The sequence below is a fragment of the Enterobacter cloacae complex sp. SHL009 genome, from assembly GCF_049237205.1.
GTDB classification, from domain to species: Bacteria; Pseudomonadota; Gammaproteobacteria; order Enterobacterales; family Enterobacteriaceae; genus Enterobacter; species Enterobacter cloacae_M.
Map to the genome: position 1 here is coordinate 343752 of NZ_JBMKIW010000002.1, position 57671 is coordinate 401422.

Sequence of the window (57671 nt, forward strand, 5' to 3'; positions counted from 1 at the left end):
ACAGCAGCGGGGTTTCGTTTGGCGCCTCGTAAACAACGTGCGCATCAAACAACTTTTCATATAACGTCTTAGCCATGATTACACCCCTTCAGCGACATAGCGGGCAATGATGTCGCCCATTTCATCGGTACTGACTGCCGCCGTGCCGCGTGCTAAATCGCCGGTACGGACGCCCTCTTCTAACGCCCGGTTAATGGCGTTTTCAATTGCGGTTGCTGCGTCGCCTGCATCCAGGCTGTAGCGCAGCAGCAGGGCCAGGGAGAGGATCTGCGCAATAGGGTTGGCAATGTTTTTGCCTGCAATATCCGGCGCGGAGCCGCCCGCAGGCTCGTACAGGCCAAAGCCTTCTTCATTCAGGCTTGCGGAGGGCAGCATGCCCATCGAGCCGGTGATCATCGCGCACTCGTCAGAGAGAATATCGCCGAACAGGTTGGAGCACAGCAGCACGTCAAACTGGGACGGATCTTTAATCAGCTGCATGGTCGCATTGTCGATGTACATGTGCGACAGCGCGACGTCCGGGTACTGCTTAGCGACTTCACTGACGATCTCGCGCCACAAAATGGAGGACTGCAGCACGTTCGCTTTATCAATGGAGGTCACTTTATGGCGGCGTTTGCGCGCCGACTCGAACGCGATGTGGGCGATACGTTCGATTTCGAAACGGTGATACACCTCGGTGTCGAACGCTTTCTCGTGTTGTCCGCTGCCTTCGCGGCCTTTTGGCTGACCGAAGTAGATCCCGCCGGTCAGTTCACGCACGCACAGAATGTCGAAACCGTTGGCGGCGATATCCGCGCGCAGCGGGCAGAACTCTTCCAGACCCTGATACAGCTTCGCCGGACGCAGGTTGCTGAACAGCTTGAAATGTTTACGCAGCGGCAGCAGCGCGCCGCGCTCTGGCTGCTCTGCCGGCGGCAGGTGTTCCCATTTCGGGCCACCGACGGAACCAAACAGCACGGCATCGGCATTTTCGCAGCCTTCCACGGTCGCTTTTGGCAGCGGCGTGCCGTGGTTATCAATCGCAATACCGCCCACGTCATAGTGGCTGGTGGTGATTTTCATCGCAAAACGCGCGCGAACGGCTTCCAGTACTTTCAGCGCCTGTGCCATCACTTCCGGACCAATACCGTCGCCCGACAACACAGCAATATGGTAATTCTTCGACATTACACGGTTTCCTTGTTGTTCTCTTTATTCTGAGCTTTGCGTTGCAACTCTTTTTCGACTTCGGCGGCGCGCCAGATGTTGTTCAGAACATGCACCATCGCTTTCGCGGAGGATTCAACGATATCGGTCGCCAGGCCCACGCCATGGAAGCGGCGGCCATTGTGGGTAACAACAATGTCGACCTGACCCAGTGCATCTTTGCCGTGGCCCTTGGCCGTCAGGTCATATTTCACCAGCTCAACGTCATACTCGGTGACGCGATTAATCGCCTGGTAGATGGCATCGACAGGGCCGTTACCGTTAGCGGCCTCTGCTTTAATTTCATCCCCGCAGGCCAGTTTGACCGAGGCGGTGGCGATGTCGCTGGAGCCGGACTGCACGTTGAAGTAATCCAGACGGAAGTGCTCCGGCTCTTCCTGCTGCTTGTTAATAAAGGCCAGCGCTTCCAGGTCATAGTCGAACACCTGGCCTTTTTTGTCGGCCAGCTTCAGGAACGCGTCGTACAGCTGATCCATGTTGTAATCGCTGTCCTTATAACCCATCTCTTCCATACGGTGTTTAACCGCGGCGCGACCGGAACGGGAGGTCAGGTTCAGCTGTACCTGATTCAGGCCAATGGATTCCGGAGTCATGATTTCGTAGTTTTCACGGTTCTTCAGGACGCCATCCTGGTGAATACCGGAGGAGTGCGCGAAGGCGCCAGTACCGACAATCGCTTTGTTAGCCGGAATCGGCATGTTGCATATCTGGCTGACGGTCTGGCTGGTGCGCCAGATTTCGTTGTGATTGATGCGGGTGTGCACGTCCATAATGTCTTTGCGCACTTTGATCGCCATGATCACTTCTTCCAGCGAACAGTTGCCCGCGCGTTCGCCTATACCGTTCATCGCGCCTTCTACCTGACGCGCGCCAGCGTGGACGGCGGCGATAGCATTGCCTACGGCCAGACCCAAATCATCGTGGGTGTGGACGGAGATAATTGCTTTATCAATATTCGGCACGCGGTCATACAGGCCGGTGATGATGCTGGAGAACTCAAACGGCATGGTGTAGCCGACTGTGTCCGGGATGTTGATGGTTTTCGCGCCCGCGTTGATGGCGGCTTCCACAACGCGTGCCAGGTCTTCGATAGGCGTACGGCCCGCATCTTCACAGGAGAATTCAACGTCATCGGTATAGTTGCGTGCGCGCTTAACCATGTAAACCGCACGCTCAATCACCTCATCCAGCGTGCTGCGCAATTTGGTTGCGATGTGCATAGGCGAGGTAGCAATAAAGGTGTGGATACGGAACGCTTCGGCGACCTTCAGCGACTCGGCGGCGACGTCGATGTCTTTCTCTACGCAGCGCGCCAGGGCACAGACGCGGCTGTTTTTAATGGTGCGCGCGATGGTCTGTACGGATTCGAAATCACCCGGGGAAGAGACAGGGAAACCGACCTCCATCACGTCGACACCCATACGTTCGAGAGCCAGCGCGATCTGCAGTTTCTCTTTTACACTCAGGCTTGCCTGTAATGCCTGTTCACCGTCACGTAAAGTAGTATCGAAAATAATGACTTGCTGGCTCATGGGTTAGGTCCTTGTCAGTCTTAGGGCGCCTTGCTACGAGCATAAAAAAACCCGCGCAGTGGCGCGGGTTTTTAGTCTTACTGGTGACGATTCAACGCTGAATTTCGCCCGCCAGTCTACCGCGCACAGTGGATGCGTTTAGTAGTAGTAGACCGGTGAAACGAATGGTGCGTGTCATGAATCGTGCTCCGTTAAATTCAATATGCTTTTAGTGGTACTGGATACGGCTGTTCATGTCAACCCCTGAGGATGAAAACGGGCCCGACAGACGGAATCAACAGGATATTCACTTTAGCTAATTGTGCTGGTTTTAGCTTTCCCTGCCCGACTAATTGTCTAATTTTGGACTTAAAAAAAGAGTTGCAGAAACAAATGAATATAATTATTTAAAAATGAGTGAAATGTCTTGAAGGGGATGCTTTGTGCTTAAAGAGTTTGGATATCATTAAGTTATAAATGCAGTGAATCTATTTCGGAGTGCTAAAAAACGAACAGGGATAACAGGCTGTTAACTAATTGTAGGGAGATAGCAATAATAGTTTAATAATACTTAAGTCATCATTAACCTGATGGCAATTGTATATTTGTTTGGTTTGTGGTTTCATTCAGATCCTAAAGTCAAACATATCATTTTCGCTCATTAATTTTTGTTAATATAGAGTCTTTATATATTCCGAATTTTAAATAATTCTCTTTCGCTGATCGTATTTGCATGATAAATCATATTTTTCGAGATTATTGCAGTACGTTGGCAAAGGAGTGTAGCGTGACAGTGGAGTCAGAAGTGCCAGAAAACAATATTAAACAGTCTCAAGCTACTGATGGGATTAAACCGCAGTTACGCACGGTGGATCTGAATCTTCTGACGGTGTTTGATGCGGTCATGCAGGAACAGAATATCACCCGCGCGGCTCAAGCGTTGGGGATGTCACAACCTGCGGTGAGTAATGCCGTTGCCAGACTTAAGCTCATGTTTAACGACGAATTATTTGTTCGCTACGGGAGGGGGATCCAGCCTACGGCACGCGCATTCCAGCTGTTCGGCTCCATCCGCCAGGCGTTGCAACTGGTCCAAAATGAGCTGCCGGGATCGGGCTTTGAACCTTTAAGCAGCGAGCGCGTATTTCATCTTTGTGTCTGCAGCCCATTAGATAATTATTTAACGTCAATTATCTATAATAAAGTTGAAGAGATCGCACCAAATATCCATCTTGTTTTTAAATCATCTCTGAATCAAAACACGGAACATCAGTTACGCTATCAGGAGATCGAATTCGTTCTGGGATATGAAGAGTTCCGTCGTCCGGAATTTTCCTGCGTGCCGCTGTTTAAAGATGAAATGGTTCTGGTCGCCAGTAAAAAACACCCGCGCCTGAATTCTCCGCTGCGAGAAAACGATGTTTATAACGAGCAGCACGCCGTTGTTGCGCTCGACAGATATGCTTCCTTTAGCCTGCCGTGGTATGACACTGCGGATAAACAGGCGAGCGTGGCTTATCAGGGCATGGCCATGGTCAGCGTATTAAACGTGGTTTCCCAGACACAGCTGGTGGCAATTGCGCCGCGCTGGCTGGCAGAAGAGTTTTCTGACCCTTTAAATCTGCAAATTTTGCCTCTGCCGCTCAAGCTAAATAGCCGTACCTGTTATCTTTCCTGGCATGAAGCGGCGGGCCGGGATAAAGGACATCAGTGGATGGAAGAGTTGCTGGTTGGCATCTGCCGCCGGTAAATGCATCAGGATAAATCGCATTGGTTTATGTGATTTATCCTGAGTTTTTCTGGATACTTGATATTTTGTTCTGTGAATCTTTTTTTCTGACTGCTCTCCGGCGCGCAAAAATAGATGATTTCCTGCATTGTCGCGGTTTTCAGCGATGATTTATCACCCCATCCTCTATTCCCAGAGGAATTAACCATATCTTCTGATAACGGCTGCTTTTTCTGCTTTACACAGCGTTTATCTCACCGGGTTTGCTAATTGCCTGCCTCATAACGAGCGGTTAAGGTAAAGAACACTCTGCAAAATATAAGATTGGTTTATCCCAATCGTAAGACGGTGCGGAAATGAATTCGGCAGTCCGTCTATAACAAAATGCCTGGAGGCAAAGCATGGAGATGTTGTCTGGCGCGGAAATGGTCGTTCGGTCGCTGATCGATCAGGGCGTAAAGCAAGTGTTCGGCTACCCTGGCGGTGCGGTCCTCGATATTTATGATGCGCTGCATACGGTTGGGGGCATTGACCATGTTCTGGTACGTCACGAGCAGGCGGCGGTACACATGGCTGACGGCCTGGCACGTGCGACGGGTGAAGTGGGCGTGGTATTAGTCACGTCCGGCCCCGGCGCGACAAACGCCATTACCGGCATTGCGACGGCCTATATGGACTCCATTCCGCTGGTGATCCTCTCCGGGCAGGTGGCAACCTCACTGATTGGCTACGATGCGTTTCAGGAGTGCGACATGGTCGGGATTTCGCGTCCCGTTGTGAAGCACAGCTTTCTGGTCAAGCAAACAGAAGACATTCCCGGCATACTGAAAAAAGCCTTCTGGCTGGCGGCGAGCGGACGCCCGGGACCGGTGGTGGTCGATCTGCCTAAAGATATTCTCAACCCGGCAAACAAGCTGCCTTATGTCTGGCCGGAATCGGTCAGCATGCGCTCTTATAACCCCACAACGCAGGGGCATAAAGGTCAGATCAAGCGAGCGTTGCAAACGCTTCTGGCCGCCAAAAAACCGGTGGTCTATGTCGGTGGCGGGGCGATCAACTCTGCCTGTGAAGCCCAGCTTCGTGAACTGATTGAAAAGCTTAACCTTCCCGTTGCGTCGTCGCTGATGGGGCTGGGGGCGTTCCCTGCCACCCATCGTCAGGCGCTGGGGATGCTGGGTATGCACGGTACCTATGAAGCCAACATGACAATGCATCATTCCGATGTGATCTTTGCCGTCGGCGTGCGCTTTGACGATCGCACCACCAACAACCTGGCGAAGTATTGTCCGAACGCCACCGTGTTGCACATTGATATCGATCCAACGTCAATTTCAAAAACGGTGTCGGCTGATGTGCCGATCGTCGGCGATGCCCGTCAGGTTCTGGAGCAAATGCTGGACCTGCTGACCCAGGAGAGTGTAACCCAGCCGCTGGATGAGATCCGCGACTGGTGGCAGCAGATTGAACAGTGGCGCGCGCGTCAGTGCCTGAAATATGACACGCAAAGTGAAAACATTAAGCCGCAGGCGGTCATTGAAGCGGTGTGGCGACTGACGAAAGGTGAGGCGTACGTGACCTCAGACGTGGGGCAGCATCAGATGTTTGCCGCCCTGTATTACCCGTTTGATAAACCGCGACACTGGATCAACTCCGGTGGTTTAGGAACCATGGGCTTCGGTCTGCCTGCCGCGCTGGGCGTGAAGCTGGCGCTGCCGAATGAAACCGTCGTCTGCGTGACGGGGGACGGCAGTATTCAGATGAACATTCAGGAGCTGTCTACCGCGCTGCAGTATGAACTGCCGGTACTGGTGCTGAACCTGAATAACGGGTATCTCGGTATGGTCAAGCAGTGGCAGGATATGATCTACTCTGGCCGCCACTCCCAGTCCTACATGAAATCGCTGCCGGATTTTGTTCGTCTTGCTGAAGCTTATGGCCACGTAGGCATGCGGGTGACCGATCCGGCCGAGCTGGAAACGAAGCTCGCACAGGCGCTTGAGCACGTTAAAAACAACCGCCTCGTCTTTATGGATGTGATTGTTGATGGAACCGAGCACGTTTATCCGATGCATATTCGTGGTGGTGGTATGGATGAAATGTGGTTAAGCAAAACGGAGAGAACCTGATATGCGCCGGATATTATCTGTTTTACTGGAAAACGAGTCTGGCGCACTGTCGCGCGTCATTGGCCTTTTTGCGCAGCGCGGCTATAACATTGAAAGCCTGACCGTTGCCCCGACGGAAGATCCGACGCTGTCGCGCATGACGATCCAAACCGTCGGCGATGCCAAAGTACTTGAGCAAATTGAAAAACAGCTGCATAAGCTGGTCGACGTACTGCGCGTGAGCGAGTTGGGGCAGGGGGCCTACGTTGAACGTGAGGTCATGCTAGTGAAAATCCAGGCCAGCGGCTACGGGCGTGATGAAGTCAAACGCAATGCGGATATTTTCCGCGGACAGATTATCGACGTCACGCCTTCTCTTTATACCGTTCAGTTGGTCGGTACAAGCGACAAGCTGGATGCTTTCCTGGCGTCCGTGCGGGATGTCGCAAAAATTGTTGAGGTCGCAAGATCGGGTGTTGTGGGTCTGTCACGCGGCGAGAAAATCATGCGTTAGTTGTCAAAAAGGTTCGCCTCTTTCTGCCCGGTCACCAAAGCCGGGCTTTTTTTTGCGTAATCAGCCGACAACGCAGATAAAAGCGGTTGCCGCGAAGGCTTTTCTGCGTTTAGATGTTAAAAGATTTAACCATAACCTTGACAGGGCCATGGACTCTTTTCTTTTTTTAAGGGGCAATTGTGAAACTGGATGAAATCGCCCGGCTAGCCGGCGTGTCACGAACAACGGCCAGCTATGTGATTAACGGTAAAGCAAAGCAGTACCGTGTCAGCGACAAGACCGTTGAAAAAGTTATGGCGGTGGTTCGTGAGCATAACTACCATCCGAATGCTGTCGCAGCCGGTCTGCGTGCCGGGCGTACCCGCTCTATTGGTCTGGTGATCCCTGACCTGGAAAACACCAGCTATACCCGTATCGCCAACTATCTTGAACGTCAGGCGCGCCAGCGCGGCTATCAGTTGCTAATTGCCTGCTCGGAAGACCAGCCCGACAACGAGATGCGCTGCATTGAGCATCTCCTCCAGCGCCAGGTGGATGCAATCATCGTGTCGACCTCCTTGCCGCCAGAGCATCCGTTCTACCAGCGCTGGGCGAACGACCCGTTCCCAATCGTTGCGCTGGATCGCGCGCTCGATCGCGAGCATTTCACCAGCGTCGTGGGTGCGGATCAGGATGATGCAGAAATGCTGGCCGCAGAGCTGAGAACGTTCCCCGCAGAGACAGTGCTGTATCTTGGCGCGTTGCCCGAGCTTTCCGTGAGCTTCCTGCGCGAGCAGGGATTCAGAACCGCCTGGAAAGACGATCCGCGCGAGGTCCACTACCTCTATGCCAATAGCTACGAGCGTGAAGCCGCGGCGCAGCTGTTCGAAAAATGGCTGGAAACGCACCCAATGCCTCAGGCGCTGTTCACCACCTCGTTTGCGCTGTTGCAGGGCGTCATGGATGTGACCTTACGCCGTGAAGGTAAACTGCCCTCCGATCTGGCGATTGCCACGTTCGGGGATAACGAGCTGCTCGACTTCCTCCAGTGCCCGGTGCTGGCGGTAGCACAGCGTCACCGCGATGTGGCTGAACGCGTGCTGGAGATTGTGCTGGCAAGTCTGGATGAGCCGCGCAAACCGAAGCCGGGCCTGACGCGGATCAAACGTAATCTCTACCATCGCGGAATTTTAAGCCGCCAAAAATGAAATGACTGGGGCGGCGAAATCTGCCCCATTTTGTTGCGATAATTCGTGCGCATAATTCCCGGAGAGAAATTAGGATAATTCTTGAGAAATCCTAATCGCCTATTTTCTTAATTCATTCCTGCTTTTAAATTGGCCCTTTAAAGAACGTCCGGGCGATTTTAAACAGCCATCTTTGTATTAATTTGTTACAAACCCTCTTCGGCCGATGAATATTCAGACGTTTTTGCTCCTCCTTTGTCAGCTTACGTGGCAACCGCCGCGCTTACCGGGTGCCCGAGTGAATCTGGCGCTGTTATCCCCTGAGAATCTGTCATAAAATGCTGCCCGCGTCGCAAACTGACACTTTATATTTATCTGCGATGATATTGAGTGAGCTTTAACGCTAGTGTGCATATTCGGTTTTTTTCTTACAAATATTCATAACGTTAATTTTGCCTCGCCAGTTGTGCAGTTATTAACCAGGACTGTTTATCTCTGTAAATAGAGGGCTTTCGGGTCCTTATAGGGAGAGTCCTGGCTTGACAAGCTTTTCCCTCGCTCCGTAAACTCCTTTAGGTGGGAATTTGTGGGTTAAAGTGGTGAGGAGGGGTGAGACTGGCATGTTCCGTGGAGCTACGTTAGTCAATCTCGACAGCAAAGGGCGTTTATCGGTACCAACCCGATACCGCGACCAGCTGATTGAGAACGCTGCGGGTCAAATGGTTTGCACCATTGACATTAACTCCCCCTGCCTGCTGCTTTACCCCTTGCCTGAATGGGAAATTATTGAGCAAAAGCTGTCGCGACTGTCGAGCATGAACCCGCAGGAACGCCGCGTGCAGCGGCTTTTATTGGGACATGCCAGTGAATGTCAGATGGATAACGCAGGGCGATTACTGATTGCGCCTGTGTTGCGGCAACATGCCGGTCTGACCAAAGAAGTGATGCTGGTCGGGCAGTTCAACAAGTTTGAACTGTGGGATGAAACGACCTGGTATCAACAGGTCAAGGAAGATATCGACGCTGAGCAGTCTGATTCCGCGACATTATCGGAACGGCTGCAGGACTTGTCTCTATAAATATGATGGAAAATTATAAACATAAAACGGTGTTACTGGACGAGGCCGTTAACGGTCTGAATATTCGTCCGGATGGCATCTACATTGATGGCACGTTTGGTCGCGGTGGTCACTCGCGTTTGATTCTCTCCCAGCTTGGAGAGGAAGGACGTCTGCTGGCAATCGATCGCGATCCGCAGGCAATTGCCGTTGCACAGACCATCAATGATCCACGCTTTTCCATCGTGCATGGACCTTTCTCTGCGCTCGCGGATTATGTTGCCGAGCGCGGCCTGACGGGCAAGATCGACGGGATTCTTCTCGATCTTGGCGTCTCTTCACCCCAACTTGATGATGCCGAACGTGGTTTCTCCTTTATGCGTGATGGTCCGCTGGACATGCGGATGGACCCGACGCGCGGTCAGTCTGCCGCTGAGTGGTTACAGACCGCTGACGAAGCAGACATTGCATGGGTCATCAAAACGTTTGGCGAAGAGCGCTTTGGCAAACGTATTGCGCGCGCCATCGTTGAGCGCAATCGCACTGAGCCAATGACCCGCACCAAAGAGTTGGCTGAGGTGATCGCGGCGGCGACACCGGTGAAGGATAAGCACAAACATCCCGCGACCCGTACCTTCCAGGCGGTTCGCATCTGGGTAAACAGTGAACTGGAGGAAATAGAGCTGGCGCTAAAAAGCTCGCTCGACGTGCTGGCCCCGGGTGGGCGGTTATCCATCATCAGCTTCCATTCGCTGGAAGACCGTATTGTGAAACGCTTTATGCGTGAACAAAGCCGCGGTCCACAGGTGCCAGCGGGGCTGCCGATGACGGAAGAACAACTCAGGAAGCTGGGTGGCCGTCAGTTGCGAGCATTAGGCAAGTTGATGCCGGGCGAAGAAGAAGTGGCAGAGAATCCACGCGCCCGTAGTTCAGTGCTGCGTGTTGCAGAGAGGACGAACGCATGATCGGCAGAGTGACAGAGACCCTAAGCAAAGTTAAGGATTCGTTAGGAAGCAACGAGCGCCATGCCTTGCCTGGCGTGATCGGCGACGATCTTTTGCGGTTTGGGAAACTGCCACTCTGTCTGTTCATTTGCATCATTGTCACGGCAGTTACGGTGGTGACTACCGCCCACCATACACGTTTATTGACTGCGCAACGCGAGCAGATGGTACTGGAACGCGATGCGCTGGATATTGAATGGCGAAATCTGATCCTTGAAGAAAACGCGCTCGGCGATCACAGCCGGGTTGAACGGATCGCAACGGAAAAGCTGCAACTGCAGCATGTTGATCCTTCGCAGGAAAATATCGTAGTACAAAAATAAGGGAAAACGCGACGCATGAAAGCAGCGGCAAAAACGCTAAAACCAAAACGTCAGGAAGAACAGGCCAACTTTGTCAGTTGGCGTTTTGCGTTGCTTTGCGGCTGCATTTTACTCGCTCTGGGTTTTCTGCTGGGACGCGTGGCCTGGCTGCAAATCATCGCCCCTGACATGCTGGTGCGCCAGGGCGACATGCGCTCCCTGCGCGTCCAGGAAGTGTCGACATCCCGCGGGATGATCACCGACCGTTCGGGTCGTCCGCTGGCGGTGAGCGTGCCGGTGAAGGCGATCTGGGCCGATCCTAAAGAACTGCATGATGCTGGCGGGATCACGCTTGATAACCGCTGGAAGGCCCTTGCGGATGCGCTGAAGATGCCGCTGGACCAGTTAGCTTCACGCGTAAATACGAACCCGCGAGGGCGGTTTATCTATCTGGCACGTCAGGTGAACCCTGACATGGCAGACTACATCAAAAAATTGAAGCTGCCGGGGATCCATCTGCGTGAAGAATCTCGTCGTTACTATCCTTCCGGCGAAGTGACTGCTCACCTCATTGGCTTTACTAACGTAGATAGCCAGGGGATTGAAGGCGTCGAAAAAAGCTTTGATAAATGGCTAACCGGCCAGCCGGGCGAACGCATTGTGCGTAAAGACCGCTACGGTCGCGTGATCGAGGATATTTCCTCTACGGACAGCCAGGCGGCACACAACCTTGCGCTGAGTATCGATGAGCGCTTGCAGGCGCTGGTTTACCGCGAGCTGAACAACGCCGTGGCCTTCAACAAAGCGGAATCGGGCAGTGCCGTGTTAGTCGACGTCAACACGGGTGAAGTGCTGGCGATGGCCAATAGCCCTTCCTACAACCCTAACAATCTCACCGGTACGCAGAAGGATGTTATGCGTAACCGTACCATCACCGACGTATTCGAACCGGGTTCGACCGTTAAGCCGATGGTGGTCATGACTGCACTCCAGCGCGGTATCGTCAATGAAAACACCGTACTGAATACCATTCCATACCGAATTAACGGCCACGAAATCAAAGACGTGGCGCGCTACAGCGAATTGACCCTGACCGGGGTGTTACAGAAGTCGAGTAACGTCGGTGTTTCAAAGCTGGCGTTAGCGATGCCGTCCTCAGCGTTAGTAGAGACTTACTCACGTTTTGGGCTTGGAAAGGCGACCAATTTGGGGTTGGTCGGAGAACGCAGTGGCTTATATCCTCAAAAACAACGGTGGTCTGACATAGAGAGGGCCACCTTCTCTTTCGGCTACGGGCTAATGGTGACACCGTTACAGTTAGCGCGAGTCTACGCAACGATCGGCAGCTATGGCGTTTATCGTCCGCTGTCGATTACCAAAGTTGATCCACCGGTTCCCGGCGAGCGTATCTTTCCGGAATCAACCGTCCGTACTGTTGTTCATATGATGGAAAGCGTAGCGCTGCCCGGCGGGGGCGGCGTGAAGGCGGCAATCAAAGGTTATCGCATCGCCATCAAGACCGGTACGGCGAAAAAAGTAGGGCCGGACGGCCGCTATATCAATAAATACATTGCCTATACCGCAGGCGTTGCGCCTGCAAGCAATCCGCGTTTTGCGCTGGTGGTCGTGATAAACGATCCACAGGCGGGTAAATACTACGGCGGCGCCGTCTCCGCGCCTGTGTTCGGGGCTATCATGGGCGGCGTGTTACGCACCATGAACATCGAGCCGGATGCGCTGGCGACGGGCGAAAAAAGTGAATTTGTAATTAATCAAGGCGAGGGTACAGGTGGCAGATCGTAATTTGCGCGACCTTCTCGCTCCGTGGGTGCCAAATGCACCGGAGCGAGCACTGCGAGAGATGGTACTGGACAGCCGCGTGGCTGCTTCTGGCGATCTTTTTGTGGCGGTGGTCGGTCATCAGGCGGACGGGCGTCGTTATATCCCGCAGGCGATTGCGCAAGGTGTGGCTGCCATTATTGCTGAGGCCAAAGATGAGGCAACCGACGGTGAGATCCGTGAAATGCACGGGGTGCCGGTCATCTATCTCAGCCAGTTAAACGAGCGTCTTTCCGCGCTGGCGGGGCGTTTTTATCACGAACCTTCCGACCAGCTGCGCCTGGTTGGCGTGACGGGTACCAACGGTAAAACCACTACCACGCAGCTGATGGCGCAGTGGGCCCAGCTGCTGGGTGAAACCGGTGCCGTGATGGGTACCGTGGGTAACGGCCTGCTGGGCAAAGTGAGCCCGACGGAAAACACCACCGGCTCGGCGGTAGACGTACAGCATGTGCTTGCCGGTCTGGCAGGGCAGGGGGCAACCTTTGCTGCGATGGAAGTCTCTTCGCACGGTCTGGTTCAGCACCGCGTCGCGGCGCTGAAATTTGCTGCTTCCGTGTTTACCAACCTGAGCCGCGATCATCTTGATTATCACGGTGATATGGAGCATTACGAAGCCGCGAAATGGCTGCTGTTCTCTACTCACCATTACGGACAAGCCATCATCAACGCCGACGACGAAGTGGGCCGCCGCTGGCTGGCGAAGCTGCCGGATGCGGTTGCGGTGTCGATGGAAGACCATATCAATCCGAACTGCCACGGCCGCTGGCTGAAGGCGGTTGAGGTGAATTATCACGACAGCGGGGCGACAATCCGCTTTGCCTCTTCCTGGGGGGATGGTGAAATTGAAAGCCGCCTGATGGGGGCGTTTAACGTCAGTAACCTGCTGCTGGCGCTGGCAACGTTGCTGGCGCTGGGTTATCCGATGGCTGAACTGCTGAAAACCTCAGCGCGTCTGCAGCCTGTTTGCGGCCGTATGGAAGTGTTCAGCGCGCCGGGCAAACCGACCGTTGTGGTTGATTATGCCCACACGCCGGATGCGCTGGAAAAAGCGCTGGAGGCGGCGCGCCTGCACTGCACAGGGAAGCTCTGGTGCGTGTTTGGCTGCGGCGGCGATCGCGACAAAGGCAAACGCCCGCTGATGGGGGCTATTGCCGAGCAGTTTGCAGATATTCCGGTTGTGACCGATGACAACCCGCGTACCGAAGAGCCGCGCGCCATCATTAATGACATTCTGGCGGGCATGCTGGACGCGGGCCGCGCTCGCGTGGTGGAAGGGCGTGCGGAAGCCGTGACCAACACCATCATGCAGGCGCAGGAGAATGATGTTGTTCTGCTGGCGGGCAAAGGCCATGAAGATTATCAGATCGTTGGCAATCGCCGTCTGGACTACTCGGACCGCGTAACGGCAGCACGCCTGCTGGGAGTCGTGGCATGATTAGCATCACGTTAAGCCAGGCCGCTGCTATTCTGCAGGGCGACCTCTACGGGCAAGACCTGACCATTGATGCCGTAACGACGGACACCCGTAAAATCACCGCAGGCTGTCTGTTTGTGGCGCTGAAAGGCGAGCGTTTTGACGCACATGATTTTGCGGAACAGGCCAAAGAGAACGGCGCTGGTGCGCTGCTCGTCAGCCGCAGGCTCGATATCGATCTGCCACAAATTGTGGTGAAAGATACGCGTCTCGCGTTCGGTGAGCTGGCCGCCTGGGTTCGTCAGCAGGTCCCTACTCGCGTTGTCGCCTTGACCGGTTCATCAGGCAAGACGTCGGTGAAAGAGATGACGGCGGCGATCCTCAGCCAGTGCGGGAATACGCTTTATACCGCGGGCAACCTCAATAATGACATCGGCGTGCCGATGACATTACTCCGTCTGACTAAAGAACACGAATTTGCGGTGATCGAGTTAGGGGCGAACCACCAGGGCGAAATCGCCTGGACCGTGAGCCTGACTCGCCCGGAAGCCGCGCTGGTGAATAACCTCGCGGCGGCGCATCTGGAAGGTTTTGGCTCGCTGGAAGGCGTAGCGAAAGCCAAAGGTGAGATTTACACCGGCCTGCCGGATGACGGTATCGCCATCCTGAACGCCGACAACAACGACTGGCTGAACTGGCAAAGCATCATTGGTTCGCGTAAAACCTGGCGCTTCTCGCCGAATGCGGCCAACAGTGATTTTACCGCGACCAATATCCACGTGACGTCGCACGGTACGGAGTTCACCCTCACCACCCCAACGGGTGGCATTGATGTGCTGCTGCCGCTGCCGGGTCGCCATAACATCGCCAATGCGCTTGCGGCGGCGGCGTTGTCGACGGCGGTGGGCGCGTCGCATGAAGCGATTAAAACCGGGCTGGCGAACCTGAAAGCCGTGCCGGGGCGTCTGTTCCCGATTCAGCTTTCGGAAAACAAGCTGCTGCTGGATGACTCCTACAACGCGAACGTTGGCTCAATGACGGCGGCGGTGCAGGTGTTATCTGAAATGCCGGGCTATCGCATCATGGTGGTGGGCGATATGGCAGAGCTGGGCGACGAAAGCGAAGCCTGCCATACCCAGGTCGGTGAAGCGGCGAAAGCGGCGGGGCTGGACTGCGTGCTGAGCGCAGGAAAACTGAGCCAGTCGATTAGCCATGCCAGCGGCGTTGGCGAGCATTTTGCTGATAAAACCGCGTTAATAGCGCGCCTTAAGACGTTGATTACAGAAAAACAAATTGTGACTGTGTTAGTGAAAGGTTCACGTAGTGCCGCCATGGAAGAGGTTGTGCACGCATTACAGGAGAACGGGACATGTTAGTTTGGCTGGCCGAACATTTGGTCAAATATTATTCAGGCTTTAACGTCTTTTCGTATCTGACGTTTCGCGCCATCGTCAGCCTGCTGACTGCGCTGTTCATCTCGTTGTGGATGGGCCCGCGCATGATTGCCCGTCTGCAAAAACTCTCTTTCGGCCAGGTTGTGCGTAACGACGGTCCGGAATCGCACTTCAGCAAGCGCGGCACGCCGACGATGGGCGGGATCATGATCCTGACTGCCATCGTCGTTTCTGTGCTGCTGTGGGCGTATCCCTCCAACCCGTACGTCTGGTGCGTTCTGACGGTACTGGTGGGTTACGGGATCATCGGTTTTGTTGATGATTACCGCAAAGTCGTCCGCAAAGATACTAAGGGCCTGATCGCGCGCTGGAAGTATTTCTGGATGTCGGTGATCGCGCTGGGCGTTGCTTTCGCGCTGTATCTGGCAGGCAAAGACACGCCAGCCACCGAGCTGGTCGTGCCGTTCTTTAAGGACGTGATGCCGCAGCTGGGGCTGTTCTACATCCTGCTGGCCTACTTTGTGATTGTTGGTACCGGCAACGCCGTTAACCTGACCGACGGCCTGGATGGTCTGGCGATTATGCCAACCGTCTTTGTGGCCGCCGGTTTTGCGCTGGTGGCGTGGGCGACCGGTAACATGAACTTTGCAAATTATCTGCACATCCCTTATCTGCGCCACGCGGGTGAGCTGGTGATCGTCTGTACGGCGATTGTCGGCGCGGGGCTGGGCTTCCTGTGGTTCAACACCTATCCGGCGCAGGTCTTTATGGGGGACGTCGGTTCTCTGGCTTTGGGCGGTGCGCTCGGCATTATCGCCGTACTGCTGCGTCAGGAGTTCCTGCTGGTGATCATGGGCGGCGTGTTTGTGGTTGAAACCCTGTCGGTGATTTTGCAGGTCGGTTCCTTCAAGCTGCGCGGTCAGCGCATCTTCCGTATGGCGCCGATTCACCACCACTATGAACTGAAAGGCTGGCCGGAGCCGCGCGTGATTGTGCGCTTCTGGATTATTTCGCTGATGCTGGTGCTGATTGGCCTGGCAACGCTGAAGGTACGTTAATCATGGCAGATTACCAGGGCAAAAAAGTCGTTATCATCGGGTTGGGCCTCACGGGGCTCTCCTGCGTGGACTTTTTCCTCGCACGCGGCGTGACGCCGCGCGTGATGGATACGCGTGTCTCTCCGCCGGGTTTGGACAAACTGCCGGAACAGGTTGAACGCCACCTTGGTGGTCTGAATGATGACTGGCTGCTGGCAGCCGATCTGATTGTCGCAAGCCCTGGTATGGCGCTGGCGCATCCTTCGCTGAGCGCTGCCGCGGATGCGGGCGTTGAGATTGTCGGCGATATCGAACTCTTCTGCCGCGAAGCGCAGGCGCCCGTTATCGCCATTACCGGTTCTAACGGTAAAAGCACCGTCACCACCCTGGTGGGTGAAATGGCGAAAGCGGCGGGAATGAACGTCGGCGTTGGCGGTAACATTGGTTTACCCGCTCTGATGCTGCTGGACAAAGGCTGCGAGCTCTATGTTCTCGAGCTTTCCAGCTTCCAGCTGGAAACCACCTCCAGCCTGCACGCTGCGGCTGCGACGATCCTCAACGTGACTGAAGATCATATGGACAGGTATCCATTTGGTCTTCAGCAGTACCGTGCCGCCAAGCTCCGCGTTTATGAAAATGCCAAAGTCTGCGTTGTTAACGCCGATGACGCGCTAACCATGCCGGTGCGTGGCGCAGACGATCGCTGTATTAGCTTCGGTATCACGATGGGCGATTACCACCTGAACCGTCAGCTGGGCGAAACCTGGCTGCGCGTGAAGGGTGAGAAAGTGCTGAACGTGAAAGAGATGAAGCTCTCAGGTCAGCACAACTATACCAATGCCCTGGCGGCGCTGGCGCTGGCGGATGCAGTAGGACTTCCGCGCTCCTCCAGCCTGAAAGCGTTAACCACGTTTTCTGGTCTGGCGCACCGTTTCCAGCTGGCGCTGGAGCACAACGGCGTGCGCTGGATCAACGACTCCAAAGCCACCAACGTGGGCAGCACCGAGGCCGCGCTGAATGGCCTGCACGTTGACGGCACCCTGCATTTACTGCTGGGCGGCGACGGTAAATCAGCGGATTTCTCCTCCCTGAAGCCGTATCTCGCCGGAGATAACATCCGCCTGTACTGCTTCGGCCGTGACGGCAGCGAGCTGGCTGAACTGCGCCCTGAGGTTGCCGAGCAAACCGAAACCATGGAACAGGCGATGCGGCTGATTGCCCCTCGCGTGAAGCCAGGCGATATGGTGCTGCTCTCTCCGGCCTGCGCCAGTCTCGATCAATTCAAGAATTTCGAACAGCGTGGTGATGTCTTTACCCGCCTGGCGAAGGAGTTAGGCTAATGCGTTTATCTCTCCCTCGCCTGAAAATGCCGCGCCTGCCAGGATTTGGGATCCTGGCATGGGTGTTTGCGGCGCTCAAAGGCTGGGTGATGGGCTCTCGTCAAAAAGATAACGACAGCCTGGTCATGTACGATCGCACGCTGTTCTGGCTCACGATGGGGCTGGCGGCGGTCGGCTTCATTATGGTCACGTCAGCTTCAATGCCCGTCGGGCAGCGTCTGGCGAACGATCCTTTCCTGTTTGCCAAACGTGATGGTCTTTACATCATCCTGGCGTTCTGCCTGGCGCTGGTGACCTTGCGTCTGCCGATGGAGTTCTGGCAGCGGCACAGCACGGCGATGCTGATCGCCTCGATTATTATGCTGCTGATCGTACTGGTGGTGGGGAGCTCTGTTAACGGCGCATCACGCTGGATCGCCTTTGGCCCGCTGCGCATTCAGCCTGCGGAATTTACCAAGCTCTCCCTGTTCTGCTACCTCGCTAACTACCTGGTGCGTAAGGTAGATGAAGTGCGTAACAACCTGCGCGGCTTCTTAAAACCGATGGGCGTGATTCTGGTGCTGGCGGTATTACTGCTGGCGCAGCCTGACCTCGGTACCGTTGTCGTGCTGTTCGTTACCACCCTGGCGATGCTGTTCCTGGCGGGCGCGAAGCTGTGGCAGTTCATCGCTATCATCGGGATGGGGATTTCAGCGGTTGTGCTGCTGATCCTCGCCGAGCCTTACCGTATTCGCCGTGTAACCTCGTTCTGGAACCCGTGGGAAGATCCGTTCGGCAGCGGTTATCAGCTGACGCAGTCGCTGATGGCCTTTGGTCGCGGTGAAGTCTGGGGACAGGGGCTGGGTAACTCGGTACAGAAACTGGAGTATTTACCGGAAGCGCATACTGACTTCATCTTCTCCATTATTGCGGAAGAACTGGGTTATATCGGTGTGGTATTAGCGCTATTAATGGTATTCTTCGTCGCTTTCCGCGCCATGTCCATCGGGCGGAAAGCGCTGGAGATCGATCACCGCTTCTCAGGATTCTTAGCCTGCTCAATTGGTATCTGGTTTAGCTTCCAGGCATTGGTTAACGTCGGGGCCGCAGCGGGTATGCTGCCGACCAAAGGTCTGACGTTGCCGTTGATCAGTTATGGTGGTTCCAGTCTGTTGATTATGTCGACGGCCATCATGTTTTTGTTGCGCATAGATTATGAAACGCGTCTGGAAAAAGCCCAGGCGTTTACACGAGGTTCACGATGAATCAACCGAAGCGGTTAATGGTGATGGCAGGCGGTACCGGTGGACACGTGTTCCCGGGACTGGCGGTTGCGCACCATTTAATGGATCAGGGCTGGCAGGTACGCTGGCTGGGAACCGCAGACCGCATGGAAGCCGATCTGGTACCGAAGCACGGTATTGAGATCGACTTTATTCGTATTTCCGGCCTTCGGGGCAAGGGCCTCAAGGCAATACTGCTGGCACCGGTGCGTATTTTTAACGCCTGGCGTCAGGCGCGGACCATCATGAAGCGCTTTAAGCCAGATGTGGTGCTGGGCATGGGCGGTTATGTCTCGGGTCCTGGCGGGCTGGCGGCGTGGTCGTTAGGCATTCCCGTTGTGCTGCATGAACAGAACGGTATTGCCGGACTGACCAACAAGTGGCTGGCGAAAATCGCTACCAAAGTTATGCAGGCGTTTCCCGGCGCGTTCCCGAAAGCGGACGTGGTGGGTAACCCGGTGCGTGTCGACGTGCTGGCGCTGCCGCTGCCGGATGCTCGCCTGACGGGCCGTGAAGGGCCGGTTCGTGTACTGGTCGTCGGCGGCTCTCAGGGCGCACGCATTCTAAACCAGACGATGCCGCAGGTTGCCGCAAAGCTGGGGGATACCGTGACGATCTGGCACCAGAGCGGAAAAGGCGCTCAGCAGACCGTTGAGCAAGCATACGCAGACGAAGGCCAGCCGCAGCATAAAGTCACAGAGTTTATCGACGACATGGCGGCAGCGTATGCCTGGGCCGATGTCGTGGTCTGTCGTTCAGGCGCGCTGACGGTGAGCGAGATCGCCGCCGCGGGTCTGCCGGCCCTGTTTGTGCCGTTCCAGCACAAAGACAGACAGCAGTACTGGAATGCGCTGCCGCTTGAGAAAGCCGGTGCCGCGAAGATATTTGAGCAGCCACAATTTACCGCCGACGCGGTCGCCACCACCCTGGCGGGCTGGAACAGAGACACACTGCTGGAGATGGCGCAACGCGCGCGCGCGGCCGCTATCCCTGATGCGACGGAACGGGTGGCAAAAGAAGTGAGCCTGGCAGCCCAGGCTTAACCCTCGCAGCGCGTGTTGCGCTGCACGAATTTTAAGTAGTCGATGGCGTTTAGAGAATGAATACACAACAACTGGCAAAACTGCGTTCAATCGTGCCCGAGATGCGTCGCGTCCGGCACATTCACTTTGTTGGCATCGGTGGTGCTGGCATGGGCGGTATTGCCGAAGTGTTAGCTAACGAAGGCTATCAGATAAGCGGGTCTGACCTGGCGCCAAACCCTGTAACGCAGCAGCTGGCGTCGCTTGGGGCGACTATCTATTTCAACCATCGCCCGGAAAACGTGCGCGATGCGAGCGTGGTGGTGGTCTCAAGCGCTATCTCCTCTGACAACCCGGAAATCGTTGCCGCGCACGAAGCGCGCATTCCGGTGATCCGCCGTGCAGAAATGCTGGCGGAACTGATGCGTTTCCGTCACGGCATCGCCATTGCCGGGACCCACGGTAAAACCACGACCACGGCGATGGTCTCCAGTATTTATGCGGAAGCGGGTCTCGACCCGACGTTCGTCAACGGCGGTCTGGTCAAAGCAGCGGGCGTACATGCGCGTCTGGGCCACAGCCGTTACCTGATTGCTGAAGCGGATGAGAGCGACGCGTCGTTCCTGCACCTACAGCCGATGGTGGCGATTGTCACTAACATCGAAGCTGACCATATGGATACCTACCAGGGCGACTTCGAGAACTTAAAGCAGACCTTCATCAACTTCCTGCACAACCTGCCTTTCTACGGACGCGCGGTGATGTGCGTTGACGATCCGGTGATCCGCGAGCTGCTGCCGCGCGTGGGTCGTCAAATCACCACTTACGGCTTCAGCGAAGACGCTGACGTCCGCGTGGAAGAGTACAAACAGATTGGTGCGCAGGGGCATTTCACTCTGGCGCGTCAGGACAAAGAGCTGCTGCACGTCACGCTGAATGCTCCAGGGCGCCATAATGCCCTCAATGCCGCAGCGGCAGTGGCCGTCGCGACGGAAGAAGGCATTGATGATGATGCGATTCTGCGCGCGCTGGAAAGCTTCCAGGGCACCGGCCGTCGTTTCGACTTTCTCGGTGAATTCCCGCTGGACGCCGTTAACGGTAAAGCCGGTACAGCGATGCTGGTGGACGACTACGGCCACCATCCGACCGAAGTGGACGCCACCATTAAAGCCGCGCGTGCAGGCTGGCCTGACAAAAATCTGGTGATGATCTTCCAGCCGCACCGCTTCACGCGTACGCGCGATCTGTACGACGATTTCGCCAGCGTCCTGTCACAGGTAGACACCCTGTTAATGCTGGACGTGTACGCTGCAGGCGAGACACCGATTCCGGGTGCTGACAGCCGTTCCCTGTGTCGTACCATCCGTGGACGCGGTAAAGTTGACCCTATTCTGGTTTCTGACCCTGCACAGGTGGCGGAAATTCTGGCACCAGTCCTGACGGGTAACGATTTGATTCTGATTCAGGGTGCGGGAAATATCGGCAAAATCGCCCGTACCTTAGCTGAAATCAAACTGAAGCCGCAAACCCAGGAGGATGAGCATCATGGCTGATAAGATTGCTGTCCTGTCTGGCGGCATCTCCGCCGAGCGCGAGGTTTCCCTGAATTCCGGCGCGGCTGTGCTGGCGGGCCTGCGCGAAGGTGGCGTCAATGCGCACCTGGTTGACCCAAAAGAGGTCGACGTGACGCAATTAAAAGCCATGGGCTTCGATAAAGTCTTTATCGCTTTGCATGGTCGCGGCGGTGAAGACGGCACCCTGCAGGGACTTCTGGATCTGATCGGCCTGCCGTACACCGGCAGCGGCGTGATGGCTTCCGCTATCTCTATGGATAAACTGCGCAGCAAGCTGCTGTGGCAGGGCGCGGGGTTACCCGTTGCGCCATGGGTAGCACTGACGCGTCGCGAATTTGAATTGGGCCTGTCGGATAGCGTTAATGCACGCATTGCTGAGCTAGGCTTACCGGTTATTGTAAAGCCCAGCCGGGAAGGCTCCAGCGTGGGAATGTCCAAAGTCGACAAAGCTGAAGATCTTTCGTCCGCTTTAGCGCTGGCATTTCAACATGATGAAGAAGTTCTGATTGAAAAATGGCTCAGCGGGCCGGAATTTACCGTCGCGATGCTTGGCGAAGAAATTTTACCGTCAATCCGTATCCAACCGGCCGGAACCTTCTATGATTATGAGGCGAAGTATCTCTCTGATGAGACGCAATATTTCTGCCCTTGTGGTCTTGAAGCTGAGCGTGAAGCCGATTTACAGTCCCTGGTGCTTAAAGCCTGGCATGTTCTGGGTTGCCGTGGCTGGGGACGCATCGACGTGATGCAGGACAGCGATGGACAATTTTATCTGCTGGAAGCGAATACCTCTCCGGGAATGACCAGCCACAGCCTTGTGCCGATGGCCGCGCGTCAGGCGGGGATGAGCTTCTCGCAGTTAGTCGTACGCATTCTGGACCAGGCGGGCTGATATGTCTCAGGCTGCATTGAACACGCGCAACCGCGATGACGAGGACGAATACGCCTCTTCACGCCGCAGTAATGGAACGCGTCTTGCAGGCATCATTTTCCTGCTCGGGGTGCTGTGCACCGTGTTTATCAGCGGCTGGATGGTCCTGGGCTGGATGGAAGATGCACAGCGGTTGCCGCTTTCTAAGCTGGTGGTCACCGGTGAGCGTCACTACACGCGTAACGACGATATTCGCCAGTCAATACTGGCACTGGGCTCACCTGGCACCTTTATGACGCAGGACGTCAATATTATCCAGAGCCAGATAGAACGTCTGCCATGGATAAAACAGGCGAGCGTAAGAAAGCAATGGCCTGATGAATTGAAGATTCATCTGGTTGAATATGTGCCCATTGCGCGTTGGAATGATCAGCACATGGTTGACGCAGACGGAAATTCCTTCAGCGTCCCGGCCGATCGTGTCAACAAGCAAAATTTACCGATGTTGTATGGCCCGGAAGGTAGCGAAAACGAAGTATTACAGGGTTTTCGCGAAATGGGTCAGGTGCTGGCGAAGGACAGGTTTACGTTAAAAGATGCAGCCATGACGGCGCGCCGTTCCTGGCAGCTGACGTTAACAAACGGCATTAAGCTCAACCTGGGACGCGGCGACACAATGAAGCGTCTGGCGCGTTTTGTCGAACTTTACCCGGTTTTACAGCAGCAGGCACAGACTGACGGCAAACGGATAAGCTACGTTGATTTGCGCTATGACTCAGGCGCAGCAGTCGGTTGGGTACCGGCTCCGGTCGAGGAACCTAATCAGCAACAGAATCAGGCACAGGTACAGGCAGAACAACAATGATCAAGGCGACGGACAGAAAACTGGTAGTTGGACTGGAGATTGGCACCGCGAAGGTTGCCGCTTTAGTAGGGGAAGTTCTGCCCGACGGTATGGTCAATATCATTGGCGTAGGCAGTTGCCCGTCCCGTGGTATGGATAAAGGTGGGGTAAACGATCTTGAATCGGTGGTGAAATGCGTTCAGCGCGCCATCGATCAGGCTGAACTGATGGCAGATTGCCAGATTTCTTCTGTCTATCTGGCCCTTTCTGGCAAGCACATTAGCTGCCAGAACGAAATCGGTATGGTGCCGATTTCCGAAGAAGAAGTGACGCAGGAAGACGTTGAAAACGTTGTGCACACGGCGAAATCCGTGCGTGTCCGCGACGAACATCGCGTGCTGCATGTCATTCCGCAGGAATATGCGATTGACTACCAGGAAGGGATCAAGAACCCGGTCGGTCTTTCTGGCGTACGTATGCAGGCAAAAGTGCACCTGATCACATGTCACAACGATATGGCGAAGAACATTGTAAAAGCCGTTGAACGTTGTGGCCTGAAAGTTGACCAACTTATTTTCGCCGGTCTGGCGGCCAGTTATTCCGTGCTGACCGAAGATGAACGTGAACTGGGTGTCTGTGTGGTCGATATTGGTGGTGGTACAATGGATATCGCCGTGTATACCGGCGGTGCGTTGCGCCACACGAAAGTGATCCCTTATGCCGGGAACGTTGTAACCAGCGATATTGCTTACGCTTTTGGTACGCCGCCGAGCGATGCAGAAGCGATTAAAGTGCGCCACGGCTGTGCGCTGGGGTCTATCGTTGGCAAAGATGAGAGCGTTGAAGTGCCGAGCGTCGGTGGTCGTCCACCGCGTAGCCTGCAGCGCCAGACGTTGGCAGAGGTCATTGAGCCGCGCTATACCGAGCTGCTCAACCTGGTCAACGAAGAGATTTTACAGTTACAGGAACAGCTTCGTCAGCAGGGCGTTAAACATCATCTTGCGGCGGGGATTGTATTAACCGGCGGTGCAGCGCAAATTGAAGGTCTTGCGGCCTGTGCTCAGCGGGTGTTCCATACGCAGGTTCGTATTGGTGCGCCGCTGAATATCACTGGTTTAACGGATTATGCTCAGGAGCCGTATTATTCAACGGCTGTGGGCCTGCTCCACTACGGGAAGGAATCTCATCTCAGTGGTGAAGCAGAAGTGGAAAAACGCGTCTCAGTGGGGTCGTGGGTCAAACGACTGAACAACTGGTTGCGAAAAGAATTTTAATTTTTTTAAGAGACCGGAGAGAATTAGCGGTCTCGGGCGACAGGCACAACGGAGAGAGAAATTATGTTTGAACCTATGGAACTGACCAACGACGCGGTGATTAAAGTCATCGGCGTCGGTGGCGGCGGCGGTAACGCCGTAGAGCATATGGTGCGTGAACGCATTGAAGGTGTTGAATTCTTCGCAGTTAACACCGATGCGCAGGCACTGCGTAAGACGGCTGTAGGCCAGACTATCCAGATCGGCGGTGGTATCACCAAAGGGCTGGGAGCAGGGGCTAACCCGGAAGTCGGTCGCAATGCGGCTGAAGAAGATCGTGAAGCGCTGCGCGCTGCACTGGAAGGTGCGGACATGGTCTTCATCGCAGCAGGCATGGGTGGCGGTACCGGTACCGGCGCAGCACCTGTTGTGGCTGAAGTGGCAAAAGATTTAGGTATCCTGACCGTTGCTGTCGTGACCAAGCCTTTCAACTTTGAAGGCAAGAAGCGTATGGCCTTCGCGGAGCAGGGTATCACCGAGCTGTCCAAGCATGTGGACTCGCTGATCACCATCCCTAACGACAAACTGTTGAAAGTTCTGGGTCGCGGTATCTCCCTGCTGGACGCATTCGGTGCAGCAAACGACGTGCTGAAAGGCGCGGTTCAGGGTATCGCTGAACTGATTACCCGTCCTGGCCTGATGAACGTTGACTTTGCAGACGTTCGCACCGTGATGTCCGAAATGGGCTACGCGATGATGGGCTCTGGCGTGGCCAGCGGTGAAGACCGTGCAGAAGAAGCGGCTGAAATGGCTATCTCTTCTCCACTGCTGGAAGATATCGATCTGTCTGGTGCGCGCGGCGTGCTGGTCAACATTACCGCTGGCTTTGACCTGCGCCTGGATGAGTTCGAAACCGTGGGTAACACCATCCGTGCGTTCGCCTCTGACAACGCTACCGTGGTAATCGGTACTTCCCTTGACCCTGAAATGAACGACGAGCTGCGTGTTACCGTTGTTGCGACCGGTATCGGTATGGACAAACGTCCTGAGATCACCCTGGTGACCAACAAGCAGACTCAGCAACCGGTAATGGATCGTTACCAGCAGCACGGTATGTCTCCTCTGACTCAGGAGCAGAAACCTGCCGCAAAAGTGGTGAACGACCCAACGCCGCAAACGGCGAAAGAGCCAGATTATCTGGATATCCCGGCGTTCCTGCGTAAGCAAGCTGACTAAGAATTGGCTGGAATTAGGGGATTTGCGCTCTTTGTGCTAAACTGGCCCACCGTTAGTGATATACACTCTCGGTTGGATAGTTAATTTGGCGAGATTATACGATGATCAAACAAAGGACACTTAAACGTATCGTTCAGGCGACGGGTGTCGGTTTACATACCGGCAAGAAAGTCACGCTGACGTTACGCCCTGCGCCGGCCAATACCGGGGTCATCTATCGTCGCACCGACTTGAATCCACCGGTAGATTTTCCGGCCGATGCCAAATCTGTGCGTGATACTATGCTCTGTACTTGTCTGGTGAACGAGCATGACGTGCGGATTTCTACCGTAGAGCACCTGAACGCCGCCCTGGCGGGTCTGGGTATCGACAACATTATTGTTGAAGTCGATGCGCCAGAAATCCCGATTATGGATGGCAGTGCTGCACCGTTCGTCTATCTGTTGCTGGATGCCGGCATCGAAGAACTGAACTGCGCGAAGAAATTTGTACGCATCAAAGAGACCGTTCGCGTCGAAGATGGCGACAAGTGGGCTGAATTCAAACCGTACAATGGTTTCTCGTTGGACTTTACCATCGACTTTAACCATCCGGCGATTGATTCCAGCACTCAACGCTATGCGATGAACTTCTCTGCTGATGCGTTTATGCGCCAGATCAGCCGAGCCCGTACATTTGGCTTCATGCGTGATATCGAATATCTGCAGTCCCGCGGCCTGTGCCTGGGCGGCAGCTTCGATTGTGCCATCGTTGTTGACGATTATCGCGTACTGAACGAAGACGGCCTGCGTTTCGAAGATGAATTCGTTCGTCACAAAATGCTGGATGCTATCGGCGACCTGTTCATGTGTGGTCACAACATCATTGGTGCATTTACCGCGTTCAAATCCGGTCATGCGCTGAACAACAAACTGTTGCAGGCCGTCCTGGCAAAACAGGAAGCCTGGGAATATGTGACCTTCGAAGACGAAGCAGAACTGCCGCTGGCTTTCAAAGCGCCAAACATGGTTCTGGCGTAACGGTTCACGCCGTTTCGTAAAAAATCGACTGGTTAACCTGGTACTCTCTCCGACCAGGGAGACCAGTCGTTTTTATTTTTACCCTTCTTAGTTTGCCCCAGCGTTATCTCTCGTTTGTCTTACGCAGAAAATGTGTGCGTTAGCTGCATTCTTGACCGTTTTTCCCCGCGGCGGCACCTCATTCCTGCTGATGTATATTGGCTTTAGTGGTACTATCTGGGCGCTAAAAAGAATAACTGAACTCAGCCTCTGCAAGGCTGGCTTATTGGGTGGAGCAGGTGAGCGGAATACTGACGCGCTGGCGACAATTTGGCAGACGTTACTTCTGGCCGCATCTCTTATTAGGGATGGTCGCGGCGAGTTTCGGCTTGCCTGCGCTCAGCAACAGTGCTGAAGCGGCGACGCCCGCAAAAACCTCCACCACCAAACACGATCTCAACTCGCGGGTTAACTTCACTAACCTCGCGTGGCTTGAAGCCAACCGCCGCCCAAACTTCTCCGTCGATTACTGGCACCAGCACGCTATCCGCACGGTTATCCGCCATCTGTCCTTCGCGATGGCACCGCAGGCCATGCCTGTTGCGGAAGAGGCGCTGCCGGTGCAGGCTCAGCATCTTGCCCTGCTGGACACGCTCAACGCGCTGCTTACGCAGGACAGCCTGCCGCCGGTCATGGTTCGTCAGACAACGCAGCGTGCGTTTGTTTCACCTGTTTCATTCTCTGTTTCAACCTGGATTAGCCAGGTCCACGGCATTCGCGCCGGGCCGCAGCGCCTCAGCTAAATTAACTTTTTCAATACCTTAATTTATCTGCCCATACTGGGGCGTTTGAGAATTTATTATGCTAATCAAATTGTTAACTAAAGTTTTTGGTAGTCGTAACGATCGTACCCTGCGCCGTATGCGCAAAGCTGTTGCCGTCATCAACGGTATGGAACCGGCGATGGAGAAGCTCTCTGATGACGAGCTGAAAGCGAAAACGGCGGAATTCCGTGCGCGTCTGGAAAAAGGCGAAACCTTAGAAAGCCTGATCCCGGAAGCGTTTGCTGTCGTGCGCGAAGCGAGTAAGCGCGTATTCGGCATGCGTCACTTCGACGTTCAGCTGCTGGGTGGTATGGTGCTCAACGAGCGCTGCATCGCGGAAATGCGTACCGGTGAAGGTAAAACCCTGACCGCAACGCTGCCGGCTTACCTGAACGCGCTGACCGGTAAAGGCGTTCACGTCGTTACCGTCAACGACTATCTGGCGCAGCGTGACGCCGAAAACAACCGCCCACTGTTCGAATTCCTCGGTATGACCGTCGGTATCAACATGTCCGGCCTGCCTGCGCCAGCCAAGCGCGAAGCGTATAACGCGGACATCACTTACGGCACCAACAACGAATACGGCTTCGACTACCTGCGTGACAACATGGCGTTCAGCCCGGAAGAGCGCGTACAGCGTAAGCTGCACTATGCGCTGGTGGATGAGGTTGACTCCATCCTGATCGATGAAGCGCGTACTCCGCTGATCATCTCCGGCCCGGCTGAAGACAGCTCCGAGATGTACCGTAAAGTCGACAAAATCATTCCACACCTGCTGCGTCAGGAGAAAGAGGACTCGGATACCTTCCAGGGTGAAGGCCACTTCTCCGTAGATGAAAAAGCGCGCCAGGTGAACCTGACCGAGCGCGGTCTGGTGAAAATTGAAGAGCTGCTGGTGGCTGAAGGCATCATGGAAGAGGGCGAGTCCCTGTACTCCCCGAGCAATATCATGCTGATGCACCACGTGACCGCTGCACTGCGCGCCCACGCGCTGTTCACCCGCGACGTCGATTACATCGTTAAAGACGGCGAAGTGATCATCGTCGATGAACACACCGGCCGTACCATGCAGGGACGTCGCTGGTCTGACGGTCTGCACCAGGCTGTGGAAGCCAAAGAAGGTGTGGATATTCAGAATGAAAACCAGACGCTGGCATCTATCACCTTCCAGAACTACTTCCGTCTGTATGAGAAGCTGGCGGGGATGACCGGTACTGCTGATACCGAAGCGTTTGAATTCAGCTCCATTTACAAGCTGGATACCGTGGTCGTTCCAACCAACCGTCCAATGATCCGTAAGGATATGCCGGACCTGGTGTACATGACCGAAGCGGAAAAAATTCAGGCGATCATCGAAGATATTCGCGACCGTACTGCGAATGGTCAGCCGGTTCTGGTGGGGACCATCTCCATCGAGAAATCCGAAGTGGTTTCTCACGAGCTGACTAAAGCGGGTATCAAACACAACGTTCTGAACGCCAAATTCCACGCCAAAGAAGCGGACATTGTTGCGCAGGCGGGTTATCCGGCTGCCGTAACCATCGCCACCAACATGGCGGGTCGTGGTACCGATATTATGCTGGGTGGTAGCTGGCAGGCTGAAGTGGCGGAGCTGGAAAACCCAACGCCAGAACAGATTGCGCAGATCAAAGCCGACTGGCAGGTTCGTCATGATGCCGTTCTGGCGTCCGGCGGTCTGCACATCATCGGTACAGAGCGTCACGAGTCTCGTCGTATCGATAACCAGCTGCGTGGCCGTGCGGGTCGTCAGGGTGATGCCGGTTCATCCCGCTTCTACCTGTCTATGGAAGATGCGCTGATGCGTATTTTCGCCTCTGACCGCGTGTCCGGCATGATGCGTAAGCTGGGGATGAAACCAGGCGAAGCCATTGAGCACCCGTGGGTGACCAAAGCGATCGCTAACGCACAGCGTAAAGTGGAAAGCCGCAACTTTGATATTCGTAAGCAGCTGCTGGAATATGATGATGTGGCTAACGATCAGCGTCGTGCGATCTACACCCAGCGTAACGAACTGTTGGACGTGTCCGACGTGAGCGAAACCATCAACAGCATTCGTGAAGATGTGTTTAAAGCCACCATCGACGCGCATATTCCACCGCAGTCTCTGGAAGAGATGTGGGATATCGAAGGCCTGCAGGAACGTCTGAAAAATGACTTTGACCTCGATCTGCCAATCAAAGAGTGGCTGGATAAAGAGCCTGAGCTGCACGAAGAGACCCTTCGTGAACGTATCTTTGAAACCGCGCTGGACGTCTACAAGCGTAAGGAAGAGGTTGTTGGCGCTGAAATGATGCGTCACTTCGAAAAAGGCGTGATGCTGCAGACCCTGGACTCCCTGTGGAAAGAGCACCTGGCGGCGATGGACTATCTGCGTCAGGGTATTCACCTGCGTGGCTATGCGCAGAAAGATCCGAAGCAGGAATACAAGCGTGAATCCTTCTCCATGTTCGCGTCTATGCTGGAATCACTGAAGTACGAAGTGATCAGCACCCTGAGCAAGGTTCAGGTGCGCATGCCGGAAGAGGTGGAAGCGATGGAGCAGCAGCGTCGTGAAGAAGCCGAGCGTCTGGCACAAATGCAGCAGCTGAGTCATCAGACCGACGACAGCGAAGCCGCAGCGGCGATCGCCGCGCAGACCGGCGATCGTAAAGTGGGTCGTAACGATCCGTGCCCGTGTGGTTCCGGTAAAAAGTACAAGGCGTGCCACGGCCGTCTGAGCTAAATTCATAAAAAAAACAAAAAGGCGCAGATATCTGCGCCTTTTTTATGGAAGTGACAATATGAAAATACTGCAAATTGCCGTCGGGATTATTCGCAACCCGCAAAACCAAATCTTTATCACCCAGCGCGCTGCCGACGCCCATATGGCGAACAAGTGGGAGTTTCCGGGCGGTAAAATCGAGTCAGGTGAAACGCCGGAAGAGGCGCTGGTTCGGGAGCTTCAGGAAGAGGTGGGGATCACGCCGCTTGGCGCAACGCTGTTTGATAAGCTTGAGTACCAGTTTCCTGACAGGCACATCACGCTGTGGTTCTGGCTAGTGGAAAACTGGGAAGGTGAACCCTGGGGAAAAGAGGGACAGCCGGGTAACTGGGTGGAACTTCAGGCAAGTGATGCAGAAAAATTCCCGCCAGCTAATGAGCCCGTGATCCTGCGGTTAGTCGCACAACCGTAGGCCTGCCAGGCGAAGCGCCAGCAGGCTTTACAGATTACTGCTGGGTTTCGCTCCAGTCATCGCTGTCCGAGAGATCGCCTTTGCTTGGAATGCGTTTCTCTTCCGCCGCCCATTCGCCCAGATCAATGAGCTGGCAGCGCTTGCTGCAGAATGGGCGGAACGGACTCACTTCGCCCCATACAACGGTCTTGCCGCAGGTCGGGCAGCTTACGGTGGTGACATCAGACATTGGCACTCCTTAACAACAGGCCAGTTCAAAATCGAGACGTTCCGGCACGGTGCCATTTTCACTGTCCAGCGGCATAAAGCGAATCGCAAAACGGCTCTTATGCCCGGAAATCTGCGGGTAAAGCTGTTCGCCAAGCGATAAATTCAGGCGCAGAAGATCGGCATCATCACCGTTATCCTGGTAGAAACCATTCAGGCTGGTTTGCTTGCGGAACGGCGCAGAGTTACGTATCAGGTCGAGGATCAGCGACAGCGTCTGGTGCATAGGCTCCAGGCTTGCCAGCCAGCTGTTCACCTGCGCGTCACGCTGAGCCTGTGGCATATGTAGCCACATATGCAGCGTCGGCAGGTCGAAGCTACAGCAGCCGCCAGGGATGCTCAGGCGCTGGCGCACCAGACCAATCAGGCGGTCTTCGCGCAAAAACTGTCCGACGCGCGGCGCGGCCATCAGGATGGCGCTACTGCTTTTCAACTGCTGGCGGAGCGCGTCGATACGGCTCTTATCTACGCCGGGGACTTCTGTCCATGCCTGCAATTTACGCTGCTGGCGCTCCAGCTCTTTGAGTAATTCTGTGCGGACATCACCGCGTTCAATCACATCCAGCAGATCGCCTACGTTGCGGAAGAAGTGCAATGCGGTGGCATGATCGTTAACCGGCAGATGTTGTGAAAGTTGTTGAATAAGAAATTCAATACGCAGCCAGGTGCGCATTTTTTCGTTGAGCGGATGCTCAAAAAGAATGTGTGTCGACATTATGGTTTTTCCTGTGCAACGGCCTGCGCGGCGAACGTCAGATACTGCGCGTGCAGACGGGCAACATCCGATGCAATGGCATCTGGTGCGCCGTTATTATCAATAACATCATCCGCCACGGCAAGACGCTGAGCGCGCGTAGCCTGAGCGGCAAGAATTTGTTCAGCATGCTCCCGCGAGACGCGATCGCGCGCCATGGTTCTCTGGATTTGCGTTTCGGGTGCGACATCAATCACCAGCACACGATCGGCTTTCTTATGCAGCTGATTTTCAACCAGTAGCGGAACCACCCACAGGACATAGGGCGAGCGGGCTGCGGCTATCTGACGCTGAGTTTCCTGGTGGATGATGGGGTGGAGCAGGGCATTAAGCCAGGCTTTTTCCGCAGAATCAGAAAAAATGCATTCGCGAAGCTGACGGCGATTCAGTGTGCCATCGGCATTGATGACTGTCTGACCAAAATGTTCTGCGATGAACTTTAGCGCGGGTGTATTGGGCTCTACCACCTGGCGGGCAATGATATCGGCATCAATAATCGTGATACCCAAACGAGAGAACGCGTCCGCAACGGTACTTTTGCCACTACCGATGCCGCCGGTTAATGCGACGATATACCCCATTAATTCAAATCCTGGGAATTATTCATTATTAAAATCAGTTGATTAAAACTCTTAGGTGCGCCAGAAACTGTTTGGTCCTGTTTACCGGCTTTTTACCAGGTAAATTTATAGGATTGTAGCGTAAAAAAAGAGAATTTCGCAGTCTTGCGGAGCAGGTATTAGTGCGTATGATAACGTCACTGGAGTTGTGCTTTTAACATATTTGCCTCTAACCCCAGGAATCCGCACATGCGTATCGAAGAAGATCTGAAGTTAGGTTTCAAAGACGTTCTTATCCGCCCTAAACGCTCTACACTGAAAAGTCGCTCAGACGTTGAACTCGAACGTCAGTTCACCTTTAAGCATTCCGGTCAGACCTGGTCTGGCGTGCCGATCATCGCCGCCAACATGGATACTGTGGGAACCTTTGAGATGGCAACCGCCCTGGCACAGTTCGACATTCTTACCGCCGTGCACAAACATTACAGCCCTGAAGAGTGGAATGCGTTTGTTGCGTCCGCGTCTGCTGACGTGGTGAAGCATGTGATGGTTTCTACCGGCACTTCCGATGCCGATTTCGAGAAGACCAAACAGATCCTGAACGCTAACCCGGCGCTCAACTTCGTTTGTATTGACGTGGCGAACGGTTACTCCGAACACTTCGTGCAGTTCGTCAGCAAGGCGCGTGAAGCCTGGCCGACGAAAACCATCATCGCAGGCAACGTGGTGACCGGTGAAATGTGTGAAGAGCTGATCCTTTCCGGTGCAGATATCGTGAAAGTGGGTATTGGCCCGGGCTCCGTGTGCACGACCCGCGTCAAAACCGGCGTCGGTTATCCGCAGCTTTCCGCCGTCATTGAATGCGCCGATGCGGCGCACGGTCTGGGCGGTCAGATCATCAGCGATGGCGGCTGTACCATGCCGGGCGACGTTGCGAAAGCCTTCGGCGGCGGCGCCGACTTCGTGATGCTCGGCGGTATGCTGGCAGGCCACGAAGAGAGCGGTGGTACCGTTGTTGAAGAGAACGGCGAGAAATTTATGCTGTTCTACGGCATGAGCTCTGAATCCGCGATGACCCGTCACGTCGGTGGCGTGGCAAAATACCGTGCGGCGGAAGGTAAAACCGTGAAGCTGCCTCTGCGTGGCCCGGTTGAATACACCGCGCGCGATATCCTCGGCGGCCTGCGCTCGGCCTGCACCTACGTTGGGGCATCCCGCCTGAAAGAGCTGACTAAACGTACGACGTTTATTCGCGTTCAGGAACAGGAAAACCGCGTATTCAACAGCCTGTAATGGCTTCTGCTGGCGCATGCCCGTGCGCCAGCGCTGTTCAGCACTACCCCGCGCTCATCGCATCCCCCAGATGGAAAATCGGCAGATACATTGCCACTACCAGCGTGCCGATGATGACCCCTGTCACAATCAGAAGCACTGGCTCGAGAAGTGCCGCCAGATTATCTGCCCGTTGAAAGGTCTGTTCCGTGTGGTGCCGGGCGAGATTTGCCAGCATGATGTCCAGCGCACCTGACATTTCACCGGTTCGTAAAAGCTGAATACACAGCGGGGTAAAGATGGCCGCTTTCTGAAAGGATGACCAGACGGGGAGACCTTTTTCAATGTCCTCCCGAACGCTGTGGAGTATTCCCTGCCAGTAACAACTTTCAACGGTCTCCTCTGCGCTCTCCAGACCCTGTAAAAAGGGGATCCCTGCCTGCTGCGTGAGTGACAGCACGGTAAAGATGTGTCCCAGTTTTTGGCCTTTTGCCAGCGCGCCCATCACGGGTATGTGCATCAGCATGCGCTGCCAGCGAGGGTTGTGCCGCAGTGCCCAGGCGGCGGCTAAGGGCGTTAATAACGCGGCGAACAACGCGAGGGCATAGGACTGGATAAATGCGGCCATCCCCATGACCATTTGCGTCAGCATCGGGAGCGGCGTGTTAAACGTTTTGTAGATCGCGGCAAACTCGGGCAAGACCAGAATGACCATCGCCAGCACCACGAGTACGGCCAGCGTAAGGACGATCGCCGGGTAGCGTAGGGCCTTTTTCACCTTCTCTCTGAGCTGCTGCTGCGCTTTTTGCTGCTGCGCGAGCTGACGGCAGCACTCCTCCAGTTTTCCTGTGAGCTCACCGGTTTTCACCATAGAGACATGCAGTGGGCTAAACACCGCTGGCCACTTTTTTAGCGACTCAGAAAAGGGGGATCCCTCACTGAGCTCATCGGCAATGCTTTGCAGCAGCGCCTGCCACGGTTTTAACGGATGTTGCTCTACCAGCATCTGCAGGCTATGGGATAACGTCAGCCCCGCCTGCAGAAGCGTTGCGAGCTGGCGAAACATCTCGCAGCAGTGATGCTGCTGCCAGCGGTGTCGCTGAGCGCATCGGGTCAGCGCCAGAGGATGGAGATCGCTACGCATCAGCCTGGTGAAGGCGGCAGTGCGGTCTGTGGCCCAGAGTGTTCCGCTTCGGGGTTCTCCTTCTTTGGTGAGCGCTCGCCAGCGCCAGAGCTGATTAGCAGCCATCCGGCATTCCCAGCACGCGCACCAGCTCTTCGATCGTGGTCAGCCCTTGTTCTACGGCCATGCAGCCGTGCTCAAAAAGAGAAATCATTCCCGCCTGCCGGGCACTCGCCTCTATCACTTCGATTCCCGCCCCGCTGGCAATGGCCTGACGCAGGGCATTGTCGATCGCCAGCACTTCAAAAATGGCCACGCGGCCATAAAAACCGTGATAACAGCGATCGCAGCCTGTGGGCTGCCAGCGTGGAAGCGGTCTGGACCATACGGCGCGCGGTAATTCAGCATGCTCGCTGGCTTCCCGGCGACAGTGCGGACACAAACGCCGGACCAGTCTCTGGGCAATCACCATCGACAGCGCGGAAGATATCATCCAGCGCGCAACGCCCATCTGCTCCAGGCGAATCAGGGTTTCCGTCGTTGAGTTGGTGTGCAGCGTTGACAGCACCAGATGACCGGTCTGAGCGGCATTAATGGCAATTTCTGCCGTTTCGCCGTCACGGATTTCGCCGACCATAATGATGTCGGGATCCTGACGTAGCAGCGCCCTTAACACGCTCTGGAATGTTAAACCCGCCCGGGGATTAATCTGCGTCTGGTTTAATCCCGCAAGGGGGATCTCAATGGGATCCTCTACGCTACAGATGTTGACGTCGGGGGTGTTACGCGCCTGCAGCGCGCTGTACAGCGTCACGGTTTTGCCGCTGCCGGTAGGGCCGGTGACCAGAAACAGCCCCTGCGGCTGGTGGAGGACCTCATTAAAACAGGCCAGTTGTTCTGCGCTCATACCAAGCGCTTTCGGCTCAAGAGCCTGCTGAACCTGATGCAGCAGACGCAGCACAATTTTCTCACCACCGTTGCAGGGAAGCGTTGCGATCCGAAACGAGACCGGCGCGTTTGCCAGCTCAATCGTAAACTGACCGTCCTGAGGTAAACGACGTTCAGCAATATCCAGATTACCCAGCACCTTTAAACGAGCGCTGAACAGGCTTGCCTGCGAGGCGGAAAGCGGAGGCTGGGGACAAAGAACCCCGTCGATGCGTAAACGGATCTGGCATGCGTGCTCCATTGGTTCGATATGAATGTCGGAGGCGCGCTGGCTGATTGCCTGCTGCAGCGTGTGGTTGAGGATATCCACCGTCGAGTGTGTTTGCGAAACGACGGGCAGATGCGATTGTGACGTTAGCTGCCGGTGTTTTTCCATACGCTCAGCGCTCCAGCACTCAATATCAATCCGTTTCTGGGTCGCGAAGCGCAGCGCCTCCATGAGTTCAGCCGCGGGGCTGCCCACGACGGCGATGCTGACCATGTCACTGTCGCTGGTGAGCAGCAGAGCGTGATGGCGCTGACAAAGCGCCACGAGTTGATCGGTATTCATTATCCGCTCCTCAGTTATTGTCGAAGCGGAAAACGTCTTCGCAGGCCTGTTTCAGGGCGCTGTCAGCACTGATGTTGCAGTCGCGCGTCCAGCCCGTCATACCGTTACCGTCGTTCCACTGCGGCGTCATGACCACTTCCAGCCCGTTAAGACTCTCCTGTCCTGTTAAGGTCACGGTCCCTTTCGCCACGCTCATTCCTGAAACGTAGCGTGTCGTGGTGGGAGAGGGGATACCGTTACTGCCCGCATCGCAGCTCTCCACGCCACCGTGATCCAGCGCGCAAAGCTCAATGGCCGTGCGGTAAGGAACGAAGGTTTGCAGCATATCGGTCAGCGCCGCCTTGCGCAGGTAGTTCTGATAGGCGGGAACGCCGATGGCGCTCAGAATCGCAATGATGCCAATGACCACCATCAGCTCAATGAGTGTGAATCCTTGTTGTCTGTCCATATCTGCTCCTTATGCAAAGTGGCGCTACTTTGTCAGTGGGAAAGAGCAGAAACGAGAGGCAAAAAAGGGAACGGGAAGGAGGCTTCAGAGAATTTTTTCAGTGTTGCAGGGCAGAACAGTGGATCTGCGAGCGGGGCTGAAATTCCCCTCTCCGGGTGGAGAGGGGAGAATGCGTTATTTGAAGCGCATTGAGAGGTCGAGGGCGCGAACGTGTTTGGTCAGCGCGCCGACGGAAATGTAATCCACGCCGGTTTCGGCGAATTCACGGATCGTTTCGAAAGTGACGTTCCCGGACACTTCAAGCTGGGCCCGGCCGTTAGTCAGTTTTACCGCCTCGCGCATCTGCTCTGTTTCGAAGTTATCGAGCATGATGATATCGGCCCCGGCCTTAATCGCCTGCTCCAGCTCTTCCAGGCTTTCGACTTCTACCTCGACAGGCACATCCGGGTGCAGCCAGAAGGCTTTCTCCACCGCCTGACGCACGGAGCCAGAGGCAATAATGTGGTTCTCTTTAATGAGGAAGGCGTCGGATAAGCCCAGGCGATGGTTAGCGCCGCCGCCGCAGAGCACCGCATACTTCAGCGCGGTACGCAGGCCCGGCAGCGTTTTGCGGGTATCCAGCAGCTGGGTGCGGGTACCGGCCAGCAGGTCAACGTAGCGACGCACTTCACTGGCCACGCCAGAAAGCGTTTGTACAAAATTGAGCGCGGTACGTTCGCCGGTCAGCAAGACGCGGGAAGGACCGTCCAGTTCGAACAGCGGCTGGTTTGCCGTAATTGCATCGCCGTCTTCAACGTGCCAGATAATCTGCACATCATCACCCGCCAGCTGGGTAAAGACCTCTTCAACCCAACGCTTTCCGCAAAAAACGCCCTCTTCACGGGTGATAATGACCGCGTGCGAGCGCGTCTCTTTTGGCAACAATTGTGCGGTAATATCCTTATCAGCGTTAACGTCACCGCCCAGATCTTCTTTCAAAGCATGGGAGACGCTTGCCGGAATATCCATATTAATACGTTCCAGAAGTGCTTCACGTCGGTGGTCGGGGTTGTAGCGGCGAGGCGGCATGATAAAACTCCAAATTGGTAACGAATCATAATATTGAAACATGCTACTCTGAACCGAGTCATTGCACCATACAGAAGGAGTTCCAGCATGTTGTTAGAAAACGGATGGCTGGTGGATGCGCGGCGTGTGCCCTCGCCGCACCACGATTGCCGCCCGGAGGATGAAAAGCCCACACTGCTGGTGGTTCATAATATTAGTCTCCCGCCGGGTGAATTTGGCGGCCCGTGGATCGATGCGTTATTCACGGGAACTATTGATCCCGATGCTCATCCCTTCTTTGCTGAAATTGCACATCTGCGCGTATCGGCTCACTGCCTGATTCGTCGCGATGGTGAAGTGGTTCAGTATGTTCCCTTTGATAAGCGCGCCTGGCATGCCGGCGTGTCGATGTATCACGGGCGCGAACGGTGCAGCGATTTTTCTATCGGGATCGAAATGGAAGGCACGGATACTACGCCCTACACCGATTCACAGTATCAACGGCTAGCGGCAGTGACCCGCACGCTTATCGGACTCTACCCGGCTATCGCCGACAATATCACGGGACACAGTGATATTGCCCCGGAGAGAAAAACCGATCCCGGCCCGGCCTTTGACTGGCCCCGGTTTCGCGCCATGCTCACCGCGTCGTCAGAATAAGGAGATACCATGACGTTGTTTACCATGCTGCTGGTTATCATCGCTGAACGCCTGTTCAAGCTCGGCGAGCACTGGCATCTGGATCACGGGCTGGAGGTGTTATTCCGCCGTATCAAACATTTTTCCATGCTGCGCACGCTGCTGATGATGGCAGGGGTGATGGTCATTACGTTCCTGCTCCTGCGCTCGCTGTACGGACTCTTTTTCAACGTGCCGCTGCTGGTGGTGTGGATCCTGCTTGGGGTGCTGTGCATTGGCGCAGGCAAGGTGCGTTTACACTATCACGCATACCTGAAAGCCGCCTCCCGTGACGATGCCCATGCGCGCGGTGCCATGGCGAGCGAGCTGACGATGATCCACGGCGTGCCGCCGGACTGCGACGAGCGCGAATTCCTGCGCGAGCTGCAAAACGCGCTGCTGTGGATTAACTTCCGTTACTATCTTGCGCCGCTGTTCTGGTTTGTAGTGGGTGGCCCGCTGGGGCCGGTGCTGCTGATGGGATATGCGTTCCTGCGCGCCTGGCAGACCTGGCTTGCCCGTTATCTGACGCCGCATGAACGCCTGCAGTCCGGCATTGACGCCATCCTGCACGTGCTCGACTGGCTCCCGGTGCGTCTGGTCGGCGTGGTGTACGCGTTAATTGGTCACGGTGAAAAAGCGCTGCCCGCATGGTTCGCTTCTCTTGCCGATCGCCATACGTCGCAGTACCAGGTGCTAACGCGTCTGGCGCAGTTCTCGCTGGCGCGTGAGCCGCATACCGACAAGATTGAAACGCCGAAGGCCGCTGTCTCCATGGCGAAGAAAACGTCGTTTGTGGTGGTGGTTATCGTGGCGCTGCTGACGATTTACGGCACGCTGGTGTAGGCCAGCGCGCCGCAAAGGCTAAAGCGTATCCGCGGGCGGGATGCCGAAATCAGGCATCCCGTTTTCATTCCAGCGGACAAGCTTCAGTCGAGTATGACGGTTCGGATCGTACAGCGGGTCGCCCTCAATTTCGGTGTAATTCCGCGCGTGATACACCAGCACATCTTCCCCTTCTGGCGTTTGCGTAAAGCTGTTGTGTCCCGGGCCGAACTGGTGGTTCTCATAGCTGGTAACGAACACTGGACGCGGGGATTTGTGCCAGTTTGCCGGGTTTTGCGGATCGGCATTCAGGTCTATCCACAGTAGCCCCATGCAGTAGTTCTCGTCGGTGGCGCTGGCGGAATAGCTGATAAACAGCTTATCGCCGTGAACCAGCACCGCCGGGCCTTCGTTGACCCAAAACCCGCGACGCTCCCAGTCATACTCCGGCTTGCTGAGCATCACCGGCTCGCCTTTCAGCGTCCACGGGTTCTCCATTTCACAGAGATAAAGATTGGAGTTTCCTGTGATATCCGGCGCTTTTTGCGCCCACAGATACCAGCGTTTCCCCTTATGAACAAAGGTGGTGGCGTCCAGGGCGAAGGTATCGAACTGCGTTTTGATCTGTCCTTTTTCCACCCACGCGCCGGCGAGCGGATCGCCGTCGGCACATTCAATGGCGAACATACGGTGCTGGAACATTCCAAGCTCGTCGAGCGCCTGGGTGTGCGTCGCAGCAAAATAGATGTACCACTTCCCGTCAATGTGATGCAGTTCCGGCGCCCAGATCAGCTGGCTCATCGGGCCGGTGTCGGGCTTGCGCCAGACCACCACTTCTTCGGCATTACGTAAGCCTTCAAGAGACTCTGCGCGGCGGATCGCCAGCCTGTCGTACTCAGGCACGGAGGCGATAAAATAGTACTGCCCCTCGTGGCGTAAAATGTACGGGTCGGCACGTTGTTCGATAAACGGATTTGGCCACTGATGCATTTGGCTCTCCTTATTTTGTCTCTGCGGCTTTCAGTTCCTGATAGTCGCTCAGTTCACGGTAATTGGTACGACGTTTTTCCAGGTCTTCCTGAATGCGCTTCATCGTTTCACGGTCCACTTTCAGCAGGCGTACCACGCCAGCGGTAATGAGATACCCGATGCCAGGAATGACGGTAAAGAGCAGCACGATCCCATTAATGGCGTTCGCGCTCTGCGCTTTTGCGCCCGCGTCATAACCGTACCAGGAGAGCAGGAAGCCGACCATCGCCCCGGCAACCGCCAGCCCCAGCTTCAGGAAGAAGATGTTGCCGGAGAAGCTGATCCCGGTGATGCGCTTACCGGTCTTCCACTCGCCGTAGTCGTCCACGTCGGCCATCAGCGACCAGTGCAGCGGAGACGGGATCTGGTGCAGGATGTTCAGCAGGAAGTAGAGCACCACGATGGTGACGGTGGCTTTCGGGTCGAAGAAATAAAAGGCGGTTGAGAAAATCGCCAGAACGATATTGGTCCAGAAGAAGACCTTGAGCTTACACCAGCGGTCGGTCAGCACTTTTGCCAGCACGCTGCCGAGCATCATGCCGACCACGCCCAGGCTGATAAACAGCGTGGCGAAATGGGTGCTCTGGCCCATCACCCAGGTGACGTAATACATGGTGGCCGCCATGCGGATAAAGCCCGGGCAGACGTTGCACAGGGTCAGGAGCAGAATGCGTACCCACTGGTCGTTCTTCCACACGTCTTTCAGATCGTTTTTCAGCTCGTCGTTGGTCTGTACCGCCGGACGCACGCGCTCGCGCACGGTGGCGAAGCAGAACAGGAACATGCAGGTCCCAATCAGCGCCAGAACGGTCATCGCCATCTGGTAGCCTTTGGCTTTGTTATCCCCGCCAAACCAGTCGGCCATTGGCAGCAGCGTTAATGAGAGCAGCAGCGTGGCGATGCCGACCAGCACGAAGCGATACGACTGGCAGGCGACGCGCTCTTTTGGATCGTTGGTGATCACCCCGCCCAGCGAGCAGTAGGGAATGTTGATGGCCGTATAGGTCAAAGAGAGCAGGAAGTAGGTGACAAACGCATAGATAACTTTGCTGTTATAGCTCCACTCCGGCGTGGTGAACATCAGAATGCTGAACAGCGCGTAGGGGAAGGCGATCCACAGCAGCCATGGACGAAACCGGCCATATTTGCTGCGGGTACGGTCAGCAATCGCGCCCATGATCGGGTCCGTTACGGCGTCAATCACGCGCACGGCAAGCAGCAGCACGCCGACCAGCGCAGGGGCGAGGCCAAAAATATCCGTATAAAAATAGTTAACAAACAGCATGATGGCGCCGAAGATGATGTTGCATCCCGCGTCGCCCATCCCATAGCCGATCTTTTCTTTTACTGACAGTGTGTTGTTATCCATCGACAGCTCTCCGGTTTACGGTATGGAGAGAATTATTTGCTGGCAAAGGAATATATGCGTTGCAGTATCAGGGCGGTGATATGGATAAATGCGCTGTGGGCATGAAAGTGTGAGGGAGGTAACAACGCGCGGCACCCGCAAAAGCAGGCGCCGCGAAGAGAGGCTTAGTGTGCCTTCATGGCATTACGGCTTTTCTGACTGAACAGATAGCCCACGCCCAGGATCGCAATCCAGACCGGGATCAGGTAGACGGAAATCGCCATACCCGGGGTGATCAGCATAATCACCAGCACGGCTGCCATAAACAGCAGGCAGATCCAGTTACCCAGCGGATAGAGCAGGGCAGGGAAGCGCGTGGTGACGCCCTGCTGCTGCTTGGCGCGGCGGAACTTCATGTGCGCCAGGCTGATCATGGCCCAGTTGATGACCAGGGCAGAGACCACCAGCGCCATCAGCAGGCCAAACGCCGATTCCGGAGCCATGTAGTTAATGAGCACGCACAGCGCGGTCACAACCGCCGAAACCAGAATTGTGTTTACCGGCACGCCGCGTTTATCGACGTTGAGCAGCGCTTTTGGCGCGTTGCCCTGCTGGGCCAGGCCGAACAGCATGCGGCTGTTGCAGTACACGCAGCTGTTGTAAACGGAGAGCGCTGCGGTCAGCACCACGATGTTCAGGGCGTTGGCGACAAAGGTGTCGCCCAGCTCGTGGAAGATCAGCACAAACGGGCTGGTGTCGGCGGTCACGCGCGTCCACGGCAGCAGGGAGAGCAGCACGGCCAGCGAGCCCACATAGAAGATCAGAATGCGGTAGATAACCTGGTTAGTGGCTTTCGGAATGCTTTGCTCCGGGTTGTCGGCTTCAGCAGCGGTGATGCCCACCAGCTCCAGCCCGCCGAAGGAGAACATAATGATGGCCATCATCATTACCAGACCGGTCATACCGTGAGGCAGGAATCCGACCTGTTCCCAGAGGTTGCGCACGGTTGCCTGCGGGCCGCCGTTGCCGCTGAACAGCAGCCAGCCGCCGAAGATAATCATCGCCACTACGGCAATGACCTTGATGATGGCAAACCAGAACTCCATTTCACCGAACACTTTTACGTTGGTCAGGTTAATGGCGTTAATAATGACGAAGAAAGCGGCTGCGGAAGCCCAGGTTGGGATCTCGGGATACCAGAACTGAATGTATTTCCCGACGGCGGTAAGCTCAGCCATGGCAACCAGAACGTACAGGACCCAGTAGTTCCAGCCCGAGGCGAAACCGGCAAAGCTGCCCCAGTATTTATAGGCAAAGTGGCTGAAGGAGCCGGCGACAGGCTCTTCAACCACCATTTCGCCCAGCTGGCGCATGATCAGAAAAGCAATGAAACCCGCAATCGCGTAACCCAAAATAATGCCGGGACCGGCTGACTGGATAACGGATGCGCTGCCCAGAAACAGGCCGGTACCAATCGCACCGCCCAGTGCGATGAGCTGTATATGGCGGTTTTTAAGCCCGCGCTTTAGCTGATCGCCGTGCTGTTGAGCTTCCATTTGAAACCTCGTGTGTGGTTGTTATGTTCACGCTGAGCGTGTGTAATTATGAAAATCCATATTCTGTATTTATTTCTTTACGGTTAACGAGACCGAAAAAAGCGGAGATGACTTCCGTAAGCGCCAGAATAGTGGTAAGTGCCTGCGAATGCACCTGCTTTATGAAGGGGTGAAGACGACTTGAATAAAAAGAAAGCATTTGTAAATCGGTCCGCTCGTTGTTCCTCACCCAACCTATAGAATAGAAATGCGCCTTAAGTGGGCGAATTTTCATTATTTGCCTTGTTGAATCGCTTCAGATTGCAAAAACCCTCGTTTCATTATGGTTAAAACTCCCTCTTTGGGGGTAATCAACTCATTTGTGCAAAGTTACATTTCTGAAACGTTATTTCTGTAAGGTTGTTAAAATGTGCAGGGTTTACTGATTTCAATCAAAACCAATATGGACAGAAGGTGAATACTTTGTTACTTTAGCGATACGAAATAGAAATTGGTAAGACCAATTGACTCCGGGCAAAAAGGCGTAAGACAGGGAATATGGCCTACAGCAAAATTCGCCAACCAAAACTATCTGATGTGATTGAGCAGCAGCTGGAGTTTTTAATCCTCGAAGGGACTCTGCGCCCGGGTGAGAAACTTCCGCCAGAACGCGAGCTGGCAAAACAGTTCGACGTTTCACGTCCTTCTCTGCGTGAGGCGATTCAACGTCTCGAAGCAAAGGGCTTGCTGCTTCGTCGTCAGGGCGGCGGAACCTTTGTGCAAAACAGCCTGTGGCAGAGCTTCAGCGATCCGCTGGTAGAACTTCTCTCTGACCACCCAGAATCCCAGTTTGACCTGCTTGAGACCCGTCACGCGCTGGAAGGTATTGCGGCCTATTACGCCGCCCTTCGCAGCACTGATGAAGATCGCGTGCGTATCCGCGAACTGCATCAGGCCATTGAACGGGCACAGCAGTCCGGCGATTTAGACGCCGAGTCCAGCGCCGTCGTCCAGTATCAAATCGCCGTCACCGAAGCGGCCCACAACGTGGTGCTCCTCCATCTGCTACGCTGCATGGAGCCGATGCTGGCCCAGAACGTTCGTCAAAATTTTGAATTGTTGTATGCCCGTCGGGACATGCTCCCACTGGTAAGCAACCATCGCACCCGAGTATTCGAGGCGATAATGGCCGGGGAACCGGAGCAGGCGCGCGAAGCGTCGCACCGCCATCTGGCTTTCATTGAGGAAATCTTGCTGGACCGCAGCCGTGAACAATCGCGTCGCGAACGTTCATTACGCCGCATACAGCAACGAAAGGATTAAGCGCCAGGTACTTTTAGAGCGCGGCAACTAAACGCAGAACCTGTCTTATTGTGTTCTTGCCCAAGAGCACAATGGGACAGGTTCCAGACAAATCAACGTATTAGATAGATAAGGAATACCCCCATGTCAGAACGTCTCCAAAATGACGTGGATCCGATCGAAACTCGCGACTGGCTACAGGCGATCGAATCGGTCATCCGTGAAGAAGGTGTTGAGCGCGCTCAGTATCTGATTGATCAGCTGCTTTCTGAAGCCCGCAAAGGCGGCGTGAAGGTTGCTTCAGGTGCAGGGGCTAGCAACTACGTAAACACGATTGCCGTCGAAGACGAACCGGAATACCCGGGCAATCTGGATCTGGAACGTCGTATCCGTTCTGCAATTCGCTGGAACGCCATTATGACCGTTCTGCGCGCATCCAAGAAAGACCTGGAACTGGGTGGCCACATGGCGTCCTTCCAGTCTTCTGCGACCGTTTACGAAGTGTGCTTCAACCACTTCTTCCGTGCAGCGAACGAGAAAGACGGCGGCGATCTGGTGTACTTCCAGGGCCACATCTCTCCGGGCATCTATGCACGTGCATTCCTGGAAGGTCGTCTGACTGAAGAGCAGATGAACAACTTCCGCCAGGAAGTACACGGTAAAGGTCTGTCTTCTTACCCGCACCCTAAACTGATGCCTGAATTCTGGCAGTTCCCGACCGTATCTATGGGTCTGGGCCCAATCGGTGCGATCTATCAGGCTAAATTCCTGAAATACCTGGAACACCGTGGTCTGAAAGACACCTCTGAGCAGACCGTTTACGCCTTCCTGGGCGACGGCGAAATGGATGAGCCAGAATCCAAAGGTGCGATCACCATCGCTACCCGTGAGAAGCTGGACAACCTGTGCTTCATCATCAACTGTAACCTGCAGCGTCTGGATGGTCCGGTAACCGGTAACGGCAAGATCATCAACGAACTGGAAGGCATCTTCGCTGGTGCTGGCTGGAACGTGATCAAAGTCATGTGGGGCGGTCGTTGGGATGAGCTGCTGCGTAAAGACACCAGCGGTAAACTGATCCAGCTGATGAACGAAACCGTTGACGGTGACTACCAGACCTTCAAATCCAAAGACGGTGCCTACGTTCGTGAGCACTTCTTCGGCAAATATCCTGAAACCGCAGCACTGGTTGCAGACTGGACTGATGAGCAGATCTGGGCTCTGAACCGCGGTGGTCACGATCCGAAGAAAGTCTACGCTGCACTGAAAAAAGCGCGTGAAACCAAAGGTAAAGCGACTGTAATCCTGGCCCATACCATCAAAGGTTACGGCATGGGTGATACCGCAGAAGGTAAAAACATCGCTCACCAGGTTAAGAAAATGAACATGGACGGCGTGCGTTATATCCGCGACCGTTTCAACGTTCCAGTGACCGATGAGCAGGTAGAAAACCTGTCTTACATCACCTTCCCGGAAGGTTCTGAAGAGCACAAGTATCTGCACGAACGTCGTCAGGCGCTGAAAGGCTACCTGCCAGCTCGTCAGCCAAACTTCACCGAGAAGCTGGAACTGCCAGCGCTGGAAGACTTCTCTCAGCTGCTGGAAGAGCAGAACAAAGAGATCTCCACCACTATCGCTTTCGTTCGTGCCCTGAACGTGATGCTGAAGAACAAGTCGATCAAAGATCGTCTGGTTCCAATCATCGCCGACGAAGCGCGTACTTTCGGTATGGAAGGTCTGTTCCGTCAGATCGGTATCTACAGCCCGAACGGTCAGCAGTACACTCCGCAGGACCGTGAGCAGGTTGCATACTACAAAGAAGACGAGAAAGGTCAGATCCTGCAGGAAGGTATCAACGAGCTGGGCGCAGGCGCATCCTGGCTGGCTGCTGCGACCTCTTACAGCACCAACAACCTGCCGATGATCCCGTTCTACATCTACTACTCCATGTTCGGGTTCCAGCGTATCGGTGACCTGTGCTGGCAGGCAGGCGACCAGCAGGCTCGCGGCTTCCTGGTAGGCGGTACCTCCGGTCGTACGACCCTGAACGGTGAAGGTCTGCAGCACGAAGATGGTCACAGCCACATTCAGTCTCTGACTATCCCTAACTGTATCTCTTACGACCCGTCTTACGCGTACGAAGTGGCGGTCATCATGCATGACGGTCTGCAGCGCATGTACGGTGAAGCGCAGGAGAACATTTACTACTACATCACCACCCTGAACGAAAACTACCACATGCCGGCAATGCCAGCGGGTGCCGAGGAAGGTATCCGTAAAGGTATCTACAAACTCGAAACCATCGAAGGTAGCAAAGGTAAAGTTCAGCTGCTGGGCTCCGGTTCTATCCTGCGTCACGTTCGTGAAGCAGCGCAGATCCTGGCGAAAGACTACGGTGTCGGTTCCGATGTGTACTCTGTTACCTCCTTCACTGAACTGGCGCGTGATGGCCAGGATTGTGAACGCTGGAACATGCTGCACCCAATGGAAACCCCACGCGTTCCTTACATCGCTCAGGTGATGAACGACGCGCCAGCGGTGGCGTCTACTGACTATATGAAACTGTTCGCAGAGCAGGTTCGTACTTACGTTCCAGCTGATGATTATCGCGTACTGGGTACTGACGGCTTCGGTCGTTCTGACAGCCGCGAAAACCTGCGTCACCACTTCGAAGTTGATGCTTCTTACGTGGTTGTAGCAGCACTGGGCGAACTGGCTAAACGTGGCGAAATCGATAAGAAAGTGGTTGCAGACGCAATCACCAAATTCAACATCGATGCAGAAAAAGTTAACCCGCGTCTGGCGTAAGAGGTAAAAGAATAATGGCTATCGAAATCAATGTACCGGACATCGGGGCTGATGAAGTTGAAATCACCGAGATCCTGGTCAAAGTAGGCGACAAAGTTGAAGCTGAACAGTCGCTGATCACCGTAGAAGGCGACAAAGCCTCTATGGAAGTCCCGTCTCCTCAGGCTGGCATCGTTAAAGAGATCAAAGTCTCTGTTGGCGATAAAACCGAGACTGGCAAACTGATCATGATTTTCGATTCCGCCGACGGTGCAGCAGCTGCTGCACCTGCGCAGGAAGAGAAGAAAGCCGCTCCGGCCGCCGCTGCTCCAGCAGCTGCCGCAGCAGCAAAAGAAGTGAACGTGCCTGACATCGGCGGTGACGAAGTTGAAGTCACTGAAATTCTGGTGAAAGTGGGCGACACCGTTGCGGCTGAGCAGTCACTGATCACCGTAGAAGGCGACAAAGCCTCTATGGAAGTGCCGGCTCCGTTCGCGGGTACCGTTAAAGAGATCAAGATCAACACCGGCGACAAAGTGTCTACCGGGTCGCTTATCATGATCTTCGAAGTGGCGGGTGCTGCGCCTGCGCAGGCCGCTGCTCCGGCTCCGGCTGCTGCACCAGCAGCTGCTGGCGGTGCGAAAGACGTTAACGTACCGGACATCGGCGGTGACGAAGTTGAAGTGACCGAAGTGATGGTGAAAGTGGGCGACAAAGTTGCCGCTGAACAGTCACTGATCACCGTTGAAGGCGACAAAGCTTCTATGGAAGTGCCGGCGCCGTTCGCGGGTACCGTTAAAGAGATCAAGATCAGCACCGGCGACAAAGTGTCTACCGGCTCTCTGATCATGGTCTTCGAAGTGGAAGGCGCTGCGCCTGCCGCAGCTCCGGCTGCCGCGGCTGCTCCAGCCCCTGCTGCTGCACCGGCGCAGGCTGCTAAACCAGCCGCTGCCCCTGCTGCTAAAGCAGAAAAATCTGAGTTCGCTGAAAACGACGCTTACGTCCACGCTACCCCGCTGATTCGTCGCCTGGCGCGCGAGTTCGGTGTGAACCTGGCGAAAGTGAAAGGAACCGGCCGTAAGGGTCGTATCCTGCGCGAAGACGTTCAGACCTACGTGAAAGACGCGGTGAAACGCGCCGAAGCTGCACCTGCTGCAGCCGCCGGTGGCGGTATTCCGGGCATGCTGCCATGGCCGAAAGTGGACTTCAGCAAGTTCGGCGAAATCGAAGAAGTGGAGCTGGGCCGCATCCAGAAAATCTCTGGTGCTAACCTGAGCCGTAACTGGGTGATGATCCCGCACGTTACGCACTTCGACAAAACCGATATCACCGATCTGGAAGCGTTCCGTAAACAGCAGAATGCTGAAGCTGAGAAGCGCAAACTGGACGTGAAATTCACCCCAGTAGTCTTCATCATGAAAGCCGTTGCCGCTGCCCTTGAGCAGATGCCACGCTTCAACAGCTCCCTGTCCGAAGACGGCCAGAAGCTGACGCTGAAGAAATACATCAACATCGGTGTTGCGGTTGATACGCCAAATGGTCTGGTTGTTCCGGTCTTCAAAGACGTGAACAAGAAGAGCATCACTGAGCTGTCCCGTGAACTGACCGTTATCTCCAAGAAAGCGCGTGATGGTAAGCTGACTGCCGGCGAAATGCAGGGCGGCTGCTTCACTATCTCCAGCATCGGCGGCCTGGGTACCACCCACTTCGCACCGATTGTTAACGCGCCGGAAGTGGCTATCCTCGGTGTGTCCAAGTCCGCGATGGAGCCGGTGTGGAACGGCAAAGAGTTCGTGCCGCGTCTGATGATGCCAATCTCTCTGTCCTTCGACCACCGCGTGATCGACGGTGCTGATGGTGCGCGCTTTATCACCATCATCAACAACATGCTGAGCGACATTCGCCGCCTGGTGATGTAATCGAAAAGCCGGCCAGTCGGCCGGCTTTTTTCTGATAATCTCATGGTGTTTGTGAGGTTATTGGCGAAAGCGACAATTCGTGAGCCGTTTGTTGTTTCAAAATTGTTAACAATTTTGTAAACTGCGGGCGGATAGAACGACCCGGTGGACGACGGGTATAAATTAAGAGGTCATGATGAGCACAGAAATCAAAACTCAGGTCGTAGTACTTGGGGCAGGCCCGGCAGGTTACTCCGCAGCATTCCGTGCAGCGGATTTAGGTCTGGAAACCGTCATCGTAGAACGTTACAGCACCCTCGGCGGTGTTTGTCTGAACGTCGGCTGTATCCCTTCTAAAGCGCTGCTGCACGTAGCGAAAGTTATCGAAGAAGCCAAAGCGCTGGCTGAACACGGTATCGTCTTCGGCGAGCCGAAAACCGATATCGACAAAATTCGTACCTGGAAAGAGAAAGTTATCACTCAGCTGACCGGCGGTCTGGCGGGTATGGCCAAAGGCCGTAAAGTGAAAGTGGTAAACGGTCTGGGTAAATTCACCGGTGCGAACACCCTGGAAGTGGAAGGCGAAAACGGCAAAACCGTGATCAACTTCGACAACGCGATCATCGCGGCAGGCTCTCGCCCAATCGAACTGCCATTCATTCCGCATGAAGATCCACGCGTGTGGGATTCCACCGATGCGCTGGAGCTGAAAACCGTTCCTAAGCGTCTGCTGGTTATGGGCGGCGGTATCATCGGTCTGGAAATGGGTACCGTGTACCATGCGCTGGGTTCAGAGATCGACGTGGTTGAAATGTTCGACCAGGTTATCCCGGCTGCCGACAAAGACATCGTTAAAGTCTTCACCAAACGCATCAGCAAGAAATTCAACCTGATGCTGGAAACCAAAGTGACTGCCGTTGAAGCGAAAGAAGACGGTATTTACGTTTCCATGGAAGGCAAAAAAGCCCCATCCGAACCGCAGCGTTACGACGCCGTGCTGGTGGCTATCGGCCGTGTGCCGAACGGTAAAAACCTCGACGCGGGCAAAGCTGGCGTGGAAGTGGACGACCGTGGCTTTATCCGCGTTGACAAGCAGCTGCGCACTAACGTGCCGCACATCTTTGCTATCGGCGATATCGTCGGTCAGCCAATGCTGGCACACAAAGGTGTTCACGAAGGTCACGTTGCCGCTGAAGTTATCGCCGGCATGAAGCACTACTTCGATCCGAAAGTCATTCCATCTATCGCGTACACCGAGCCAGAAGTTGCATGGGTCGGTCTGACTGAGAAAGAAGCGAAAGAGAAAGGCATCAGCTACGAAACCGCCACCTTCCCGTGGGCTGCTTCTGGCCGTGCTATCGCTTCCGACTGCGCTGATGGTATGACCAAACTGATCTTCGACAAAGAGACTCACCGCGTCATCGGTGGTGCGATTGTCGGTACCAACGGCGGCGAGCTGCTGGGTGAAATCGGTCTGGCTATCGAAATGGGCTGTGACGCTGAAGACATCGCGCTGACCATCCACGCTCACCCGACTCTGCACGAGTCCGTGGGCCTGGCGGCAGAAGTGTTTGAAGGCAGCATCACCGACCTGCCAAACGCGAAAGCGAAGAAGAAATAAGTTTCTTCAGATGAAAAAAGCGGCCAATGGCCGCTTTTTTTATGCGCTGCGTTCAGGGGGCCACAGGCTGCCAGGTTTTATCAGGGCTATAGGCGGCTAGCGCCCGGGCTTTCTGCTCTGAATCGCTGCCGAGATCGGACTGATACACCTTGTCGTCCTGGTTTATCACAAAGCTCATCACGCCCGTCTGACCGTAGCTGACCGGCCACGCCACCATCGCGAAACCGTTACTCTCCGGCAGGATGCGGAAGCGATAGCCGTGATAGCCGGTACCTGGCTCTTTCGGGCTAAATGCCGGGCCGAGCGGGCTGGGCGCTTCGCCGGGCGAGGCTGGCCAGTACAAACCGTCTTTTTTGCCTTTCGAGCTGACAATCTTCTGCGCGTATTTCTGGTTCATCGCAAAATAGCTTTGCTGCGCATCAACATAGGCATGCAAGGCTTCAATGGCGGCGAGCTCGTTACGCCCGATTTCACGGGTCAGGATCTCTTCAGCCCCTTCTTTGATGTCGAACTGCCAGCCTGCAGAGGTTTTGATCACCGGGATGGGAAGCTGCCAGCCGCTGTCTCCGACAACCAGATGCGCCGTATCTCCCTCGACAACCGTGGTATGACGGACGTTCCAGTCGCGCAGGAAGCGATCGACAGCATCCGGATCAACGCCCTCGGGGGGCAGAAAATCGCGCCAGTTCTCTCCGAGCAGGTTGGTCATCGCGCTCTCATTTTGCTCACTGATGGCTTTGGTCAGCGCATCGGTTGCCTGAGCGGGGGTGCTAAAGGACTGCTGCGCCATCACCGGGGCCGAAAGCATAAATAACACCATTCCGCTGAGTAGGTTACGTTTCATGTCAGTTCCCTTAGCGATGTCGAATTTCACGGCGTTCAGCACGTCCACCGGACGCCTGACGTGGCTGCTGCTGGCGCGCAGCGAGCTGTCTGCTTTGCGCACCGCGCTGCTGCTGCGCCTGCCAGTTCGCGGAGCGGCTGTCGTTACCGCTCAGCGCATTGGCCCGGGGCTGGCTGCTTCGCTGCTGGAGAGAGCGTTGCTGCGCGGGCTGCGAAACCCGCTTCTCATGTCTCTGGGCGGTGGTCTGGCGGTTTTCTCGCTGCTGCGCGGTACTCCGCTTCGCCGTCTGCGGTTTGGTGTCGTAGCCGCGGTAGTTGTTGCGCTGCGAAATCTGCTTCAGCTGTTCGCCTGAGGCCTGACGCTGCACGTCTTTCGTTCCGGTGCGTGCCGTTTGCGGGAACGTTTTGCCCGTGGATTTCTCCATCTGGCTCAGCGCGGCCTGACGCTGGCTGTCGCGATTTACCGGTTTTTGCTGCGTTGAACTGAGCCCTGTGGCTGTGTTGGTGGCGTGGAAGCGAGTGTTGAGCTGGTTAGTCGGATAGGGCACGCCTTCCCGATAGGCCGGGTTGTGCTGCCAGGTGCGGTTGGCGTCCGTCAGGCGCTGTCCGCTGATTTTATTGAAGTTCTCAACGTTGATATTGATATTGTTATCACCGTTGCGGTTATAGCCGCCGTGATTATCCCAGTCGTCATGGTGATGATCCCAGTCATCGTCATCATCCCAGTCGATGCTGCTGAAGATGGCATAGGTTGTGGCGACGCCCAGGCTGAAGCCTAAACCGTTTACGAAGCTGTTGCCAAACTGCTCCCCGGGCGTGGGCGGGAGATAGGTGGGCGGATAGGCGGCGTTTGGCCAGGTCCCGTAAACCGTATTGGGGTTATAGGTGGGGACGTAAATAACCTGTGGGTCGGCAGATTCAATTTTGATTACCGTAGGCGCGGACGTCGTCGTGGTCGTGGTTTCGGCGGTGCTGGTTTTCGCTGGCGCTGGTTTTGTTACGGTGGTGACCGTCTGCTGAGGCGTGGATTGTAACGCGCCGGCCTTCTGTGCCAGCGCGCGCAGGCGCTGAACGGAATCCATCACGTCCTTCGGCTGCGCGAGAAACGCATCACCCAGATTTTGTACCCACGGCGGGTTTTCACCCATCAGGGACATAAGCTGAGGAAACGCGACCAGCGATTTTACGCTGGGATCCCAGGGCTGGCTGGCAACGGCCTGAATCGCCGCGTCCCCTTCCATTTTAGGATTGTCTTTCGACCACTGCGCCGCTTGGATCACGTTGGCCGGATAGGTCGAGGCCATCAGGATTTGTGAGAGCAGGGCATCGGGGTAGAGCGCAACAGGGGCGACCCACTGATCGATTTGCGCGGCAGTGTAGGCTGGCGCGACAGCAGGGGCGGACTGGGCTGCGGCAGGCGCTGCCGGTGGAGCCGGTTGTTGTGTGACGGCGGCTGGCGCAGCGGGCTCCGTGGCGCGGCCTTTGACAAACATGACGCCCGAGGCGGCAAACAGCCCGGCACTGCACACAAGGACGAGCAGATGTGGCTTAAAGGGCAACTTCATAAAATGACTCCAACGAGACAAGCGTTGTGCCGTGAGGCGTTACGGTTGGCGTGAGTATTATTCACCCGTCTTTTACTGTTTTGACTTTTATTGGGAAGCGTCCGGGACGTCCGGATAAAGAGTGTGAGTATTTATTACACAATTATATCTGATGAAGAAAAAACTGAAGCGTCACGGTGCAGAAGATACCGCAAAAAGATGCCCTGAATCCCCGCTACACCATGCTTAACGATTCAGCAAATTTTTTAATGTTGCTTTTTTGTAAACGGATTAACACTGTGCAGAAATCCTGCTATGCTGCCCGACGCGGTATCGGGCATTTACCCTACAAACTGCTGTCTCACAGGAGCGTGAAGAGAACGCCCGCCGCATATGACAATGAGAGCGAGGAGAACCGTCGTGCTAGAAGAATACCGTAAGCACGTAGCAGAACGTGCCGCCGAGGGAATTGTACCCAAACCTTTAGATGCAACCCAAATGGCCGCGCTCGTCGAGCTGCTGAAGAACCCGCCTAAGGGCGAAGAAGAATTCCTGTTAGATCTGCTGATCAACCGCGTACCGCCTGGCGTAGATGAAGCTGCCTACGTAAAAGCCGGATTCCTTGCTGCTATCGCCAAAGGCGAAGCCACCTCCCCACTGGTTACTCCTGAAAAAGCCATTGAACTGCTCGGCACCATGCAGGGTGGTTACAACATTCATCCGCTGATTGACGCGCTGGATAACGACAAGCTGGCACCGATTGCCGCTAAAGCGCTCTCTTCTACGCTGCTGATGTTCGATAACTTCTACGATGTGGAAGAAAAAGCCAAAGCGGGCAACGTCTATGCGAAGCAGGTGATGCAGTCCTGGGCTGATGCCGAATGGTTCCTGAACCGCCCAGCGCTGGCTGAAAAAATCACCGTTACCGTCTTTAAAGTGACCGGTGAAACCAACACCGATGACCTCTCTCCGGCACCGGACGCGTGGTCTCGCCCGGATATCCCTCTGCACGCCCTGGCGATGCTGAAAAACGCCCGTGAAGGTATTGAGCCGGATCAGCCGGGCAGCGTTGGCCCGATCAAACAGATCGAAGCCCTGCAGAAAAAAGGATTCCCGCTGGCCTATGTGGGTGACGTTGTGGGTACCGGTTCTTCCCGTAAGTCCGCAACCAACTCCGTGCTGTGGTTCATGGGCGACGACATTCCGCATGTGCCAAACAAGCGCGGCGGCGGCCTGTGCCTCGGCGGCAAAATTGCGCCAATCTTCTTCAACACCATGGAAGATGCGGGCGCACTGCCGATCGAAGTGGATGTTTCTAACCTGAACATGGGCGACGTGATTGACGTTTACCCGTACAAAGGCGAAGTGCGCAACCACGAGACCAACGAGCTGCTGGCAAGCTTTGAGCTGAAAACCGACGTGCTGATCGACGAAGTGCGCGCCGGTGGCCGTATCCCGCTGATCATTGGTCGTGGCCTGACTACCAAGGCGCGCGAAGCGCTGGGTCTGCCGCACTCTGACGTTTTCCGTCAGGCGAAAGACGTTGCTGAAAGCAACCGCGGTTATTCTCTGGCACAGAAAATGGTGGGCCGCGCGTGCGGCGTTGCTGGTATTCGTCCTGGCGCGTACTGCGAGCCTAAGATGACCTCCGTGGGCTCTCAGGACACCACCGGTCCAATGACCCGTGACGAACTGAAAGACCTGGCGTGCCTGGGCTTCTCTTCTGACCTGGTGATGCAGTCCTTCTGCCACACGGCGGCCTATCCGAAGCCGGTTGACGTGACCACGCACCACACGCTGCCAGACTTCATCATGAACCGCGGCGGCGTTTCCCTGCGTCCGGGTGACGGCGTCATCCACTCCTGGCTGAACCGCATGCTGTTGCCGGATACCGTGGGTACCGGCGGTGACTCCCATACCCGTTTCCCAATCGGTATCTCCTTCCCGGCGGGCTCCGGTCTGGTGGCGTTTGCTGCTGCGACGGGCGTGATGCCGCTGGATATGCCGGAATCGGTGCTGGTGCGCTTCAAAGGTAAAATGCAGCCGGGTATCACCCTGCGCGACCTGGTTCACGCGATCCCGCTGTATGCGATTAAACAGGGCCTGCTGACCGTTGAGAAGAAAGGGAAGAAAAACATCTTCTCTGGCCGCATTCTGGAAATTGAAGGTCTGCCGGATCTGAAAGTGGAGCAGGCGTTCGAGCTGACCGATGCTTCCGCCGAGCGTTCTGCGGCGGGCTGTACCATCAAGCTGAACAAAGAGCCGATTATTGAGTATCTGAACTCTAACATCGTGCTGCTGAAGTGGATGATTGCAGAAGGCTACGGCGACCGTCGTACGCTGGAGCGTCGTATCCAGGGCATGGAGAAATGGCTGGCCGATCCGCAGCTGCTGGAAGCCGATGCTGACGCAGAGTACGCGGCGGTGATCGACATCGATCTGGCGGATATCAAAGAGCCAATCCTGTGTGCACCGAACGATCCTGACGACGCGCGTCCGCTGTCTGAGGTTCAGGGCGAGAAGATCGACGAAGTGTTCATCGGATCCTGTATGACCAACATCGGTCACTTCCGTGCTGCCGGTAAGCTGCTGGATACCCACAAAGGCCAGCTGCCAACCCGTCTGTGGGTGGCGCCGCCAACGCGTATGGACGCGGCTCAGCTGACCGAAGAGGGCTACTACAGTGTGTTTGGTAAGAGCGGTGCGCGTATCGAAATCCCTGGCTGTTCCCTGTGTATGGGCAACCAGGCGCGCGTAGCCGACGGTGCGACGGTGGTTTCCACCTCTACCCGTAACTTCCCGAACCGTTTAGGTACCGGTGCGAACGTCTTCCTGGCCTCTGCGGAGCTGGCGGCGGTTGCGGCGCTGATTGGCAAACTGCCAACGCCGGAAGAGTACCAGACCTTTGTGGCTCAGGTGGATAAGACGGCGGTAGATACCTATCGCTATCTGAACTTCGACCAGCTTTCTCAGTACACCGAGAAGGCCGACGGGGTTATCTTCCAGACGGCGGTATAAACAGCAAAACCGTCTCTACGAGACGGTTTTGAGTATTTGCACCCTCTCCCGTGGGAGAGGGACGGGGTGAGGGCACCAGGCCGCAGGGTCTTGCTCTCACCTTTTTATTTTTATTCCTCCCACCTCTCCCGCTTTTTTTCTTCCTCGCTGCTGCGATAATTACCGTAATGGCTTTGCAGAGGAAAACACTATGGATTACGAATTTCTGCGCGACATCACCGGAGTGGTGAAAGTGCGTATGTCGATGGGCCACGAAGCCGTTGGACACTGGTTTAACGAAGAGGTGAAAGAAAATCTTGCACTTCTTGATGAAGTTGAACAGGCGGCAAATACGGTGAAAGGCAGTGAACGATCCTGGCAGCGCGCCGGGCATGAATATACGCTGTGGATGGACGGTGAAGAGGTCATGGTGCGTGCCAACCAGCTCGAGTTTTCAGGTGACGAGATGGAAGAGGGGATGAGCTACTACGACGAAGAGAGCCTGTCGATGTGCGGCGTAGAGGATTTCCTTCAGGTGGTAAATGCCTACCGCGACTTTATGAAACAGAAATAAAAGACCGGAGCATCCCTGCTCCGGCTTGCTCTTACACGGCCGGAATATTGCGGCCGTAGTAAATCTCGCGCATCTCTTTCCAGAGCAGGTCAGTAATCGCCTTACGCTCTTCTTCGCTCAAATCTTCCGGCTTCGTGTGGAACATGTAGTGCTTAAGGTCAAATTCCTTAAGTAACATCTTGGTATGGAAGATGTTTTCCTGATACACGTTCACGTCCATCATGTCGTACAGCGATTTCATGTCCTCGGACATAAAGTTCTGGATGGAGTTGATCTCGTGGTCGATGAAGTGCTTCATGCCGTTGACGTCACGGGTAAAACCGCGCACGCGGTAATCAATGGTGACGATGTCCGATTCCAGCTGGTGGATTAAATAGTTCAGCGCGTTCAGCGGTGAAATCACGCCGCAGGTCGAGACTTCAATATCGGCGCGGAACGTACACAGCCCGCCTTCCGGGTGACTCTCCGGGTAGGTGTGCACGCAGATATGGCTTTTATCCAGGTGGGCCACGACCACTTCCGGCAGCGGGCCCGGATGTTCAGTTTTGTCGATAAGCTTCGGGTCGACCGGCTCTTCGCTGACCAGAATGGTCACGCTGGCGCCCTGAGGTTCATAATCCTGTCGGGCGATGTTCAGGATGTTTGCGCCGATAATGGAACAGGTTTCTGACAGGATCTCGGTCAGACGGTTGGCGTTGTAGAGTTCGTCGATATAGGCGATGTAACCATCGCGTTCTTCCGCTGTTTTGGCATAGCAGATATCGTAAATACAAAAACTCAGGCTTTTCGTCAGGTTGTTAAAGCCATGCAGTTTAAGCTTTTTCAATTAGCTCACCCCCTTAGTGGATAATGCGTCTTGCAGGTACTGCGGCAGAGCAAACGCTGCGGTATGGATAGCCGGATTGTAGTATCTGCACTGAAGACCGGCCTGATGGAAGCGGGCCTGAATAATTTCGGTGGAGAGATGGCGTAATACGTCGTTATCGGTCGCCCAGGCAAAGGTCATGATCCCGCCGTA

50 protein-coding genes (2 of these 50 cut by a window edge) are annotated in these 57671 nt (G+C 55.2%); 32 read left to right on the forward strand and 18 right to left on the reverse strand.

Annotated elements, in window-relative coordinates; translation table 11 throughout:
- From leuC to leuL, 4 genes are all read right to left on the reverse strand, one after another.
- Positions 1-76, reverse strand: partial view of a 3-isopropylmalate dehydratase large subunit gene (leuC, locus tag ACOTZC_RS08100; protein WP_126303577.1) — the 5' end (the start) only. It extends 1325 nt beyond the left edge of the window; the window shows 76 of its 1401 coding nt (coding positions 1-76); it begins with the start codon at positions 74-76; its stop codon lies off the left edge, out of view.
- A 2-nt stretch (positions 77-78) separates the two neighbouring features.
- Positions 79-1170: a 3-isopropylmalate dehydrogenase gene (leuB, locus tag ACOTZC_RS08105; RefSeq protein ID WP_126303576.1), complete on the reverse strand. Its 1092-nt coding sequence runs from the start codon at positions 1168-1170 to the stop codon at positions 79-81.
- Entirely contained in the window at positions 1170-2741 is a 1572-nt protein-coding gene (gene leuA, locus ACOTZC_RS08110; RefSeq protein WP_023310386.1) for a 2-isopropylmalate synthase, read from the reverse strand. Before leuA ends, leuB begins: the two co-directional genes overlap by 1 nt.
- Positions 2742-2832: 91 nt before the next feature.
- Positions 2833-2919, reverse strand: a complete 87-nt coding sequence (gene leuL / locus ACOTZC_RS08115; protein ID WP_071786497.1) for a leu operon leader peptide — start codon at positions 2917-2919, stop codon at positions 2833-2835.
- 606 nt (positions 2920-3525) lie between these two features.
- Here leuL and leuO point away from each other — a divergent pair.
- The 23 genes from leuO to mutT all read left to right on the forward strand — a co-directional run bounded on the left by leuO (position 3526) and on the right by mutT (position 30703).
- Positions 3526-4470, forward strand: coding sequence for a transcriptional regulator LeuO (leuO, locus tag ACOTZC_RS08120; RefSeq protein WP_029741223.1), 945 nt, complete (start codon positions 3526-3528; stop codon positions 4468-4470).
- A gap of 380 nt (positions 4471-4850) precedes the next feature.
- Positions 4851-6575, forward strand: coding sequence for an acetolactate synthase 3 large subunit (gene ilvI / locus ACOTZC_RS08125; RefSeq protein WP_023310388.1), 1725 nt, complete (start codon positions 4851-4853; stop codon positions 6573-6575).
- Position 6576: 1 nt separating this feature from the next.
- Positions 6577-7068: an acetolactate synthase small subunit gene (gene ilvN / locus ACOTZC_RS08130; RefSeq protein WP_023310389.1), complete on the forward strand. Its 492-nt coding sequence runs from the start codon at positions 6577-6579 to the stop codon at positions 7066-7068.
- Positions 7069-7247: 179 nt separating this feature from the next.
- Entirely contained in the window at positions 7248-8255 is a 1008-nt protein-coding gene (gene cra, locus ACOTZC_RS08135) for a catabolite repressor/activator (protein ID WP_008501993.1), read from the forward strand.
- A gap of 599 nt (positions 8256-8854) precedes the next feature.
- Positions 8855-9313, forward strand: coding sequence for a division/cell wall cluster transcriptional repressor MraZ (gene mraZ, locus ACOTZC_RS08140; protein WP_021240528.1), 459 nt, complete (start codon positions 8855-8857; stop codon positions 9311-9313).
- 2 nt (positions 9314-9315) lie between these two features.
- Positions 9316-10257: a 16S rRNA (cytosine(1402)-N(4))-methyltransferase RsmH gene (rsmH, locus tag ACOTZC_RS08145; protein WP_333032902.1), complete on the forward strand. Its 942-nt coding sequence runs from the start codon at positions 9316-9318 to the stop codon at positions 10255-10257.
- Positions 10254-10619 (forward strand): cell division protein FtsL, encoded by a 366-nt coding sequence (ftsL, locus tag ACOTZC_RS08150; RefSeq protein ID WP_008501989.1) that lies wholly within the window; start codon positions 10254-10256, stop codon positions 10617-10619. The genes rsmH and ftsL overlap by 4 nt, the downstream gene beginning before the upstream one ends.
- A 15-nt stretch (positions 10620-10634) precedes the next feature.
- The gene (locus tag ACOTZC_RS08155) at positions 10635-12401 is read left to right on the forward strand and encodes a peptidoglycan glycosyltransferase FtsI (protein WP_023310391.1); all 1767 of its coding nucleotides are present in this window, start codon (positions 10635-10637) and stop codon (positions 12399-12401) included.
- Positions 12388-13875 carry a UDP-N-acetylmuramoyl-L-alanyl-D-glutamate--2,6-diaminopimelate ligase gene (murE, locus tag ACOTZC_RS08160; RefSeq protein ID WP_126303573.1) on the forward strand — a complete coding sequence of 496 codons (1488 nt, stop codon included), beginning with the start codon at positions 12388-12390 and terminating at the stop codon, positions 13873-13875. The genes ACOTZC_RS08155 and murE overlap by 14 nt, the downstream gene beginning before the upstream one ends.
- A complete protein-coding gene (gene murF / locus ACOTZC_RS08165) occupies positions 13872-15230 on the forward strand; it encodes a UDP-N-acetylmuramoyl-tripeptide--D-alanyl-D-alanine ligase (RefSeq protein WP_047173321.1) in 1359 nt (452 codons plus the stop codon). Before murE ends, murF begins: the two co-directional genes overlap by 4 nt.
- Entirely contained in the window at positions 15224-16306 is a 1083-nt protein-coding gene (gene mraY / locus ACOTZC_RS08170) for a phospho-N-acetylmuramoyl-pentapeptide-transferase (protein WP_008501985.1), read from the forward strand. Before murF ends, mraY begins: the two co-directional genes overlap by 7 nt.
- Before the next feature lie 2 nt (positions 16307-16308).
- On the forward strand, positions 16309-17625 hold the full coding sequence (gene murD / locus ACOTZC_RS08175) for a UDP-N-acetylmuramoyl-L-alanine--D-glutamate ligase (RefSeq protein WP_045355138.1): 1317 nt from the start codon (positions 16309-16311) through the stop codon (positions 17623-17625).
- Positions 17625-18869 (forward strand): cell division protein FtsW, encoded by a 1245-nt coding sequence (ftsW, locus tag ACOTZC_RS08180; RefSeq protein ID WP_023310395.1) that lies wholly within the window; start codon positions 17625-17627, stop codon positions 18867-18869. The genes murD and ftsW overlap by 1 nt, the downstream gene beginning before the upstream one ends.
- A complete protein-coding gene (gene murG / locus ACOTZC_RS08185; RefSeq protein WP_163354400.1) occupies positions 18866-19930 on the forward strand; it encodes an undecaprenyldiphospho-muramoylpentapeptide beta-N-acetylglucosaminyltransferase in 1065 nt (354 codons plus the stop codon). Before ftsW ends, murG begins: the two co-directional genes overlap by 4 nt.
- A gap of 56 nt (positions 19931-19986) precedes the next feature.
- Positions 19987-21462, forward strand: a complete 1476-nt coding sequence (murC, locus tag ACOTZC_RS08190; RefSeq protein WP_023310397.1) for a UDP-N-acetylmuramate--L-alanine ligase — start codon at positions 19987-19989, stop codon at positions 21460-21462.
- Positions 21455-22375 (forward strand): D-alanine--D-alanine ligase, encoded by a 921-nt coding sequence (locus ACOTZC_RS08195; protein ID WP_047173319.1) that lies wholly within the window; start codon positions 21455-21457, stop codon positions 22373-22375. The genes murC and ACOTZC_RS08195 overlap by 8 nt, the downstream gene beginning before the upstream one ends.
- A 1-nt stretch (position 22376) precedes the next feature.
- Positions 22377-23219, forward strand: a complete 843-nt coding sequence (gene ftsQ / locus ACOTZC_RS08200; protein WP_023310399.1) for a cell division protein FtsQ — start codon at positions 22377-22379, stop codon at positions 23217-23219.
- Positions 23216-24472 (forward strand): cell division protein FtsA, encoded by a 1257-nt coding sequence (ftsA, locus tag ACOTZC_RS08205; protein ID WP_023334508.1) that lies wholly within the window; start codon positions 23216-23218, stop codon positions 24470-24472. Before ftsQ ends, ftsA begins: the two co-directional genes overlap by 4 nt.
- A 63-nt stretch (positions 24473-24535) precedes the next feature.
- A complete protein-coding gene (gene ftsZ / locus ACOTZC_RS08210) occupies positions 24536-25687 on the forward strand; it encodes a cell division protein FtsZ (RefSeq protein WP_008501978.1) in 1152 nt (383 codons plus the stop codon).
- A 101-nt stretch (positions 25688-25788) separates the two neighbouring features.
- Positions 25789-26706: a UDP-3-O-acyl-N-acetylglucosamine deacetylase gene (gene lpxC, locus ACOTZC_RS08215; protein ID WP_010426966.1), complete on the forward strand. Its 918-nt coding sequence runs from the start codon at positions 25789-25791 to the stop codon at positions 26704-26706.
- Between the two features lie 278 nt (positions 26707-26984).
- On the forward strand, positions 26985-27488 hold the full coding sequence (gene secM, locus ACOTZC_RS08220; RefSeq protein WP_248162644.1) for a secA translation cis-regulator SecM: 504 nt from the start codon (positions 26985-26987) through the stop codon (positions 27486-27488).
- 58 nt (positions 27489-27546) lie between these two features.
- A complete protein-coding gene (secA, locus tag ACOTZC_RS08225; RefSeq protein ID WP_023310402.1) occupies positions 27547-30252 on the forward strand; it encodes a preprotein translocase subunit SecA in 2706 nt (901 codons plus the stop codon).
- Positions 30253-30310: 58 nt separating this feature from the next.
- Complete coding sequence (gene mutT, locus ACOTZC_RS08230) at positions 30311-30703, forward strand: 8-oxo-dGTP diphosphatase MutT (protein WP_023310403.1); 393 nt, start codon at positions 30311-30313, stop codon at positions 30701-30703.
- Positions 30704-30737: 34 nt separating this feature from the next.
- Here mutT and yacG read toward each other — a convergent pair whose 3' ends face one another.
- From yacG to coaE, 3 genes are read right to left on the reverse strand one after another with little or no spacing between them, the layout of a single operon-like run.
- Positions 30738-30932: a DNA gyrase inhibitor YacG gene (gene yacG, locus ACOTZC_RS08235; protein WP_163354404.1), complete on the reverse strand. Its 195-nt coding sequence runs from the start codon at positions 30930-30932 to the stop codon at positions 30738-30740.
- Positions 30933-30941: 9 nt separating this feature from the next.
- A complete protein-coding gene (gene zapD, locus ACOTZC_RS08240) occupies positions 30942-31685 on the reverse strand; it encodes a cell division protein ZapD (protein ID WP_045401037.1) in 744 nt (247 codons plus the stop codon).
- On the reverse strand, positions 31685-32305 hold the full coding sequence (gene coaE / locus ACOTZC_RS08245) for a dephospho-CoA kinase (protein ID WP_163354408.1): 621 nt from the start codon (positions 32303-32305) through the stop codon (positions 31685-31687). The genes zapD and coaE overlap by 1 nt, the downstream gene beginning before the upstream one ends.
- A 228-nt stretch (positions 32306-32533) precedes the next feature.
- Between coaE and ACOTZC_RS08250 the strand changes: the two genes are divergently transcribed.
- A complete protein-coding gene (locus ACOTZC_RS08250) occupies positions 32534-33577 on the forward strand; it encodes a GMP reductase (RefSeq protein ID WP_023310407.1) in 1044 nt (347 codons plus the stop codon).
- A 43-nt stretch (positions 33578-33620) separates the two neighbouring features.
- Here ACOTZC_RS08250 and hofC read toward each other — a convergent pair whose 3' ends face one another.
- From hofC to nadC, 4 genes are all read right to left on the reverse strand, one after another.
- Positions 33621-34805, reverse strand: a complete 1185-nt coding sequence (gene hofC, locus ACOTZC_RS08255) for a protein transport protein HofC (protein ID WP_163354410.1) — start codon at positions 34803-34805, stop codon at positions 33621-33623.
- Complete coding sequence (gspE, locus tag ACOTZC_RS08260) at positions 34795-36177, reverse strand: type II secretion system protein GspE (RefSeq protein WP_322408231.1); 1383 nt, start codon at positions 36175-36177, stop codon at positions 34795-34797. The genes hofC and gspE overlap by 11 nt, the downstream gene beginning before the upstream one ends.
- A gap of 10 nt (positions 36178-36187) precedes the next feature.
- A complete protein-coding gene (ppdD, locus tag ACOTZC_RS08265) occupies positions 36188-36625 on the reverse strand; it encodes a prepilin peptidase-dependent pilin (protein ID WP_023310410.1) in 438 nt (145 codons plus the stop codon).
- Between the two features lie 174 nt (positions 36626-36799).
- Positions 36800-37693, reverse strand: coding sequence for a carboxylating nicotinate-nucleotide diphosphorylase (nadC, locus tag ACOTZC_RS08270; protein WP_038417651.1), 894 nt, complete (start codon positions 37691-37693; stop codon positions 36800-36802).
- 87 nt (positions 37694-37780) lie between these two features.
- Between nadC and ampD the strand changes: the two genes are divergently transcribed.
- The gene (gene ampD / locus ACOTZC_RS08275) at positions 37781-38332 is read left to right on the forward strand and encodes a 1,6-anhydro-N-acetylmuramyl-L-alanine amidase AmpD (RefSeq protein ID WP_421635706.1); all 552 of its coding nucleotides are present in this window, start codon (positions 37781-37783) and stop codon (positions 38330-38332) included.
- A gap of 9 nt (positions 38333-38341) precedes the next feature.
- Positions 38342-39196, forward strand: coding sequence for a beta-lactamase regulator AmpE (gene ampE / locus ACOTZC_RS08280; RefSeq protein ID WP_421635707.1), 855 nt, complete (start codon positions 38342-38344; stop codon positions 39194-39196).
- A gap of 18 nt (positions 39197-39214) precedes the next feature.
- On the opposite strand, the gene ACOTZC_RS08285 is transcribed toward ampE, so the two are convergent.
- The 3 genes from ACOTZC_RS08285 to aroP all read right to left on the reverse strand — a co-directional run bounded on the left by ACOTZC_RS08285 (position 39215) and on the right by aroP (position 43108).
- Positions 39215-40165, reverse strand: coding sequence for a family 43 glycosylhydrolase (locus tag ACOTZC_RS08285; RefSeq protein WP_421635708.1), 951 nt, complete (start codon positions 40163-40165; stop codon positions 39215-39217).
- Between the two features lie 10 nt (positions 40166-40175).
- A complete protein-coding gene (locus ACOTZC_RS08290) occupies positions 40176-41573 on the reverse strand; it encodes a glycoside-pentoside-hexuronide (GPH):cation symporter (protein WP_421635709.1) in 1398 nt (465 codons plus the stop codon).
- 164 nt (positions 41574-41737) lie between these two features.
- Positions 41738-43108, reverse strand: a complete 1371-nt coding sequence (aroP, locus tag ACOTZC_RS08295) for an aromatic amino acid transporter AroP (RefSeq protein WP_421635710.1) — start codon at positions 43106-43108, stop codon at positions 41738-41740.
- A gap of 537 nt (positions 43109-43645) precedes the next feature.
- Between aroP and pdhR the strand changes: the two genes are divergently transcribed.
- From pdhR to lpdA, 4 genes are all read left to right on the forward strand, one after another.
- Entirely contained in the window at positions 43646-44410 is a 765-nt protein-coding gene (gene pdhR, locus ACOTZC_RS08300; RefSeq protein ID WP_008501960.1) for a pyruvate dehydrogenase complex transcriptional repressor PdhR, read from the forward strand.
- 123 nt (positions 44411-44533) lie between these two features.
- On the forward strand, positions 44534-47197 hold the full coding sequence (gene aceE, locus ACOTZC_RS08305; protein ID WP_024907478.1) for a pyruvate dehydrogenase (acetyl-transferring), homodimeric type: 2664 nt from the start codon (positions 44534-44536) through the stop codon (positions 47195-47197).
- 14 nt (positions 47198-47211) lie between these two features.
- Positions 47212-49095 (forward strand): pyruvate dehydrogenase complex dihydrolipoyllysine-residue acetyltransferase, encoded by a 1884-nt coding sequence (gene aceF, locus ACOTZC_RS08310; protein WP_421635711.1) that lies wholly within the window; start codon positions 47212-47214, stop codon positions 49093-49095.
- A 175-nt stretch (positions 49096-49270) separates the two neighbouring features.
- The gene (gene lpdA / locus ACOTZC_RS08315; RefSeq protein WP_003856313.1) at positions 49271-50695 is read left to right on the forward strand and encodes a dihydrolipoyl dehydrogenase; all 1425 of its coding nucleotides are present in this window, start codon (positions 49271-49273) and stop codon (positions 50693-50695) included.
- Between the two features lie 52 nt (positions 50696-50747).
- On the opposite strand, the gene ACOTZC_RS08320 is transcribed toward lpdA, so the two are convergent.
- Together ACOTZC_RS08320 and ACOTZC_RS08325 are read right to left on the reverse strand one after the other, a co-directional pair.
- Positions 50748-51539: a DUF2950 family protein gene (locus ACOTZC_RS08320; protein ID WP_126303563.1), complete on the reverse strand. Its 792-nt coding sequence runs from the start codon at positions 51537-51539 to the stop codon at positions 50748-50750.
- Between the two features lie 10 nt (positions 51540-51549).
- A complete protein-coding gene (locus ACOTZC_RS08325) occupies positions 51550-53103 on the reverse strand; it encodes a DUF3300 domain-containing protein (RefSeq protein WP_126303562.1) in 1554 nt (517 codons plus the stop codon).
- A 399-nt stretch (positions 53104-53502) separates the two neighbouring features.
- Here ACOTZC_RS08325 and acnB point away from each other — a divergent pair, with 399 nt between their 5' ends.
- Positions 53503-56100, forward strand: a complete 2598-nt coding sequence (gene acnB / locus ACOTZC_RS08330) for a bifunctional aconitate hydratase 2/2-methylisocitrate dehydratase (RefSeq protein ID WP_045355163.1) — start codon at positions 53503-53505, stop codon at positions 56098-56100.
- Between the two features lie 190 nt (positions 56101-56290).
- A complete protein-coding gene (gene yacL / locus ACOTZC_RS08335; RefSeq protein ID WP_023310423.1) occupies positions 56291-56653 on the forward strand; it encodes a protein YacL in 363 nt (120 codons plus the stop codon).
- A 31-nt stretch (positions 56654-56684) separates the two neighbouring features.
- Here yacL and speD read toward each other — a convergent pair whose 3' ends face one another.
- Both speD and speE read right to left on the reverse strand, forming a co-directional pair.
- Entirely contained in the window at positions 56685-57479 is a 795-nt protein-coding gene (speD, locus tag ACOTZC_RS08340; RefSeq protein ID WP_008501953.1) for an adenosylmethionine decarboxylase, read from the reverse strand.
- On the reverse strand, positions 57480-57671 hold the 3' end of the coding sequence (speE, locus tag ACOTZC_RS08345) for a polyamine aminopropyltransferase (protein ID WP_023310424.1). It continues 678 nt past the right edge of the window; only the last 192 of its 870 coding nucleotides appear in the window; its start codon lies beyond the right edge, outside the window; it ends in the stop codon at positions 57480-57482.

Coding starts and splice junctions, on each gene's coding strand:
- ftsA (WP_023334508.1), top strand. CDS start 23,216: ATGATCAAGGCGACGGACAGAAAACTGGTAGTTGGACTGGAGATTGGC.
- ACOTZC_RS08155 (WP_023310391.1), top strand. CDS start 10,635: ATGAAAGCAGCGGCAAAAACGCTAAAACCAAAACGTCAGGAAGAACAG.
- ftsL (WP_008501989.1), top strand. CDS start 10,254: ATGATCGGCAGAGTGACAGAGACCCTAAGCAAAGTTAAGGATTCGTTA.
- nadC (WP_038417651.1), bottom strand. CDS start 37,693: ATGCCGCCTCGCCGCTACAACCCCGACCACCGACGTGAAGCACTTCTG.
- mutT (WP_023310403.1), top strand. CDS start 30,311: ATGAAAATACTGCAAATTGCCGTCGGGATTATTCGCAACCCGCAAAAC.
- ilvI (WP_023310388.1), top strand. CDS start 4,851: ATGGAGATGTTGTCTGGCGCGGAAATGGTCGTTCGGTCGCTGATCGAT.
- ampD (WP_421635706.1), top strand. CDS start 37,781: ATGTTGTTAGAAAACGGATGGCTGGTGGATGCGCGGCGTGTGCCCTCG.
- coaE (WP_163354408.1), bottom strand. CDS start 32,305: ATGGGGTATATCGTCGCATTAACCGGCGGCATCGGTAGTGGCAAAAGT.
- secA (WP_023310402.1), top strand. CDS start 27,547: ATGCTAATCAAATTGTTAACTAAAGTTTTTGGTAGTCGTAACGATCGT.
- ACOTZC_RS08285 (WP_421635708.1), bottom strand. CDS start 40,165: ATGCATCAGTGGCCAAATCCGTTTATCGAACAACGTGCCGACCCGTAC.
- yacG (WP_163354404.1), bottom strand. CDS start 30,932: ATGTCTGATGTCACCACCGTAAGCTGCCCGACCTGCGGCAAGACCGTT.
- pdhR (WP_008501960.1), top strand. CDS start 43,646: ATGGCCTACAGCAAAATTCGCCAACCAAAACTATCTGATGTGATTGAG.
- ACOTZC_RS08195 (WP_047173319.1), top strand. CDS start 21,455: ATGGCTGATAAGATTGCTGTCCTGTCTGGCGGCATCTCCGCCGAGCGC.
- ftsW (WP_023310395.1), top strand. CDS start 17,625: ATGCGTTTATCTCTCCCTCGCCTGAAAATGCCGCGCCTGCCAGGATTT.
- aroP (WP_421635710.1), bottom strand. CDS start 43,108: ATGGAAGCTCAACAGCACGGCGATCAGCTAAAGCGCGGGCTTAAAAAC.
- aceE (WP_024907478.1), top strand. CDS start 44,534: ATGTCAGAACGTCTCCAAAATGACGTGGATCCGATCGAAACTCGCGAC.
- aceF (WP_421635711.1), top strand. CDS start 47,212: ATGGCTATCGAAATCAATGTACCGGACATCGGGGCTGATGAAGTTGAA.
- ftsQ (WP_023310399.1), top strand. CDS start 22,377: ATGTCTCAGGCTGCATTGAACACGCGCAACCGCGATGACGAGGACGAA.
- ilvN (WP_023310389.1), top strand. CDS start 6,577: ATGCGCCGGATATTATCTGTTTTACTGGAAAACGAGTCTGGCGCACTG.
- leuL (WP_071786497.1), bottom strand. CDS start 2,919: ATGACACGCACCATTCGTTTCACCGGTCTACTACTACTAAACGCATCC.
- mraY (WP_008501985.1), top strand. CDS start 15,224: ATGTTAGTTTGGCTGGCCGAACATTTGGTCAAATATTATTCAGGCTTT.
- ampE (WP_421635707.1), top strand. CDS start 38,342: ATGACGTTGTTTACCATGCTGCTGGTTATCATCGCTGAACGCCTGTTC.
- leuB (WP_126303576.1), bottom strand. CDS start 1,170: ATGTCGAAGAATTACCATATTGCTGTGTTGTCGGGCGACGGTATTGGT.
- gspE (WP_322408231.1), bottom strand. CDS start 36,177: ATGAATACCGATCAACTCGTGGCGCTTTGTCAGCGCCATCACGCTCTG.
- yacL (WP_023310423.1), top strand. CDS start 56,291: ATGGATTACGAATTTCTGCGCGACATCACCGGAGTGGTGAAAGTGCGT.
- ftsZ (WP_008501978.1), top strand. CDS start 24,536: ATGTTTGAACCTATGGAACTGACCAACGACGCGGTGATTAAAGTCATC.
- ppdD (WP_023310410.1), bottom strand. CDS start 36,625: ATGGACAGACAACAAGGATTCACACTCATTGAGCTGATGGTGGTCATT.
- hofC (WP_163354410.1), bottom strand. CDS start 34,805: ATGGCTGCTAATCAGCTCTGGCGCTGGCGAGCGCTCACCAAAGAAGGA.
- lpdA (WP_003856313.1), top strand. CDS start 49,271: ATGAGCACAGAAATCAAAACTCAGGTCGTAGTACTTGGGGCAGGCCCG.
- zapD (WP_045401037.1), bottom strand. CDS start 31,685: ATGTCGACACACATTCTTTTTGAGCATCCGCTCAACGAAAAAATGCGC.
- murF (WP_047173321.1), top strand. CDS start 13,872: ATGATTAGCATCACGTTAAGCCAGGCCGCTGCTATTCTGCAGGGCGAC.
- rsmH (WP_333032902.1), top strand. CDS start 9,316: ATGATGGAAAATTATAAACATAAAACGGTGTTACTGGACGAGGCCGTT.
- mraZ (WP_021240528.1), top strand. CDS start 8,855: ATGTTCCGTGGAGCTACGTTAGTCAATCTCGACAGCAAAGGGCGTTTA.
- murD (WP_045355138.1), top strand. CDS start 16,309: ATGGCAGATTACCAGGGCAAAAAAGTCGTTATCATCGGGTTGGGCCTC.
- ACOTZC_RS08320 (WP_126303563.1), bottom strand. CDS start 51,539: ATGAAACGTAACCTACTCAGCGGAATGGTGTTATTTATGCTTTCGGCC.
- lpxC (WP_010426966.1), top strand. CDS start 25,789: ATGATCAAACAAAGGACACTTAAACGTATCGTTCAGGCGACGGGTGTC.
- ACOTZC_RS08325 (WP_126303562.1), bottom strand. CDS start 53,103: ATGAAGTTGCCCTTTAAGCCACATCTGCTCGTCCTTGTGTGCAGTGCC.
- ACOTZC_RS08290 (WP_421635709.1), bottom strand. CDS start 41,573: ATGGATAACAACACACTGTCAGTAAAAGAAAAGATCGGCTATGGGATG.
- ACOTZC_RS08250 (WP_023310407.1), top strand. CDS start 32,534: ATGCGTATCGAAGAAGATCTGAAGTTAGGTTTCAAAGACGTTCTTATC.
- murG (WP_163354400.1), top strand. CDS start 18,866: ATGAATCAACCGAAGCGGTTAATGGTGATGGCAGGCGGTACCGGTGGA.
- leuA (WP_023310386.1), bottom strand. CDS start 2,741: ATGAGCCAGCAAGTCATTATTTTCGATACTACTTTACGTGACGGTGAA.
- murC (WP_023310397.1), top strand. CDS start 19,987: ATGAATACACAACAACTGGCAAAACTGCGTTCAATCGTGCCCGAGATG.